A 54,216-nucleotide genomic window follows, 5' to 3' on the forward strand; every position below is an offset into this window, starting at 1 on the left:
AATTCCTACCATTCATTCTCCTTCGCGAACTATTACGATCCCCAGCACATGGGATTTAAAACTCTGCGCGTAATTAACGAAGATAGAGTGCAAGCGAACCAAGGATTCGGGACACATTCTCATCGAGATATGGAAATTATTTCCTACGTGCTAGAAGGGGCTTTGGAGCATAAGGATAGCATGGGAACCAGTTCTATCATCCTTCCGGGTGAAGTTCAAGTCATGAGCGCTGGTACAGGAGTTACTCACAGCGAATACAACCATTCTAAAACTGACTTAGTGCATTTTCTGCAAATTTGGATTACGCCAAATCAAAAAGGATTAGAACCTCGATATGAACAGAAAATGTATTCGGCTGAAGAAAAGCACGGAAATCTCCGTTTAATTGCTTCTCAAGATGGTCGAGATGGTTCTGTTACTATCCATCAAGATGCTAATCTCTATGCAAGTTTGCTTGATGCTGGACAGAAGGTTGATTATCAAATCAAACCTAACCGCCATGCTTGGCTACAAGTTATCAAAGGCAATATCAGTTTGAATGGTAAGCCAATGGCTGCTGGAGATGGCGCTGCAATCAGTAATGAAAACCAGATTGCTATAGAAGCCAAAGATAACACAGAATTCCTGTTGTTTGATTTGGCATAATAGCCGAAGGTTATATACCTTTTAGGCAAAGATGATGATTTGGTCATAGGTCTTAGCTAGGCAGTTCTTTAACTTAGAGAAATCAAGCGATCGCTTGATTTCTCTAAGTTATTCTTTCGTTCAAAAAAGTTGTTTCTTTACAAGAGAAAAATGGTATAATAACGGGCAAAAGCATAACTATCAATGCAGATTACTCAATGTCTCCATGCAGCCATTCTCGTTTCTGACTTGGAACGAGCCGAGCAATTTTACGGGAACGTGTTGGGATTATCGAAGGTGGATAGAGTGCTGAAATTTCCCGGTGCGTGGTATCAAGTCGGCGAGTTTCAAATTCATCTGATTGTTGCCGACTCTATACCATCAGATTTAGTCAATTCTGAGAAATTAGGTCGAAATCGGCATTTAGCCTTCTTGGTCTCTAACTTAGACGCTGCTAAGGAGCAGCTTGTGGCTCACAACTACCCCATACAAATGAGCGCTTCTGGTCGCGCTGCACTATTTACTCAAGATCCAGATGGCAACATCATTGAGCTAGGTGAGTGAGCTGTCAACAATGAATTCTAAAATGAATTCTAATCAGGGCACTTTGGGAGCATCCCGCGAATTGCAAATACCTGCCCGCACACTAGAAGCGTGGGGCTACAGAAACGAAGCCTGCCGACGCAAGCTAAAATTAAACTCTTCAGGCTACCTCCGGCAGCTTAGCCCATTAATTCTGCAATGAAAATCATTGCATATTCCTACACTGACCCGTTACTTGAAGTTGCGCCCGATCCCTTAATTTGGGGTTGGGAAATAGATAGTATTTATCAAGATTTGGGGGAACGTCAACAATTACGTCAGCTTTTAGAAGATTGTAAAGAAGAACCCGCTAATTATTTATTAATCCGACGACTGGCAGAACTGGGAGACTCGGTGGAAGAAGTATGCGATCGCATCCTGGATCTCGAATCCCTCGGCATTCAAATGATTACTACTGAGTCAGTCGCGTATCATCAGACACCCTTGCAACTCCTGCAAGAAATTCAGAGTCGGCAGCGCAGCGATCGCATCCGTCAAGGACACGCTCAGCGGCGGCTCAAAGCGTCACCAGCACCTGGAAAAGCCCCTTACGGCTACCGACGAGGTAAAGACCGCTATATCCTAGACCGCAGCGCCGCGCCGGTCGTCAAAGATTTTTTTGAACAATTTCTGCTGTATGGTTCTTTACGCGGTGCGGTGCGCTATTTAGAAAAAAAATATGGCAAGAAAATTTCCGCGTCTACTGGACAACGCTGGCTAACGAACCCAGTCTATCGCGGTGACACTGCATATAAAAATGGTGAGATTCTCTCTGACACTCATGCTGCCATCGTAACTAGGGAAGAAGCCGCGCAAATTGACCGCTTGCTGCGCCGTAACCGCCGTTTGCCTCCTCGCACTGCTAGTGCAAATCGTTCTCTAGCGGGATTAGTGGTTTGTGGGGAGTGCCAGTCGCCAATGACGATTACCCGCGTCACCGCTTCCCGCAAACAGGGAGAATATCTTTATCTGCGCCCAACCAAGTGCTTTAAACAGCCCAAATGTAAGGCTATTTCTTATCAGGAAGTATTAGAGCAAACGATTGAGAGAATCTGCCAAGATTTACCCCGTGCAGTAGCGGCGATGAATGCTCCTAATATGGATGGAATTAAGGGCACGATTACCCATGAAATCGCCGCTAAGCAAGATATCTTAGCTCAGTTACCGACGCTTATAGAGAATGGCATTCTAGATTCAGAAACTGCCCAGTTACGCGCCTACAAGCTACGCACAGAAATTGCTCAATTGCAATCGCGGATAGCGAGTCTGCCACCAGTAGATTTACAAGCGATCGCGCAGGCTGTATCTATCTCCCAATTTTGGTTAGATTTGTCAGAATCGGAGCGACGATTCTACTTTCGAGAATTTATTCGTCAGATCGAGATTAACCGCCAGGATTCATCTTGGGAGATCGAGCTAGTTTTTATCTTTTAGCGATTAACGATAAAGTGTTGCGATCGCAATCTTATTTGAGCTGTAAGCCAACACTTCAGATACCCGGCTTCTCCGAGAAGTCCGGTATCTCGCCTTCACGAATCCTTGAGGAGTGCGATCGCGTACAGCCCTTTGGGCATGAAAACAGCGAGGCTTTAGCCTAGCGCCGACCTGTCGGTTCGCTCTTCACAAAGCCGCAACACGTACGCTAGCAACACTTACGCGAACAGAGTCAAGTCGGCGTTAGACTTTGCATAGCGATCCTAAATATGCCGATAGATGACTCAAAAAACTTTCCGTATGTCTTTCACTACTGGTATAAATTTTATAATTCGGAACGAAACGAGCGTCTAACCGCTGTAAAACTGAGTCTAAACGCTGCGAGTGTGTCCAACTCTGAGATTGTCCTACAGAGTTAGAGCAGGCATAGCGAGAGTTTTCCTCGGTCACTTTAAGATAGAAAATCCGGCTTTATTCTATAGAGTTCTGCAAACTTTATTAAGACATGGAAACTTACTTTGTGATTTTAGTCAGATGATTGAGTTAGATAAATCGCAAGTAATGAAGTTGGATTGCCGCTAAATACCACGGGCTTTGTTAAATATGGATCGTCAAACTTTTGCGTGGGGTCGTTCAAAAAAGAAGATAGGAGGATCTGACAAATGGACGGAAAGGCTGTGGATCTTAGGGTTATTCCTAGCGGCTATCCTGCTATTTGGAATCAATCTGGGCGTACTGCCTTTACGGGATTGGGATGAAGGAACAGTTGCTCAGGTTGCTCGTGAGATTTGGCAGGCAAAGTTTGATTCTTTGAGATGGCTGTATCCGACGTTGGGAGGTACAGAGTATCTAAATAAACCGCCTTTAATGCATCTGCTGATTGCCGGTGCCTATGCAATTGGGGGTGTAAATGAGTGGACAACGCGCCTACCTGGGGCGCTGTTGAGTGCCGCTTGTGTGCCGCTTTTGTATGGCATTGGGCGGGAACTATTCCGGCGACGCCTTCCAGCTCTTTTCTCGGCTTTGATTTACTTGACGTTATTGCCCGTTGTGCGTCATGGGCGTCTGGCGATGCTGGATGGGGCAGTGTTGTGCTTTTTCCTGTTCATGATGTGGTGCGTGTTGCGATCGCGTCGAAACTTGCGCTACGCTCTCGGTGCCGGTGTGGGGTTTGGGTTGATTTGCCTGACCAAAGGCATGATGGGATTATTGCTTTTAAATATCGCTCTGGTGTTTTTAGCCTGGGATACTCCCAGACTTTTGACTTCCCTCTATTTCTGGATTGGTTTGCTCTTGGGCAGTGTGCCGGTTGCTGCTTGGTATGGTGCCCAATTTCTCCACTACGGGCAAACCTTCGTGGATACCGGCATTTTTAGTCAATCCTTGCAGCGGATTTGGGCACCTGTTGAGAATCACGCGGGTCCCCCCTGGTACTATCTGTTGGAAATTTTAAAGTACGGCTGGCCCTGGTTATTCTTGTTACCCCAAGGATTGCGCCTTGCTTGGGAAAATCGCAATATGAGCTGGGCAAAACTGGTACTGGTGTGGATGGGTGTTTATCTAGTAGCCATTTCGGTAATGGGAACCAAACTTCCCTGGTATGTGCTGCCGATTTACCCAGCAGTGGCTTTAGTAGGAGGTGCCCAGCTAGCTGAAGTTTGGAATGCTCCGACTCAGAAATCCTATCCCCGCTCTTGGGTACCGCTTTTGACAGTCATGGGTTTAGTGGCGCTAAGCGGTAGTTTTTATTTTGCTGCATTTGGTCCCCAACCGAACTGGAATTTGCAATTGGTGTTTGCATCGGCTGCTTTGACTTTATTGATAACGGCAGTTTTGATTTATCAAAAAGACCTGCAATTTATTCCACTGCTCTTTTGGGGTACGTATGTAACGCTGCTGATATTCATGACATCGCCACACTGGATTTGGGAACTCGCAGAAGCTTATCCGGTTAAACCCGTTGCCGCAATGATTAAGCGCAAAACTCCCATCAATAAGCCAATCTACACATCCTACGATCATGGTCGTCCTTCTCTGAATTTTTATAGCGATCGCCAAGTCATCCCCGCAACGGATGCCGAACTCCAGCAACGTTGGAAAGGTGATGCTCAACCTTATTTTTTACTTGACCAACCCACCTTCAAGCAGCTGAATTTAAAGCCGGTGAAATCGCTTAATCAGGCTGAGGGTTGGTTGCTAATTACTAAACCGGCAGCCGTCAAACCAGTGAAGAGTCAGAAGCCACAGATTAAGAAGTAGAAAGTAGGCATTAGCAAGTAAATTGTCAATAGCCCAACTTTTTGCAAATATGGCAATTCTCTCTGGGATGCAGTTGGGTTTAAACCCACCCCTGTTCCTCCTGTAAACCCAGAGGGGTTCCCTATTTCCTTCTCTCTGTAAAGGTCGAGGGGTTAGGGGTGAGGTTCCTGTATATACTGCACTAAGAGTGAGAACCGCTATCTCTCTAGCGATCGCTATCGATAACAATTAAGCATTCAGACATCAAAGTTGCACATTGCCCAAATCATAAAACGGGCAAAATTCCGGATGCTCTGTTTATCCCGGCTAAAAACTCAAAATTTTCCCTAATTGTTCGGCTTTTAAAGCTGCTAGCCAATCGGTCGCAGTTACAATGAAAATCATGAATAAAAATTAAGCTTTTTCTCATTTTTCCTGTTAACCCCATCAATGAGCGCCACTCCATTGTCAGATGTGCTGTTGTCGGAATCATCCGCACCAACTTCTCCTGCTTCCCGTCTTACTAAAATTCTCAATCGACTCGAACCCTCACCCGAAAGCGTCGTCCTGCTGTTGGCTGTATTAATTGGTACCGGCACTGGGATGGGCGTTGTCACGTTTCACTATTTAATCGAACTCATCCACAGCTTGATGCTGGAAGGGGTGATGGGGATAATTGGAGGCTGGGGTGCCTGGACTTTAGCTTGTATTCCCATTTTGGGAGGATTAATCGTTGGTTTAATGCGTCTTGCTTGGCCCGATTTTGGGCCGAGTATTTCTTCGCTGATTGCCGCTGCCCAAGGCGTCCGAGAATTGCTACCCCTGCGGCCCGTCACCAAGATGGTTGCGGCGGCTGTTTCCCTTGGCAGTGGAGCCTCTTTAGGGCCAGAAGGACCGAGCGTGGAAATTGGCGGCAATTTTGGAATGCTGCTCGGTCAAGTGCTGCAAGTCTCTAGAGAAAGGCAGCAGTTACTCCTGGGTGCTGGAGCAGCGGCGGGTCTGGCGGCGGGTTTTAATGCCCCGATAGCCGGTGTTTTCTTCGCTTTAGAGGTAGTCTTGGGAACCACCTTTGCGACTTCAGCCGTGAGTGTCGTGTTGCTGGCAGCAGTTGTGGCGTCTTTGATTGCTCAGATTGGTTTGGGTGCCCAACCAGCTTTTACACTGCCTGTCTATGAAGTCCGCAGTCCTCTAGAATTACCGCTTTATCTGGGATTGGGGGTATTAGCGAGTTTGGTGTCGCTGACCTATACCCAGTCGATTCAACTGGCTCGTCGTTTCTTTCGCGGACAGATTGCCGGTTTTGAGTGGCTGGGAAAGGTACCGCGATCGCTTTGCCCGGTAATTGGCGGTGCCTGTTTGGGCTTGGTTGCTTTGCAGTGGCCCCAAATTCTGGGCATCGGTTACGAAACGATTGCTGCCATGCTTCAGGATGTGGATTTTCCGTTGGGGTTACTCCTCGCCTTGCTAGCGGTCAAGCTGATCGTGACGGCGATTAGTCTGGGTAGCGGTTTGGTGGGGGGTATCTTTGCCCCTGCTATGTTCCTCGGTGCTTCCTTGGGGGCAGCATATGGAAAAATTCTGGCAGCGATGCTCCCAGCCGCACCGATTCAGATTGCCGCAGCCCCAGCTTATGCGATGGTGGGAATGGCAGCCGTTCTGGCTGGCAGCGCCAGGGCACCCCTGACGGCGATCCTGTTAATGTTTGAGCTAACGCGCGACTACCGGATTGTTTTGCCACTGATGGCAGCAGTCGGGTTGAGTATCTGGCTGGTAGAGCGCTTCAATCCAGCGCCAACGAAAGGTCAAAATCTCCAACAGCTGGAACTCAATGTGGAGAAAGACCAGCAGATAGAAATTTTGCAACAGATGTTAGTTGCAGAAGCAATGCAAGTACCAGGTTTGATGCTAAGTGGTTCTTTATCAGTATTAGAGGCAGGTTTAGCTTTAACAAATGGTCGCTGCCGCAGCGCTTTAGTTATTGATGATGCCGAGCAGTTAATTGGCATCGTCACTTTACAGGATATTAATCGAGCGATGTCTACAGCTCGGACGCCAGTTACCGCTCCTACTGAAACCGTAGAAACAAACAACGTTCTTTGCAATGTCTCGAATAATTTAACCAGTCATCTGGCTCATCAGCCAGTTGCTGACATCTGTACAACTGAAATTCTGTATGCAAACCCTGATGAATCGGTAGCGGAAGCGATAGACCGGATGGCAGCACGCGGTCTCCACCAGTTACCCGTCGTTGACCGCGATCGCCCCCAACAAGTGTTAGGTGTGCTGGAGCAAGAGGGAATCGCTTTAGCTTATAGTGTCGCTGCCACGCGCAAGACACTGCGCCGCTATCTTCCCCTCAATCCGGTGCCGAAGGAGTTAAATTTACCACCCCTCAAGCAAACAGTTTAAAAACTTAGAGCATTGGGATGAGTCATTGGTTTGTGACCAATAACTCATCCCGAATAACTGCTAACTGAAACTTTAGTTTAGGATGCTTCTTCCAGTTCTTCGTCTTCAGCGCCTTCTTCTCTATCCAGTTGTCGCAGATGAATGTGCTTCCGTCCCAGAGAGATTTCAAACTCATCCCCTGCCCTTAGACCCATTTGTTTGGTGTAGGCAGAACCAATCAATAAGTTGCCGTTCGATTGCACGCTGATTTTATAGCTGGCACTTCGACCGCCACGCCCGTTCCCATTTTGTTTGCCGTCTAACTCAATTCCTTCAGCATCAATGAGAGCATTCAGGAACTTCATCATATTCACCCGCTCTACACCGCTTTTGGTAACAGTGTAGTAACCGCAGGCTCTAGCCTTTTCTTCTTTGCTGAGGTTTTCTAGCTCTTTAACTTTCTTGACTAGCGCTTCCCCAGTTAGGGGATCGATCTTTTTCTTTTTATTCATCAACTTGGAGCGAAAAGTAAGGAATACAGAGTGTGTACAGTGTTTTGGACTGACTGTTTCTAAGCTATTTTTAGCTTAGCTTTATATCAGCTCATAAAACTATATCACACGGATTGAGGAAAGCTAGTTAAATAAGACCGTTAATTTATTAAGCAGCAACCTTTTTGATCCAAGTTCTTGCTGAAGCATAAATATTTGTACCTTGCGAATAACCGAAGCATCTTGATGATCGGAGTTCCTCACAGCATCAACCTGAGAAAAAATGAAGGGGTACGCTGTAGGGTAGTCGTTAGTCTATCATTAGCGATCGCTTCTCAGTTATTTTTTTCTTCCATTGACTATCAACCCATGACCGCTGATTAATTATCCATTACCCTAAGGAATATTTTCCAGGATGAAGCTGACAACCCGTGGACACTACAGTGTTAAAGCGCTGCTGGATTTGAGTTTACAACCTGGGTATGGACCGACTTCAGTAAAAGCGATCGCAACTCGGCAAGACTTACCTGCACCCTATCTGGAAAAATTGTTGATAGAGTTGCGTCGATCCGGGTTAGTTCAATCAGTTCGAGGTGCCCACGGGGGATATCAACTGTCCCGCGCCCCGGCACAAATTTCCCTGGGACAAATATTAGAAGCAGTCGGTGAAACGATTGAACCCCTACCTCGTCATACCCCAGACGCAGAGCTTGCTGAGGATTGGGTAACGTTTACACTTTGGCACCGATTGCATCAAAAACTTAAAGAAGCGCTGTACAGTATTACACTGGCAGACCTTTACTATGACGCTCGCAGCTGGCAAGCAGCCCAAGGCGAAGAAACCAGTTTTGTTGTATAGAAACTGTCAGCGAATCTCTAGCAGCTTTGGTGTTGTGAATTTCCAAGATTTATTTGCCGCGGTTCCGATCCCTCACCCCTCAGTCTTATCATTAGCGATCGCTTCTCTTTTGGATTACATCATCGGTGATCCGTGGGGTTGGCCTCACCCAGTCCGAGTCATGGGCGGACTAATTTCTCGCTACAGCCAGATGACTTTCGGATTATTTAGTCATCCTCTTATGCTCCGATGGGCTGGAGTATTTTTGGGAATTGGACTGATAACTGGTAGCTACTGGATGGGGTGGCTAATCGTTCAAGCAGCGAACTGGGTGCATCCTTTTTTAGGAATTGTCATAGAAAGTATTTTACTCGCCAGTTGTTTCGCCGGTCGAAGTTTAAGAGCTGCCGCTGAAGATGTCTTGCAACCCCTCAATGAGAACGATCTTGTCAGAGCGCGTTCTAAGTTAAGCCAATATGTAGGGCGTGATACTGAAAATCTTCAAAAAACAGAAATTCTTCGGGCTGTTTTGGAAACTGTCACAGAAAATGCTACCGATGGAGTGATGGCACCCCTTTTTTATGCGATTATCGGGACATTTTTACCTATACTCGGAACGGTTCCTCTCGCCCTTGCCTACAAAGCCGCCAGTACCTTAGATTCAATGGTCGGTTATCGAGAAGCACCCTACACCGATTTGGGTTGGTTTAGTGCCAAATTAGAAGATATCTTGACTTGGTTGCCCTGCCGATTCACGGTGATTACTCTGGCTTTACTATCTAGAAAACCTGGGTATGTTTGGAGGATTTGTCAACGCGATGCGACGAAAGATCCTAGTCCCAACTCTGGCTGGAGTGAGTGCGCCTATGCGGCAATTTTGGGCGTTCAGGTGGGGGGAACAAATTGGTATCGTGGCGTTGCCAAACACAAAGCCTTACTGGGAGATGACCTCCAGCCGATTAATGCAGAATGCATTCAACGAGCCTTGCAGTTAACGCGATATAATTTTTTGATTTGGTTGGGGATAGCGATCGCCATCTTGCTGTTGTTGGAGTTTAGAAGCGGGCGATCGCTCGGAATCAACTGGATGACTTTTTAATCGCCCTATCAGGTGAACTCAACAGGCGATGGCTATTGGCTAGGTGCAAGCATATCTTTGAATATAGAGCAACCAGTTGAAGGGTAATCAATCACTGATTCATCTGGGAAAGCGATCGCACTTTTGGCGCAGTGGGTCAAGTGAAATGCCAATGCGGGGATGCGACCCAAAAAACTAACCCCCGCTAAACCCCTGTAGCGATCGCCTAAGTCCGAGCTACGAAGTCATCATCTGCGACTAAAACGATGGAAACTCTTGCATATCTTCATTTATCTGCCAACTACGAAAACCCTAACTCGGAACCTCACCCATTCAAACTGTTCCCAAAAATGAATCGGAACCCGCTTCCGAGTTCAGCTTGGATTCGGTTACTATCAGTTGCCCTTGCCTTATCCGTTATCGGTACAGCCGGTCAGGCATTGGCACTCCAGAGAGGGAATAGCGGTTCTCAAGTCGCCACGCTTCAGAGAAATCTGAAAATTGCAGGCTTCTATAACGGTCCGGTTACTGGATACTACGGTCAATTGACACGGGCATCCGTCAGCAATTTTCAGCGAGCGGTTGGGCTGAACGCTGATGGTATCGCTGGCTCTAGAACTCTAGCAGCGCTAGAAAATCGGGGTGGTGGTTATGATGAACCGATTACAGGGGGTGGTTTTGGCAGCAGCACCCTGCGACGTGGCAGTAGCGGTTCCTCCGTAACCAGGCTTCAAAATACGTTGAAAGCCTTGGGCTATTACAATGGGCCAATTACTGGATACTATGGTCGCTTGACCGAGACATCTGTCAGCAGATTTCAGCAAGCTAGAGGGCTATTCGCTGACGGAATTGTTGGGCAAAGAACCAAAGCAGCGCTTGCTGCTGACTAATTGCTGCCTAATTTTATCCCTTGATGAGATTGAGCTATCTATTTAAATGAGATAACTCTCTGTTCCTGCCAGGAACAGAGAGTTATTTTTGTTGAAATGATGACGATGATGGTTAATCTGAGCTTGTACACTGAGGCTGTAATTTGCCCGCAGTTATCATCGGATTTTCCTAAACCATGTCTCCCGAAGTTGTAGAAATTCTTTCCGCAGACGAAATCCGTCGAACCCTCAATCGTATTGCTTCCCAGGTGGTAGAGAAGTCACGAGACTTGTCTGAGTTAGTGCTAGTAGGGGTTTATACCAGAGGCGCTGTATTAGCCAATCTGTTGGCTCGTCAGATAGAAGCGCTCGAACAAGTGCAAGTGCCCGTAGGGGCGCTGGATATCACCTTCTATCGGGATGATTTAGATCAAATTGGCATTCGTACACCCGCCAAAACTGACATCCCCTTCGATCTCTCTGGCAAGACGGTAGTGTTGGTGGATGATGTCATTTATCGAGGGCGTACTGCTCGTGCTGCCCTGAATGCGGTGAATGATTATGGTAGACCGGCAGCAATTTGGTTAGCGGTTCTGGTGGATAGGGGGCAGCGGGAGTTACCCATTCACCCGGATTTCACTGGCAAGAAGTTGCCAACGTCCAAAGAAGAACAGGTGAAGGTTTACGTACAAGAGATAGATGGACGAGATGCTGTGGAATTATTAAAGGTTTAAGCGATCTGTCTTCGGTTTCCTTGTTGTGTTGGTGGGAAAATCGAGATTGTTAATAAACCAGTCTAGACAGATTTGTCAGGCACTGTCTATGCAGAATGTTGGAGATAGGAGATTGATTAATAACCCGGCTCTTACCAAAGAAACCCAGTCCCGAAAGGCAGATCATCTAAAGATTTGTCTCGATGAAGATGTACAATTTCGCTCCACGACGAATGGGTTGGAAGGCTACCGCTTTACCCACTGTTGTTTGCCGGAGTTGGATCAAAGTGAAGTTGATATCTCAACAACCTTTTTAGGAAAACAGCTCGGTGCGCCTTTGCTCATTTCTTCGATGACGGGGGGAACGGAACTGGCGAGGATGATTAATTATCGTCTAGCTGCTGCGGCGCAACGCTATAAACTGGCGATGGGCGTGGGTTCGCAACGGGTGGCGGTGGAGAATCCGCAGGTTGCTTCAACTTTTGCTGTGCGATCGCTGGCTCCCGATATTCTCCTATTTGCTAACCTGGGCGCGGTGCAACTTAACTATACCTATGGCATTGATGAATGTCTGCGCTCAATTGACTTGCTAGAGGCAGATGCTTTGATTTTGCATCTCAATGCCTTGCAAGAGTGCATTCAACCCAGAGGTGACACTAACTTCCGAGGACTGCTTGACAAAATAAAAAATCTATGTAATAAGTTACCAGTACCTGTGATTGTCAAAGAGGTGGGAAATGGCATCTCAGCGGCGATCGCGCAGAAGTTGATTGATGCGGGTGTGAGCGCCATTGACGTTGCCGGTGCCGGTGGGACATCATGGGCAAAGGTGGAGAGTGAACGGGCTGAAAATGCCCAGCAGCGCCGGTTAGGACTAACATTTGCTGATTGGGGTTTGCCCACAGCAGAATGCATTACCAGTATTCGAGCCATTGCCCCAAATATTCCCTTGATTGCCTCCGGGGGATTACGCAACGGTCTGGAAGTGGCAAAAGCGATCGCGCTAGGAGCCGATCTGGCGGGTCTGGCGTGGCCTTTTCTCCAGGCAACCGTAGAATCGGAAGACGCCCTTGATGCTTTGGTTGAAGTGTTAGTCGCTGAAATCACCACTGTATTATTCTGCACCGGCAATCCCACCTTGTCTGCACTGAAACAGTCTGGCGCGTTGCAACCATTACGATAACTGTGTTGGCAATGGGAAAGCGATTAGTGAATTCAAAACTCAAAACTTTTACCCATTCCCAATTCCCCATTACCCTAACCCCAGCCTAATGCGTAGTTTCCTAAAACAAACCTTTGCTAGCTTACTTGGAAGCCTATTCGGACTCATCCTATTTTTTGGTTTGGGAACGAGCGGGCTAATCTTGTTGTTGATTGCGGTGGCATCGAAAGATACAGGACCGGAAGTTGAGGATAAATCGGTACTGGTGATCGATCAATCCTTGACGATTACGGATAGCGATCCGATATCCAGCACCAGCCAAGCAATCAGTGAAGCTTTATCGGGTGAGGAGAATAAAACCGTGCGGCTGCGAACGGTTTTAGATGCGATCGCTCAGGCAACTAAGGATAAGCGGATTGTAGGCGTATATTTAGATGGCAGTGGTTCCTCTAGTTCTAGCACCGGGTTTGCGACACTCAAAGAAGTCCGTTCGGCGCTGGAAAAATTCCGCAAGTCCGGGAAAAAGATTGTTGCCTACAACATGGATTTGGGGAAACGGGAATATTATTTAAGCTCAGTGGCAGACACCATTGTGATGAACCCGTTGGGAACAATCGAAATGAACGGTCTGCGTTCTGAGTCGATATTTCTGACAGGAGCCTTGCAAAAGTACGGAGTTGGGGTTCAGGTGATCCGGGTCGGGAAATTTAAGGCAGCGGTGGAACCCTATGTACTCACTAAACTGAGTCCGGAGAACCGACAACAAACTCAGAATTTGTTGGGTGATTTGTGGGGAGACTTTCTGACAACGGTGAGCCAGGGTCGAAAATTAAACCCAAAACAGCTACAAGCGATCGCAGACACTCAAGGAATATTAACCGCACCGGATGCGAAAAAACGTGGCTTTGTGGATCAAGTAGCGTATCTAGATCAGGTGGTGGCAGACCTGAAAAAGCTGACTGGCAGGACAGAAGAAGATAAATCATTTCGTCAAATTAACCTCGCCACTTACGCCAGAGCGACTCAAAGCGAGGGTACAAATCGCACTTCTGACAATAAAATTGCCCTACTTTACGCTGAAGGCGAAATCGTGGACGGTGAAGGCACCTCTCGGCAAGTCGGAGGCGATCGCTTTGCCAGACAGCTGCGACGGCTGCGGCTTGATAAAGATGTGAAGGCAGTCGTGCTACGGGTAAATAGTCCCGGCGGTAGCGCCTCGGCATCCGAGGTGATTCAGCGAGAGGTGCGGCTGACTCGTCAGGTGAAGCCAATCATCGTTTCTATGGGCGATGTAGCAGCATCCGGTGGCTACTGGATTTCCACCTATGCTAACCAGATTTACGCCGAACCAAATACCATCACTGGCTCGATTGGTGTCTTTGGGATGCTGCTCAATTTCCAAAAGCTGGCGAATAATAATGGCATCACCTGGGATGTCGTCAAAACTTCCAAACTTGCTGACAGCACCACGGTTTCTCGTCCCAAAACGCCTCAAGAGTTGGCGATTCATCAGCAATTTGTCAACCAGATTTACGGTCAGTTCCTCAACAAAGTAGCGGATTCTCGAAAACTCTCAAAGCAGAAAGTCGCTGAGATTGCCCAAGGGCGAGTGTGGTCGGGTCAAGATGCCAAGCAACTGGGACTGGTTGATCGGATTGGCGGCATTGATGATGCCATCCAATCTGCTGCTGTTACTGCTAAACTAGGCGAAAATTGGGAGCTGGAAGAGTATCCTAAGGTTCGCAGCCTGGAACAACGTATTTTGAAACAGTTTGCGGGTGGCGAAAATGCCCAAATCAAGGAACCATCCGACCTCCTGAGTGCAGAACTCCTCAAGTTACAAGAGGAATTGATGGCTCTCAAAATAATGAACGATCCCAGAGGTATTTACGCCCGTTTGCCCTATAATTTGCGAATTGATTAGTGCAACGTCCGGAATAGGCAGTTGAAAATGTGGAATATACGGTAACAGTCTGCCAATAGGTAGAGTAGACTGAACGGAACAGCCCACCCAATTATTAAAAGCATCTATCTATGGATAGAAAATCTAACCGCTTTGTCCTGCTGATGGTTTCTTGTAGTGCTGCTGGTATCCTTGTGGGAGGCGTCTCCAACTGGATAGATAGTAATCAGTGTCTGCAAGCAAAAGTGCCGACCAGTGAATGCTTGATGCAAGACCCCACGAGCCGAACGATTCAAGGAATGTCTATGGGTTTGATAGCTGGAGCAGGAGCAGCGCTGGGTGCTACTTTGCAGCTAAAGCGGGAAGAAGATTAAGAAGTTTGCTGTTGGTAATGAAAGTATCGCTAATTGATAAGATATCTCCAACACTTAGCCATACTTTCATTCAGATATAGAACTTACGCAGAGATCCCCCTTGCATCCCCCTTTAAAAGGGGGATTTTTCCATTTTCCGCTTCTCTCCAATTTATCTTTCAGTGCGTAAGTCTTGGCATATTAAAATCGATAATGGCGATCGCTTACCCAGAAGCTAATCGGGACTGCACGACCTTGGGCATCCACTTTCGCTTCCACGACAATCGATTGCCGTTGTCTGCCCCCTTGGGCTTGATGAATATCCTGGTTAATTTCATCCCGCCGCGCTTCTGGCATATAGTAGCTTTCTAAACCGTAGTCGATGGAGTTACCGCTAGATTTGCCCTTTAAAGCTATCTGATTGGCAGGTAAAGATTTAGGCATTTTGCTGCTTACCCGCACAGGTTTCCACGCTTGAGGAGAATTGGCTTTAGCAGCATCAGGTGCTTCTAAAATCACATAGAAGCGAATTCCTGTAGGTAAAGAATTTAATGGCGGTACAGACGAGGGCAAATCCGTTGCTTTTGCTTCGAGGTGTTGTTTCACTAACGCTTTCCACCCCGGAAGCGATCGCAAATTCTCTTGACGCGAGATGTTATAGCTTAGCGTCTGCGAATAGCCACGCAAGAAATCGTAAGGGTCTACGGGAACCGTCTTGAGGACGACCGTTTTCCCGGTGAGGGTGGTATAAAATGGCCCAGCAGGTGCGGCAAGAACAATCGCTGTTTGGAACAGAAGAGGCACCCAGAGTCTCCAAGCAGGCATTCGCTTTGGAAGTTGCTGCTCTACGAGAGTCGGAGTGATTGAAGATGATTGAGAAGTGTGGCGCATTAAAAATCCTCTCACTCAATTTTTAATTTCTAACGTACGGACATAGCGCTCGAACCAAAGCCCAATCGCGATCGCTGTGACACCGCAGAGAATAAACAGCAGGGATTTGAAGACTAATCCCGTCGCAGACAGCACAAACCAAGTCAGAATTCGCAGAATTAAGAGCATCATGCCCCCCCAGAAGGCGCTGCGTTCTGCTTGTGTTAGCCCTTGGCGCATCAATCCCGCGGCTAACAAGAACAACAGCACATTGCCAATAAAAGTGGCAAGCAAGGGAATTGGCTGGACGGTGAGATGCCAAATAGGTATCCCCGCCATAAAGCAGATAAAGACACCGATGGCAATTGTGGTCAGAATTTCCTCCCGACGAGTGCGAGGGCTTCTACTAAGCCACATCAGACGCAACCACGCAAAGATTGCCAAACCACTCAAAATCACGACATCCACCAAGGGAAACCAGGTAACTCTCGCAGATTTCTCCGCAGAAGACATTTGGGATAAAACACCCCAGAACCAAAGTGAGGATGACAGATAAAGTACGACGCTTAGGAATATCAGCGCCAAACGACGGGCGAGGGGTCTAAAGGAACCTCCCCAGCTTCCCCCTTGCCAAGAGGCGGGGAAGATTTGGTTTGGCTTAGGAACCCGGTTGAAGTCACTGTAGACCCACAGCGAGTCATCATAGGCCCACAAAAGCGCGGGGGGCAGTGCCAAGGCGATCGCTAAGACTAAACCCGTAGACTTCAGGGAAAATAGATTGAAAAGTCCTAAGCTGAGCGGTCGGAGGTTGGCTTCTAAGGAAGAAATAACTGCGATCGCTGCCAGTCCAAAAATAACGCGAGAACGACACCAGTATGCCAGCGGCACAAACATCAAGCTTGCCAACAGCGGCATATGTTGTCCCATCTGGGATGACCAGGAAAACTCTTCATAATAGTAGGAATTTGACCAGCTTGCCCCTTCCCAGTTCCACCAAAAACTCCAATAACCCAATCCGATAATGATGATTGCCAGCACGCTTAAGGAAGTCAAACGCAGGCTGTAAGCCATTGCTAGCACACCGACTCCCCACGCTAGCAATAACTCATAGACGGGACCGCTGATGTGAAACATCTGACCCATCAGCCCCATATTTGCCCCTAATATGATTGCTCCTAAGAGCAAGAATCCATGACCGAGACGTTGTTGCGCCCCATTCGGACGCCGCCACAGGTAAAAACCAGCAATATTGACGCCGATAAACAAACTCAGTAGCAGCGTCACCTTGCCATTTCGCGGCAACTCCTGCCAGTTCGCTGCCACAAAACTAATCGTCCCTAACCCGATGAGGATACTCCCCAACCCTAACAAGATCATCACAAAGCGATCGCGGGCAGCAGTCTCCAGGCTATTAAATTGATAACGCTCTGATAACTGTTCGTATAGTTGAGCATCAATCAGCCCCTCAGTTCGCCAAAGATTTGCTTCCTGACGTAACTGACGGCGAAATTTATCTGAAACCATAACCCTCAATTACAATCTGCTCTGTAATCTGACTTTCGTGACTATAAACTTAGTTTTAACGCCCTCACATCATTCAATTCAAGGGGATATGACAGTTAAATTCACTATCTACAGATGGAAAAACCTTCTACTTTACTGCTTAAACTCAGTCGGCGTCTATTCGATGACTTAGGCGAACAAGCAAAGTTTCTGGAAGCCTTAATTCATCCTTAACCTTTTCCTCCTTACCTTCTTTGATGTCAAGAAAAACCAGGGAATTTGTCCTTAACTATCCTTGCGCCGACCACTTAGCAACTTACTTTTGTAGACTGCTGACCTCTTTTACTTTAAATAATTTAAGTTTGAATAGCATTTGGTTGATAATTTGTGCTTGGAAAAATCTCCAATTCTTTACAGCCTGTTTGCTCATCCATTGTTCTTAAAAAAGTGAGTTCTTCGCTAGCTCCGATGACAATTTCAGCAGTTGTATAGATAATACAACCTTCCATTAGATGCCCGCCGATGGTTCTTCCTTCTTTATTCGCAATGGCGATATGCAGGTGAATGCCAGCCGCTTCCAAAGTGCCATTGAGAGAAAGAATTTCAAAATTGTCGTTAAAAGCTGTACTATACCTGTGATTTGCAAAGCGAAGAGTCGCTTTTTTTAAGCTACCAATTCCGGTTAAAATAAAGCCCGCTTGAATATTTTGCTTAATTGCAAAATCTTGTAAGCTTTTTTTTAAATCTTGATCTGGCTTTAGACGAATAGCAAATACTTTCATTAATTAAAAACTGGTAAATATACTGGGATTATGGGGATAATTACTAATTGTATCGGTAATTCCACCATACCCGTGATGAATTGCCATTCCTAAAATATGCGTAAAGGCTTCTACTTTATATTGATAGGATGCAAACTGTGCCTGAATTGCCGCCTCAGTGTCAAAATCTGAAAGAACAGGTCGAGACTATACTACAACTGCTGCATCAGGAGCCGTCTCTGCGATCGCAAGATGTTACACCCGTACAGACATCTCTCGGTAAAGCGATTTCCCCTAAGTTTGAGATTGTATTTGCGGGTGCTTTTAGTGCAGGGAAATCGATGCTAATTAACGCTCTGTTAGAGCGGGAATTGCTTTACAGTGCAGAGGGACACGCTACAGGTACGGAATGTAAAATTGAGTACGCCAAACCAGATAAAGAACGAGTGGTGCTGACGTTTCTGAGTGAGGTGGAAATTCGGGAACAGGCAAGTGCGGTATCTCAGATGCTGGGATTAGGGACAGCTAGCAATATTAATCAATCTGAAGTGATTCAATTGCTCAGCGATGGATGCCAAGCGATTATCGAGATTGAGGGTGGAGAAAGTAAATCAGAAAGAGCAAAACAAGCGAATGCGCTGATGCTGTTGCTGGAAGGATTTGTTGCCAATCGCGATCGCATCAATACGGTTAATAATGCTACATATTCAATGGAGCAATTTAACTTCTCCAATCTCAAGGAAGCTGCTGGTTATGCTCGCCGTGGGAGCAACAGCGCAGTTTTGAAGCGAATTGAATATTACTGTTATCATCCTCTGTTACGGGATGGTAATGTAATTATTGATACGCCGGGAATTGATGCGCCAGTGGAGAAAGACGCGCAACTTACCTACGCTAAGATTGAGCATCCGGATACTTCAGCAGTGGTGTGCGTTCTTAAACCCGCGTCTGCTGGCGACATGACGAAGGAAGAAACAGAACTGCTGGAGAAAATGCGCTCAAATCCGGGGATACGCGATCGCGTATTCTTTGCCTTCAACCGCATCGATGAAACTTGGTATAATAGCCAGTTAAGGCAACGTTTGGACAGTTTGATTAGCGCTCAGTTTCGGGATACTACTAGGGTTTATAAAACGAGCGGACTGTTAGGATTTTACGGCAGTCAGATTAAACAGACCAGTGGACGCGATCGCTTTGGCTTAGATTCTGTTTTTGCTGATAGCGTTAAAGGCTTGGATGAACGAGAAGAAACACCACAATTTGTTACAGCCTTTAATAACTACTGCGCTAATTCTGGAAAGCTACCCTCTAACAAGTTCCGAATTTCTGTTAATAGCTTTGAATCCCCAAATGAAAATTACGTGCGGATTTTAGCTGAACAAGGTACACCCATCATTCAGCAGTTAATTCAAGATAGTGGAATAGAAGAGTTTCGCGCTGCTATTACAGATTATCTAACTAAAGAAAAGCGTCCTCAACTGTTCAAAAATCTGGCTGACGATCTCGAAGATGCCTGCATTAGCCTAAAGAAATATTACCAAGCTGCGCTGCGCGATTTGGATAGCCAACCCCGCGAAATCGAGGCAATGAAGACGCAGGAATTACAACGCCTCAACCAGCAATTACAGCAAATTGGTCAAGAATTTCACCAGCATATCACAGAAGAATTAAATCAGGTTGTAACAGGTCAATCCAGTTCTTTTGAGGCAGATTTTCGCCAACTGCAATCTCGTATGGTTCGTCGTTTAGATGAGTTGCTAGATACTTTCTCGGTTGCAGATGCTTATAGTCGCGCTATCCTCAGCCATCCCCGCAATTCTACAGCACCATTGATTGCCGTTTTAGTTGAAGAGCTTTATTACTTGGCGAATCAACTAGAGGATATCTTGAAAGAGTCTTGTCAGGAAGTAGTAGCCAACCTATTCCAGCGTTTAATTGAACGAGTTCGGAAATCTGAATACTATCGCCAACTTTATCGTTTACTCGGCAATGATGGCGGGATTGAGCAAAAGTTAAAAGAGATAGAAAAACAGGTTCATGATGCTTTAAAGAATGCAGCGAGTGACGAATGCAATCGTTATGTCCGCGAAAGCCCCCGCTTTTATGATGAAGGTACGTTCTCAATCTATCAATTTCGGCAAACGTTGTTGCAGACTTCCCAAAGCTACGGTTGTGAAAGTATGGTAGCAGCCGAACCAGCAATTCGTCAGTTGTTGAAATTAGATTTTGAGCCAAAAGTGAAGGCGACAATTAGTAGCGGTTTTCCGGCAACCGTTAATCAAATTCTCACGACTAACTTATTGCCAATGGCAGCGCATCAAGCTGATGAAATATTGCAGCAGTACACTCAAGCTCGTGCTTATTTAGAGCAAACGCTAGAACAAGAAGCTGAGGAGAAAATTGCTAACAATCGTCGGTTACAAAGTACAGTTGAACAAAAAGTTGCTGCTTACAACTCGGCGGTTGAAAGTATCAACAGTTGTTTGCAGGCGATAGGATTGTACGATCGTCAACTACCTGTCATTGCTCAATCTGATGCTAGCTCAATTGACTCTAATATAGAAGCTTCCAAAGTTAGCGCAATTGGTAATGGAGTTGTTCATTCAGAAGCATAGTCCACCATAGCCTCAACGATTGGAAATCCCAGCTACACAGACGAAACCCGCCTAGGCGGGTTTCAAATCTATTCCTCCACGCAAGCGAACTTTATTTGTATAGCCGCAAATTATATTTGCCGATTGCTATGGCAATAAATAGTTAGAGATTGATATAAAAAATTGGATAGATTTAATGGATTGTAAGCGAGAATGATGTTTTGTCATTTCCTGAACTATTCAAAGTAGGTAAAGTTAGGCAAGCAGTGAATTAAGTATCCTAGTAGTGTCAGGCATCAATAGATCCACTAATTAAGCGGATAACGGCTTGCCTTTGTACGTCCACTTAAAAATTTTTGCCATCGTGTCATTGAAATAGGCAATCAAGTCCAGAATTCTGGCTTTGAAATCCGCAGTATTGCAGAAACTTGCCCGCCTGAGCAACTTATGCACCAGAATACTGAACTAGAGTTCAATCTGATTGAGTCAAGAGGAATGCTTGGGACTATATTGAAAGACAAGGCGATGGGTGAAAACCTCAAAAACAAAGCGATCGCACCTTGGGGAAAATGGATGCGATCGCGCTTTGGTGAAGATGAATGCGATCGCATTTTGGAAAATGTGGATGCGATCGGACGTATGGGCAAGATTGGCGCGATCATACTAGCTGGTGCTGATTTGGAAGGAACCGCTATCTGCTGCTTACGATTACAGAGTGTGTTATAACCTGTACTAACTTTGAAACATTAAGTATATCAGCCCCCTAAAACCAGTGAGATTAGTCATGACTCAAGAAGCTGAACAAGCAATAGCTTACTACCTAGAAAGATTGGCAGTTAGTCACCAAGCACAGAATCAACAAGAGGAGTTTCGTTGTCTCAAAGGGCTAGCAACTACCTATGAAGGATTGTTCCAATTTCCAAAAGCTATTGAGTATTGGAAGCAGGCTCTTTCCCTATCCTACCGGACAGCAGATAAGAGTGAACAAAAAGTAGCAATTTACTATTTAGGTGAATCTTACCGCCGCCTTAGTCAATTTAATGAGTCCATCGTCCAATTTGAGCAATTACTGAAACTTGCTCGTGACACGGGAGACAAGCAGACTGAAACTTCAGCACTTGCTGGACTAGGAAGTAGTTACAATTATTTGGGGCAATATCAAAAAGCAATCGAGTATCTTCATAAACTTCTCACAATAAGTTGTGAAATCAATGAACGTCATGCACAAGGAGTTGCTTTGCAGGGGTTGGGAAATGCTTGCCTATATCTTGGTCAGTATCAACAGGCACTTGACTATGCCCAACAAGCTCTAATAATTGCCCGTGAAACTAATGATATCAATTTTCAGGGAATTCAACTTTCAATCATTGGTCTTATTTATCAACAGCTACAGCAGTGGAATAAAACAATCGAGTTCTGCCAAAAATCGCTTGAGCTTTCACTTGAAGTTAAGGACAAAGATACTGAAGCCCGTAGTCTTTACCAACTAAGTGGAGCATATAATGGTCTTGGGGCATATGATAAAGCAAAGAACTTCCTTGAACAAGCCTTGACAATTGCTCGTGAGATTGGTGAAAAGAACTTATTAAGTGGTATTTTGAGCTCATTAAGTTTTGTTTACAATCGAACGAATCAGCTTGAGCAGGCGATTGAATATACTCAACAGTCTCTTAACCTCGCACGCGAAATTGGTAGTAGATTGAGTGAAGCTTTGAATCTAAATACCCTTGGAAGTGCTTATACTCAACTAGGCAGATACCAGAAAAGTTTGGAGTACAATAAGCAATCCTTGGCAATTTTCCAAGCTCTTGGTGTGAAGAAAGAAGAGCAAAGACTACTCTACACTGTGGGCAGCAATTGTAATAATTTAGGGCAATATCCTCAAGCAATGGGGTTCTTCCAGTCTGCTCTAAGCTTGGCTCAAGAACTAAAAAATTGCTCTGAAGAAGCTAATGCAAATTTTGCACTAGGTCTAGCTTTTATAAAGCTAGGGCGTAAGGTAGAAGCTATATCTCATTATCGTCAAGCATATATTCTTTACAGGGATCTTGGCGATGCAACTTGGCAACAAAATTCTTTAAAAGCTTTACAACAATTAAACGCAGAAGTTTGAAAAATAAAACAGAATTAAATTTGCTCTTCCTTGTAACTAATGAAAACTTTGATAAGGCTAATTAAGTCAATTCTTCCAATGCGGTCTTTAACTTCTTGGTAGAGTTTGCCAAACATCTATAAATGGCTTTCGCTGATTTCTCAATAATCGCGACATTGACTTCAATTAAAGTGGTAACAACTTTGAGGAATGTACTGAGCATTGAGATTTGTGAATCATTGACGTCTCTCGTCATCCTGAATAAATGTGAATTTACTATCCTTGTTATCCAGTTATCGACAGCATAAACTGTCAATTGTCGCTCATCTGTAAAATGTTACCAGATTGGTTCAAGATTGAGTACGAATCCAGGAAGAACATTTTCTCCGGATAAAGTAGTAGGAGATTGCAGCACTTCTACTTCTTGACCTTGGCGATAAATTTCTACTTGTTCGGATTTGCGGTTAATTAACAAACCCAAAACAGTGCCATTTTCTCGATATTCTTTCATTTTCTCTTGAGCGACTTTCAAACTATCACTCGGTGAAAGTAACTCAACTACAAAATCAGGACAAATGGGGGGGAATTTCTCTCTCTGCTGCTGAGTTAGCGCATCCCATCGTTCCAGTTTCACCCAAGCAGCATCAGGAGAACGATCCGCACCATTGGGGAGTTTGAAACCTGTTGAGGAATCGAAAACTTTACCCAATCTATTTTGCTCGTTCCAAATCCAAAGTTGAGCAGTTAGTCCGGCGTTGCGATTTCCTGTTTCTCCCCCGGCGGGTGACATGATGATTAATTCTCCCGTAGCAGTGCGCTCAAACCTTAGATTTTCATTTACTTGGCAAAGCTGAAAAAATTGCTCATCTGTCAGCTTAATAATGGGGTTGAAGTTGACGGTTAGGGCAGTCATAGCAACGTTGGGGTTTAGATTTTGGATTATCTAAACCATGTAGAGACGCGATTAATCGCGTCTCTACATGGGTTTCAGTTACCGACTATTCTATTCCTTCAATCCGGTCTTCGACCTCCTGATACAATTCGCGCAACATCTCTAAGTTGCTTTCGCTGGTTTCCCAGTAACCGCGACCATTTACTTCGAGTAAGGTTGCAACAACTTTGCGGAAAGAGTGAGGATTGAGGTTCATTAACCGCTTCCGCATCTCTTCATCTTGTATAAACGTGGTATTTGTATCCTCGTAAATCCAGTTATCGACTGCACCAGCAGTTGCAGACCAACCCATCGTATTTACCAGGCGCTTCGAGAGTTCGCGGACACCTTCGTAACCGTGACTTAGCATCCCTTCGTACCACTTGGGATTGAGTAGTTTGGTACGGGCATCTAAGCGGACGGTTTCTGATAGCGTGCGGACTTGGGCGTTGGCGGTTGTAGTGTCAGCAATGTAGGATGCTGGCGTTTTGCCATCACCGCGTAGAGTGGCGACAACCTTGGTGGGATCGGAGTCGAAGTAGTGAGAAACATCCGTGAGGCTAATCTCGGAAGAGTCGAGGTTTTGGAACGTCACTTCAGCGGTTTTCAGCGTTGCTTCAAAAATCTGACGCGACTGTTCCATTGTGCCTGGACTATCGGAGGTGAAGGCGAAGGATTTGCGGCTGAGATACATATCTTGTAACTCAGATTCGCTTTCCCAGGTACTATTTTCGACTGCCAGATTGATGTTGGAGGAGTAGGAACCGGAAGCGTTAGAGAAAACGCGAGTCGCTGCTTGGCGCAGGTTGATGCCCATTTCCTCCGCCTGTTGTAAGGCGTGTTTGCGGACAAAGTTCATCGATAGGGGTTCGTCGGCTTCCGCTGCCATTTTCACAGCTTGGTCGAGTAGGTTCATCTGGTTGATGAACAAGTCGCGGAAGACACCAGAACAGTTGATGACTACATCTATGCGGGGGCGTCCAAGTTCAGCAAGCGGAATCAGTTCCAGTTTATTGACTCGTCCCAAGGCATCGGGCACGGGTTTTACTCCGACCATCCACATAATTTGGGCGAGAGATTCGCCATAGGTTTTGATGTTGTCGGTTCCCCAAAGGACGCAGGCAATCGTGTCAGGATAGGCACCCGTTTCTGCCCGTTGCCGTTCTAGCAGTCGGTCTACAACGACTTTGGCGGATTTGACTGCGGCTGCGGTGGGGATAGATTGGGGGTCGAGGGCGTGGATGTTTTTGCCTGTAGGCAGGACATCCGGGTTGCGGATGGGATCGCCACCGGGGCCGGGGATGATGTATTCGCCTTCTAATCCTTTGAGTAATGCACCCAGTTCGTTATCGGCACAAACTTGCTGGAGACAGAATTCCAGATACTCAAAGAGAGGCTTAATTGCTTCTGGGTCAACTTTCGCATAGCCTGCTTGATGCAGGGCTTCGATCCAAGGTTCCTTCTTGCCCATGTTGAAGAAGTTGAGCTTGGAAACGAGGGAAACGCGACCATCAGCGTCAGTTTGCTCTTTGACGAGGGCAGAAACAGCGGCACGAGTGGCAAGGGTGATATCTTGCAAAAGCTGGACATCATCTAAGATGCCTTTGTCGTTGTTCTTGTAGATGTCGTCAATATCGCGTCCGATGCTGTTGGCGATGATCCGGGGAAGACTGAGAATTTCATCTTCGTTTCGGTCGAGACTGGCGATATTAACCAAGGTCGCGATCGCTTCTTCTGCACTTGGTGGTTTCCCAACGACGTGCAAGCCACAAGGCAATAGCCGCGACTCGATTTCCATCAGTCTCCGGTACACCAAACCAACCAGGGTGTCCCGTTCCTCAGCAGTCATCTCTTTGGCGTCTTTCTCTGGCAAAGCGATATCTTTATCCAGATTCACCATGCGAGATTTATCCACAATTGTGTTAACAATCTGGATACCGCGTCCCGTATCTTTGAGGGTTTGGTAAGAACCGATTAACTCGCTCAATTCCTGCAAACCCTTGTAGAGTCCAGCATTTTCTGCCGGGGGAGTTAAGTAGGAGATTGTTTCGGCGTAGCTGCGGCGCTTAGCAATTGTAGCTTCGCTGGGGTTATTCGCCGCATAGTAGTAAAGATTGGGAGTATTCCCAATCAAGTTATCGGGGTAACATTCGTTAGACATCCCCATCTGCTTACCAGGCATGAATTCCAGCGACCCATGCGTGCCGAAGTGCAGCACGGCGTCGGCTTTCCAAATTCGCTCTAGATAGGTGTAATAAGCGGCAAAGCCGTGATGGGGACTGGCAGAACGGGAGAATAGCAACCGCATCGGATCGCCTTCATAGCCAAAGGTTGGCTGGACGCCGATAAAGACGTTGCCGAAGTGTTTGCCGAAGATTAACAAATTCTGCCCGTCGCTGTTGAGATGTCCGGGTGGTTTGCCCCAGTTTTCTTCTAGTCGTTGAGAGTAAGGCGTTAAGTCTTCATACTCTGGGACTGACATTCGATAGGCGATATTCAGTTCCGGAGTGCTGTACTGTGCTTGAGCATCGTGGATGACTTCTTGCATCAACGCCATCGCTGACTCTGGCAGTTCTGGCAGGTCATAGCCGTTCTGCTTGAGGGCTTTCATCACCTCGTAGATGGAACCAAATACATCCAGATAAGCAGCCGTCCCGACGTTGCCTTTGTCCGGTGGGAAGCTGAAGACGGTGATGGCAACTTTCTTCTGGAGTTTTGGCTTGCGGCGCAGGTTTGCCCATTTTAAGGCGCGTTGCGCGATCGCTTCTATGCGATCTTGGAGGGCGATCGCTTTCCCAGTTGCGCCATCCCTTCCGGAAAGGATAATTGGCTCAATTGCTCCATCCAGTTCGGGAATGGCAATCTGCAACGCCACTTGAATGGGATGCAGCCCTAAATCGCTATTTTCCCACTCTTCCGTTGTTTGGAATACCAGCGGCAGCGCCACCATGTAGGGGCGATTGAGGCGTTTGAGCGTGTCAATTGCCTTAGGATGATCTTGTCTAGCGGGACCACCGACGAGGGCAAATCCGGTCAGGGATACCACCGTATCCACGATTGTCTGGTTTCCTTGGACGAAGAAAGTATCCACTGGCTTAGAGAAATCTAAACCGGAAGCAAAGACGGGAATTACTCGTGCGCCCATTGCTTCAAGTTCCTGCACCATCGCCACATAATGGGCATCATCGCCTGTGACGAGGTGCGTGCGTTGCAGCACTAAACCGACACAGGGAGCCAGGGGATCTTTGAGATCGGCAGGAATATCGTTGCGGCTGTTGTACCAGTTGAAATATTCCTTGACATCCTCAAACATCTGTGGTGCCAAGGGGTGCCAAATTCCCATATCAACATAGGTGACAGGGTCTTTGTATTGGAAAGACGAGCCACGGCGCGTCTCTACACCTTTGAGGACGTATCTATCCGCCAGCATCAACAGGAAGTTCTCCAGGTTTTCTGAGGAACCACCTAGCCAATATTGGAAGCTGAGCATGAAGTTTCGAGCATCCTGCGCTTTGTCCATTGGCAGGTATTTCAGGACTTTAGGCAGGGTTTGCAGTAGCTTCAGCATCCCGTCTTGGAAGCCGCTGCCGGATTTTTCCTTGCGCTTCCGCATAAATTGAGCGATCGCGCTCTTGGATTGCCCTAGTTGTGCCATCGAGAAGCTGCCCATTTTGTTCAGGCGCATCACTTGCGGCATCGATGGGAAGACGACCGCGACATCAAGCGCGTCGCGGTGGGGTTCTACTGCCGCAACAACTTTATCCGCTAAGTCTTCAATAAAGATTAGGGAAGCGATAAAGACATTGGCACTCGCAACTTCTCGCTTAAAACCCTCGTAGTTTTCAGGGTCGCGCAATTCTTCAAGCAGATAGCCGCTAATTTCGATGGCTAAGCCGGGATGGTTCTCGTTAATTGAGCGAACCGCTCCTGAGAGGGCACTCTGGTATTGCGGCTCTAGCACGACATAGACCACCTTGAGTAGCGATCGCCCCCGCAGGTTTTCCGGGGCAATGTGGCGAATGGTGGACTTGACGTGAGTGAACATTCGCGTAGGCTCCAAATGATAACGTGTTCTCTTATTTAGGAAGGCAGAATTAAAGATACAGAAGTCTGAGGCGATCGCTCATCTTTCTGAATTCTGGGTTCTGATGATTGATTGGCTTATGAAGTGTTTTTACCAAAAAATGCTTACCCAGTGAGGGGTTTGGGCATTATCTGACACAATTCGATAAAAACTTCTTAACAATTTTTTATTTTTATTGACAAATAAAGAAGTACTTGCTCAGTTTTTGTAAAAAATTATTAAGTCTTGGGGAAGTCCGCAATGCCAACATTCGATATCTTGATTCTTTCCAATGGCCCTGGGGAGTTAGCGACTTGGGTGCGACCTGTGGTGAAGGCTTTACGGGAACAACTTGGGAATGACCGTTCAGCAGTGAGGATCTCGGTAGTTCTTTCCCCGTGTCCCAATGCGAGTGGGAAAGAAGCAGAAATTGCCCAGTCTTACCCGCAAGTTGACCGCGTCCAGGGGGCAGCAAATTTCTGGGAGTTCTTAATGTGGGGAAAGACGGCAGAAAATTGGGATTGGCGCGATCGCGGTGTGGTTGTATTTCTGGGTGGAGATCAAATTTTTCCCGTCGTCATTGGCAGACGCTTGGGTTATCGCACGGTTGTCTATGCCGAGTGGGATGCCCGTTGGTACAGTTTGATTGACCGATTTGGGGTGATGAAACCGGAACTCGTTGCCCGCGTTCCTCAGAAATACGCCCACAAGCTCTCTGTCGTTGGGGATTTGATGGCAGAAGCGGGGGAATTAAAAATTGAAAATGAAAAATTAAAAATTCAAGAGTCAATCTATCTTGGCGAAACGATCGGGTTATTGCCTGGGTCAAAACCGGCGAAACTGGCTCAAGGGGTGCCGTTGTGCTTAGCGATCGCAGAATGCATTTATGCTAACCGTCCCCAAAGCCGCTTTGTGATTCCCGTCGCGCCGACTTTGGATCTAAAAACTTTAGCTCGATTTGCCGATCCTCAGCAAAATCCAGTGATTGAGTTAGTGAAAGGTGCCACAGCAGAACTCATAATTCCCGATCCGCCAGAACTTCCGTATTTCAAAACAGCGGCAGGATTGCGAGTGGAACTGTGGACGCGATCGCCAGCTTATGACTTACTATCCCAGTGTTCTCTGTGTTTTACGACCGTGGGAGCCAATACCGCTGAACTCGCCGCCTTAGCCATCCCGATGATTGTCTTATTACCGACTCAACAACTGGATGCGATGCGAAGCTGGGATGGATTGCCGGGATTACTGGCAAATTTGCCAGTTTTCGGTTCTAGTTTTGCCAAAGCAATCAACTGGATCATCATGCAACAAGTCCTGCGAAAAGGGCATTTATATGCCTGGCCTAATATTTGGGCAAAAAAGCAGGTAGTTCCAGAATTAGTCGGTAAGCTTCAAGCGTCAGAGGTTGCAGAGTTGGCTTTGGACTATTTAAATCATCCTGAAAAATTACAGGAAATGCGCGATCGCCTCCGCAGCATTCGAGGTGAGGCGGGTGCTGCCCAAAAACTGGCAAAGTTGGTCTGCGAGGAGTTAGAACAAAATGCTTAATTTTTAAGCGCTACGACGTCCCAGTTCGTAGATCCCGCAACCGACACAAGCAAGCATTCCCATACTGATTGCCCAGCTGCTTCCCAAGCCCAGTTCTACCCCATAATTGCAAATCGCGCCAATTAGGAAAAAAGGCACAATGCTGAAAATAGAAGCATAAAAGGCGTTTTGAGCTTCTCTACCCTTGCGGGTTCTTTCAAACTCTTCCTGGGAAGTGTAGAGCGATCGCTCAGCGAAGTTAAACCAGCGATTAATTTGCTCCATCACCCATTCGCTGACCGGAGAGCAACCGAGATATAAAGCCAGCGACCATAGACCTGCACCCGCGATCGCTGTCGCATTCAGCTCGAATCTAAACGGTAGAATTTCAATCAGCATGGGTTTTACAACACTATAGTAGTTACTCTTCAGGGATTTTAACAAAAGTCAAGAATCCGTGAATATAGGTTGTTCATCACTTCCTAGAAAACTCGTAAATTACCGATAATTTCACCCCTGAGACAGACCCCAGCTCCAGACTTGACTGCCAGACTTGACACGGCACCAATCTGAAGTATAATTTTTCGGTTAATTGGCTGCGTGGGTAATCACCCCATTTCTCAGTTATCGATCTTAAATTTGGGCAAACGAAGAGTAAAGCAATGCAGCAAGGGTCTATACCACCAAACCTTCAAAACCGCTTTCTCCATCCAAGACGATTTCTCTGTTTATTAGGGCTGACTTTAGCCGGATTGATGCCAGTAGTAGAATTTCAGCCAGAATCAGTTAAGGCATTGGAAATTAGAACAATTGCAGCATCAACTGGCAGCAGCTGGCAAGGGGCATCTTTCCCAGTCGAAAATTTTCAAGGCTATAGTTCTCCATTTGGCTACCGTCGCTCTCCCTCTGGTTCTGGCGGTTTAGAATTTCATCGGGGTTTAGATATCGCTGCACCGGACGGAAGTTACATTCGTAACTGGTGGGGGGGGAAAGTCGTGAAAGTCTCACAAGATAGACTTTGTGGCACCTCAATTACTGTCGAGTCCGGGGCATGGCGGCACGTCTACTGTCACATGAAAGGAGGCGTAGAAACCGCTAATGGCGGTCGTTATTTCATCGATCGCAGCGGCGGTATTATCGTTTGGGAAGGGCAGCAAGTGCCAGCAGGTGCCCGGATTGGTCGGGTAGGAATGACTGGGCGGACTACTGGGCCTCATCTCCATTGGGGATTAAAGTATGGCAATAACTATGTAGATCCGGCTCAGGTTCTCAAAGCGATGTATGCTCAACAACCCGGTAATGTTCGGCAAGTTGGGCAACGTTTGCTTCAACCGTCTAGAAGTCAGACATCGTGGTGGAAACGTCAGGGGCAACGAACGATCGATTATTGATTGACGTGGCAACATTTTCTTAGGTGAGAAGGATTGAGCCGAAGACTAAAGTATTTCAAGGGTTGGGTGCAACACATCAATCGCGATACATCAATAAGGACATGGCATGGTCCTTATTGAAGGTTAGAACCGCAATATGGGACATGGTAATGCCATGTCCCTACTCATTAGAACCGTAAAAAAGAACCCGTTTTCTTTAAGAAAACGGGTTCTTTTAGATAGATAAGTGTTCTGTTTAAAGAACAAGCACTCTTAATTAAGATAATTAAGGAAGTGCTACCTCTTTCTTGGGCACTGGGGTGCGTTCAGCTACAATTTGACGAAAGCGATCGCCCTCAATCGTTTCTTGGTCTAATAGAAGATCAACCAGATAGTCTACTAAGACTCGGTTTTGTAAAATCAGCCGACAAGCTTCGTTGTAGCAATGCTCAACAATTGTTCTGACTTGAGTATCAATGCGAGTCGCAATTTCCTCAGAATATTCGCTACGGCTCCCCCAATCTCGACCTAAGAATACTTCCCCATTCGGGGTTTCCAACGACAGCGGCCCCAAATCGGACATTCCAAAGCGCGTGACCATCTGCCGCGCCAGCGATGTCACTTTCTCCAAGTCATTCCAGGCACCCGTCGTTACTTCGTCGTCGCCAAAAATGACTTCTTCCGCCGCACGTCCGCCTAGGATTCCGGTAATTCGAGCCAGCAGCTGCGATCGCGAAAACAAGCCCTGCTCTTCACCCGGAGTATACCAGGTCAGCCCCCGCGCTTGACCCCGTGGCACAAGAGTGACTTTCTGCACCGCATCGTGACCGGGTAACAGAGTGCCGATCACGGCATGACCGATTTCGTGATAGGCAATTAATCGCTTGTTCTTGCTGTCCACCAGCGGCGTGCCTTCCATACCCGCTACCACCCGGTCAACGGCGTCGTTGATTTCTAGCTCTGTAACCGCGTCTTTCCGCCGTCTGGCGGTCAAGATGGCAGCTTCGTTGAGTAGGTTTGCTAAGTCAGCACCTGTAAAGCCTGGGGTGCGTCGCGCGATGTTTTCCAGCGAGACTTCGGGAGCGATTTTCTTATTCCGCGCATGAACTTCCAGGATTGCCATACGCCCTTTAAGATCCGGTGCATCCACCATCACTTGTCGGTCAAAACGTCCTGGACGCAACAGCGCTGAATCCAGAACATCGGGACGGTTGGTCGCAGCAATGATAATAATCCCGGTATTGCCTTCAAACCCGTCCATTTCTGTCAGCAGCTGGTTGAGGGTTTGTTCCCGTTCGTCGTTCCCACCGCCGATGCCTGCCCCCCGTTGCCGTCCGACGGCGTCGATTTCATCGATGAAGATTAAGCAGGGAGCGTTTTCTTTGGCTTTTTTGAATAAGTCGCGGACGCGGGATGCACCGACGCCGACGAACATTTCCACAAATTCCGAGCCGGAGATGCTGAAGAAAGGAACCCCGGCTTCCCCGGCGATCGCTTTGGCGAGTAATGTTTTCCCAGTTCCGGGAGGTCCAATTAACAGGACGCCTTTGGGGATTTTTGCACCTACGGCGGTAAATTTCTCGGGTAGTTTGAGGAAGGTGACGACTTCTTCGAGTTCTTCTTTGGCTTCTTCAATCCCGGCAACGTCGTCAAACTTGACGCCGGTTTTGGCTTCCATCTGAAATCTGGCTTTTGACTTGCCGAAGTTCATGGCTTGCCCAGAGGCATTGCTAGAACGACGGAAAATAAACATTAATACTCCCAGTAAGAAGAAGAGTAATAGTAAGTTTGCCGCTACTCCCACCGCTGCGGTGTTATCAGTCGAAGGTTGTACATCAAGTTCGACATTTTTGCTGCGAATTTGTTCGATCAATTCTGGGTTTTGCTCTAGCAGCATCACCTCTTGCGGCGGATCGGTCGGTTTTTGTCCCGTTAATCGAACCTTAGCCATCCGGGTGGCTGGGTCAATTTCCACTTTGGTGACTTGGTTCGCCTCAAGTTTTTGCAACAAATCGCCATAGGAGAGGGTATTCTGCTCTGCCTTAGCGAGGGCAGGAGGACTCAGCAGCATCCCCTGAAAAATCATCAAACTGGCGGCGACTTGCCAGAAGCGTCGTGGTGCTGGTTTAGCGGAATTTTCCTTAGACCTTTTTGTCGGTCGCTCCCCTATCCATGCTTCGATCCCAGAATTTTTGTTCATAACACTTGCCCTTTCCCTGCTGCTTGGACTCAACTCCTAGGTTGCTGGATTTCCAGAGGAATCTGCCTAAATCAGGAGTTGAGCAGACCTTCCATCCTCTAGTTTAACTGTCTCGATTCCAGCCTTGCCGAGAATCGGTTTGCTGGTTTTATCTGCTTTGTTGACGAAGTTGGGTGGAACTTGTTATCTTGTACGTATTCATAACGAGTACGCTTTAGTGTTTTAAGTAAATTTTTCCACCGAACCTATTGGTAGCAGCGAATTACTGGAGATTAACTATTTTTGCGGTTACTAAAGCTTGTTTTCATCTTCATAGAGGCTTATTTGTATGGTCAAAATTGTGGGAATTGGCGGGAGTTTACGGGCTGAATCTCAAAGTCAGCTGGCTCTAAATTTGGCAGCTTTGCGAGTGCGATCGCTTGGTGCTGAGGTAGAAGTTCTTGATTTGCGGCAAATGAATCTGCCTTTTTGTAACGGGGAAAAGGAATTTCCAGACTTTCCGGATGTTGCAAAGATGCGGAAAGCAGTCGCTGAGGCAGATGGCTTAATTTTGGCAACCCCTGAGTATCATGGTAGTGTCAGCGGTGTGCTGAAAAATGCCCTGGATTTGATGAGCTTTGACCAACTCAGTGATAAAGTTACAGGTTTAATTAGTGTCTTGGGAGGTCAGTCAAATAGTAACGCTCTCAACGATCTGCGGGTAATTATGCGTTGGGTTCATGCTTGGGTAATTCCGGAACAAATTGCCATTGGACAAGCTTGGAAAGCTTTTGATGCTAATGGGAACTTGCTAGATGATAAACTCTCTCAACGCTTTGATGAGTTTGCTAAAAGTTTAGTAGAAAGTACCCAAAAACTGAGAAAGGCTGCCTAGTTTTGGGTTTCAATCGGAGACTTTTTGACGCAAAGGTGCGCCAAGGAAATCGCAAAGGTACGCAGAGATAATTTTCTTTGCGTACCTTTGCAATTTTCTTTGTTGTTCTGGGCGTTAAAAAACACCAGATTATTTAATGGTGGTGGTGATCGTGGTCATGATGATGACCGTGGTCATGGTGATGACCATGATCGTGGTGGTCATGGGTATGAGCTTGCATCGCCGCCATCTGAGGATTAACGGAAAGAGCTTGTTCTGAAAATAAGGCTTCAATCTGAGGATGCGCCCATTCTGCCGCCATCTTTAAAAATTCTGGATGGTCGTTAACGCACGCCATTTGTACGTAAGTCACTTCAGGATGCCGACGCCGTAAGCTATGCAGGATGTGGTCTACATCTAGCAGAGTTTCGTGATTCTCGGTAGCAAAGCCAATCGGCATGAAGACGACGGAGGTAGCACCCAGCAGAATTAGATTTTCAGCAGCTTGAGTGGCATTAGGTTGAGTCCATTCAATCAGAGGCGTGTCATGGTTGAGCCAACCCACCGAAATCAGCGGATATTTATTAATCAGCTTTTCTCTAACTCGTTCGTAGAGTGCCTCACTTTCAGTAATGCCAGAGGTAAATCCTTTGGCTTTATGAGGACAACCGTGATTCATCAAGACGATGGCAGTTTGGGACGGTAGGTGCGCGACTGCTAAATCGCGGGCAATTTTCTCTTCTACTAGACGCGCTAACAACTCAATGTAGGCGGGTTCGTTGTAGAAAGAGGGAATATAGCGCTGTCCCTTAATCCAGTGTTCGCTCCCGTCAGATAGTTTGGAAAGAGCATTATTCACCTGCTCGACCGCAATCCCGCTGGTGAAGATAGAATCTACCACTAAGAGCGGGTAGATCAGCAGTTTGTCAAACCCCTGCTCTTTGATTTCAGCGAGAACTTGTTCGGGAAGGAAGGGAGCGCAAAAGTTAAAGGCTTTGAAAACTTTAACGCGATCGCCCCATTTTTCTTGTAAATTTTTTTCTATCCCCACCCGTTGCTGTTCAAAAATTGCGTTGTGAGGGGAAATAAAATGATCGTGCTGGTGGTTCCACTCGTGCAGGTCAAAGATTGCCAAAAGCTTTGCGAGTGGTGGATAAATCCAGGTGGGTACCGGCGCAAACTTAGCGGTGAGTAGATTTAACGCTTGTTCGTTGTAGTTGGCAAAGTCGTCGTAGCTTTCTACTTCGCCATAGCCCATCAGCAATACGGCTATGCGGTCGTTACCAGTTGCTGAATCGTTATTTTGTTGAAGTTTTTCTGGGGTGGCTACCAAGTCGCGTTCCTCAACTTGAATGGTGTCTACATTAGAGTGGAAACTGGGGCGATCGCGTTGTCGTACAGATTCAATCCCCGCAAAGCACCACTCTTTGTTTTAGGTTAACAGTTTTAGGTTAACATCCCCTATGGGGGGATTAGGCTAAAAAATTTAGTAGTTAAATAATATTGCAGCGAGTTTTGAGGTGCAATTCATCCACCCAATGATTGATAGAGTCAGAAGTGAGTGATGGGACGAAGAGCTGCATCTAGCCGCAGACGCTAACGCGATCGCGTCCTTGAGCCTTTGCTTCATAAAGTGCCGCATCCGCCGCATGAATGACTGCCTCTCCCGTATTGCCGTGAATCGGGAAGCAAGCAACTCCCAGGGAGATCGAGATCGCACCCAGTTGCTGACGCCGAGATTGTACCTGAAGGTGTTTGACGCCTTCTCGCAATTGTTCGGCACGAGCAATGGTATCTTCTAACGATGCCTCTGGCAGAATTAGCGTTAATTCCTCGCCGCCGTAGCGACAGGCAATATCTGATGCTCGAATCTGCTGTCTTAAGAAAAGCCCTAGTTCCCGTAACACCGTATCGCCTGCCTCGTGCCCGAAGGTGTCATTAAAACGCTTGAAGTGGTCAACATCGAGCATAATTACCCCCAAAAGTTGCTGTTTGCGCTCAGCTCGATGAATTTCCCGCACGAGGGACTCTTCCAGATAACGTCGGTTATATAAACCTGTCAGAGGGTCGCGGATACTTTGTTTTTGTAGTGTTTCGTGTAGTGATAAATTGGCTAGTGCTAGGGCAATATTTTCGGCGACTGTCACTGCTAAGCGTTGTTTAGCTTCAGTTAATTGTCCCGACGCTTGAGCGCTTACTTGAGCGCTTAAATATAAGATGCCCATTGCTTCTCCTTGCGCCATCATCGGGACGCACAGGGAATGAGCAGGCGCTGGATGCGGATGGATATGTTTGCAGAGCAAACCGGCGCGTGAGTCTTCAACCAAATGAGAGCGACCCCGGCGTAGTGCCCAGCATTCATCCGGGGCAAAGAGTTTGTGACTCGGTAGGGCACCCCAAGAGGCGACAGACTCAACCAGTTTTCTAGAGGCGCTGGTGACAAAAATCCCACCAGATACATCGGGGAAGATGGGTTGTACGAGTTGCGCGATCGCGGTGTATGCTTCTTCAACTGTCATGCAAGCTTGCAACACTTCACTCATTTCACCCAGCAGCACGATCTCGCGGTTGCGTTGTTCGAGTTCTTTTACCCAGGTGGTGAGTTTCTGGTTGGCTTGCTGTAGCGCTTCCTCAGTTTGCTGGCGTTGGGTAATGTCGCGGAAAATAGTCCGAGTGGAAACTAATTCTCCATCGATTGATTTAGCGTTGATGCTCCCGTCGAGCCAAATTGTTCTGCCATTTTTGGTAATAAATGCGGTTTGAATTCGATCGAGCTTTTCGCCGGTTTTGATTCGTTGAAAAAATTCCTGAGAGCGTGCCTGATATTCTGGATGAATCACATCAAACACTGACATTCGCGCAATTTCTGCCTCACTGTATCCCAAAGTTTCTTGCCAGGTACGGTTAACGTAAATCAGACGCCCATCCGGCGCAACACTCTGAATCAGGTCGTTGGCATTTTCAAACAAGTCCCGATATCGCTCTTCGCTTTCCCGCAATGCTTCCTCTGCCGCTTTGCGGTTAGTAATATCACTGCCAATTCCTACAAAACCCGTGATATTGCCTTCAATATCCCGCAAAGCGGTTACTGACAGCAGCACCGAGAAGCGACTGCCATCCTTGCGGATGTAAGTCCATTCATTCTCATCTACGTTACCGCGACGCGCTTGGGCAATAAATACTTCAAATCCAGGTTTTATCCTAACGCCAAGTTGCTTGGAAAGCTCTTGGGCACGTTGCACCACTTCGTTTTGATCGTGGAATATTGCCGGTGTTTTTTTTCCAACCACCTCAGAAGCAGCATATCCCAAGCATTTCTCAGCGGCGGCATTAAAGCTGCGAATAGTGCCGTCTAGGGCAGTAGAAATAATCGTGTAGTTAGCGCTATCAAAAATTGCTCGTTGCAAGCTAGTTGAGGCTTGTAGTGCTTCCTCCGCTTGCTTGCGCTCGGTGATATCTTCAACAATGTAGGAATATTGCGCCTGTCTCCCTTGTGTTTTGGGAATGGCAGAGACAGTGGCAGACATCCACTTTTGAGCGGTGGCAGTTTTGTGAAGATACTCGAAGCGGATCGGAGTGCCGGTGCGATCGCTTTGACGATAGTGGCGAATCCACTCGCATCGGTATTCTAGGGGAATCCCCATGTCGCTCGCAAACTGATACTGCATTGCTTCCGGCTTCAGCCCAAAAAACTGAGCGGAAGCTGCATTATCTGAAAGATGCATGATGTCATCATCCAGAACCTCGACAATGCCCATCATCATTAGCGCACTGTCATAGAAGCTACGGAGGATCGATTCGCGTTCCCGTAGCGCTTCTTCCGCTGCTTGGCGATCGCTAATTTCCTTTGCCAAACCTTGGTTAATCGTCTCAACTTGCTTGGCACGGCGCTGCGCTGCTTGAGCAAGACGCACTGCCAATGCCAGCAAGAAAGCCATCAGTAATCCCGCGACTAATACAACTTCTGAGAGACGAGAATTCTCTTGGTCAAGTAAACTCTCCTCAGGCCATATCTGTAAGCGCCAATTCACGCCATTTAAGTCTAAGGAAACATCTTGTCTCCATTCCTTTGGGTACTGACTACTCGGATCGTGGCGATGGTAGATTTCTGTATCGTCCTGGTAAATTGCGATCGCGTATCCTGGGGAAATTTTTGGGTGCAGGATACTGTTAAACAATTCCTGATTTTGAAAAATACCGAGAATGAAGCCGTCGAACTGCTTTCTCGCAAACAAGGGCACGTAAACCAGAAAACCCTGGTCTCCTTCTACTAAATTGATAGAATGCCTAAGCGTATACGGAGTATCGATCACGTTTCGCTTCATTTGGTTTTTGGCGGCTTCTACGACTAACTGTCGCTGCTCTTGTATCGGAATATTTGACTGAAGAGCCGCCCCATTTTCCTTTGAGGTTATACCCCAGCGCACATTAAATTCCGGATCTACCCATTCAATCGCTTGATAGCCGCTGAAGTGCTGAATATTAAGCGTTGCATCTGCTTCCCAATTTTGCTGAGATGGTTTCCCCGCATTTTCCCAACGCTTTGCCATGCGAACCAGTGCTAAAAATCGCTCCTCCATTTCCCCGGTGAGTTCGATTTTTATACTCTCGGCTTCTAAGTCAATTTTCTGTTGAATGCGATCGCGTTCTAGTGCTTCTAGTCCTTGCCAGAGACACAGCGCCGCAATCGAAACCCCGATGCCAACCAGGAAGGGTAGCCGTCGCGACGCCACCGCATATCCTTTGTAAGCAAGCAGCCATAGGGGCATACACTTAGCGATCGCTAGATTTCGCTGAAGCGCTGTTATCTTCTTCTGTCTCATTTGCTAAGTGTTTCCTGAATCCAACTGAACGGTGTTGGGCTTGTTTTCAGGAATTCCGCCACTGCCACGTACAGCCACCATCTTTTTTCATTTTTTGTTACATATAAGTGCAACATAATAGGGACAGACAGTTTATGTCTTCAGCTAAAGCGCGTAAGTCCTGACTTGCTAATTCTTGAAATCTATAGATTCTGCTTGCACCCTCGTCAAAGCTTTTTATAAAATTTTTTATATCCAATGACTGATGTTTTATCGGTAAGGTATTCTAACGATCCAACTGATGCTCATCATCATTTGCCCCCAACCCTTAGAAATGATGAGCGTCATTATTTGCCCAGGTATCCACGATCCAGCGCTAACACAGAGTTTTCTGGAAGAATTACAGCCGAAAAAGAGAGAGAACCTGTTGATTTTTCCGGTTCAAGAATTCCCCGCTTACTCAGCGGCTGATATTTACAATTATTTGTGCGTAAATCTTGGTTCGCCCAATCCACAAGCATCGCCACTAATCTTTATTAGCTTCAGTGCCGGTGTTGTCGGTGCAATTGGAGCGGCCTGGCTGTGGCAGCTATCGGGAGGAACAGTTAAAGCTTTGATTGCGCTAGATGGCTGGGGTATGCCTTTGTCTGGTAACTTTCCCATCCACCGGCTCAGCCACGATTACTTTACACACTGGAGTTCGGCGGTACTAGGAAGTGGCGAAGAGAGTTTCTATGCCGATCCACCAGTGGAGCATTTAGAATTATGGCGATCGCCTCAAACTGCCAAAGGTTGGTGGGTACTTTCAGTAAAGGGAAAAGCGGAAACGCGAACCTACACCACAGCTGCTGAGTTTTTAACTAGCCTGTTGCAGCGTTACGGCAATGGATAAGAGCAAATCTGGCAACTTCTGCTTAAAGTGGCTTTTGAGCAGGTAAGCCGACAGTGCGCGGAAATTCCTTCGGTGTGGGTGCCACTTTGCGGAGATAAAGACAGTGGCGATCGCTATGACTACAAGGAGTCGCAAACCCTTCTATCGACTCAATGACACCACCCAATTGCACAAGCGCTGGTTTCAGAGTATTGGTTTCTTTTTCTGTCCACTGTCCTCGATAGAGGATGGCTAAGCCACCGAGTTTTAGTAACGGGAGGGCATATTCTGCACAGACAGATGCCGTCGCTACGGCTCTCACCAATGCCAAGTCGTAAGAAGCTCGATGGTGGGGATGTTGACCAATTTCTTCCGCTCTACCAGTCAGAGTAGCAGCATTTTGAATCCCCATCTGGTCGATTAGAGTTTCTAAAAACGCGATTTTTTTGCGCGTGGCATCGAGTAAAGTGACGGTGCAATCGCTGAGGGCGATCGCAAGGGGAATCCCCGGAAAGCCTCCCCCAGTGCCAATATCGATGGCGCGTTCGACGGAGGGAAGGGACAAGCGATCGCTTGTCCCTTCCGAGTTGGAGGATAACAGGGGTGCAATTCCCCGCAGAGAATCCCACAGATGTTTTTCCCAAAACTCTGTCGGTTCGGTGATGCGAGTTAAATTTAGCTGGCGGTTTCCTGCCAAAATTAGCTCGTAAAGGCGCTGAAATTGTTGCCTATGTTCGGCTTCCGGCTGCCAACCTAATGTTTGCTGCCAGATATCTGCCATTTCCGGCAATATTAGCGTCTCAATCTCACCCATGACCGCCAACCTTCAACTTTTTAAATTTTTAACCTACCCTTCAGGAAGGGTTTCGCCCTACAACCATCCAAACCCATTTAAGCTGCGGGTTGCGGCTCAATTACTTTGGCTGCTAACGACGCTGGTTCCACCGAGTGCAACTCTCCGTGGTTAATTGTCCAGCATTGATCGGCGATCGCTAACAAATCACCCGCATCGTGAGTGACAACCAACAGCGTCCAATGGGTTTTGAGTTTTGCTAATAAACTCACTAGCTGACGCCGCATTGACCAATCTAGCCCAGCGGTAGGTTCATCCAACAACAGCAAATGAGGTTGGCGAATTAACTGCACTGCTAAAGCAAGGCGTCGCTGTTGACCTCCACTCAAGGAATGCGGTGAGGTATGTAATGGTAGATGTGCCAGATTTACTTCTTGCAGAGCTTCCGTGACTTTCTCCGATCCCAGCTCTGGATGCCCCATCCGCAGTTCTTCTAAAATTGTCCCGCCACAAAAATGCCGCTCTGGAAATTGAAACACTAATCCTCCCAACTGTTGCAGATGTTCGGGGGTTAGTTCTTGGTCTCGCCAGTAGAGATCGCCATCCGTTTTTTCCGCCAGACCTGCGAGAATTTCTAAAAATGTGCTTTTACCAGAGCCACTAGGGCCAATCACAAGACCCAGATTGTTCGGTGCCAGTTCTAAATTAAGGGCTTTTAGAATCGCTGTGGGGGCAGCCGGCGGGTGATAAGTCAGGTTTTTGAGATAGAGCATTAATTACCCGAATAGAAAATAGAAAGCGAACTCGTCAAGGCATCCAGTTGGGAACACAAAAGCCTTCTTTAATTTTGACTTAAATTATTCGGCACAAGAAAAACTGACCGAAACCTGTTTTTTATCAAAACAAGTTTTATCCGCGATTCCGGAGTTCTTTATTTCTACTTTTATGCTTGGCATTTAAAAAAAATTAACTAAATTTTTCCGGAACCTGGAATTTAGTAACGGCGTCAAACGCATTTAACTCTCTTTTATCCAGAAGTGACTAATTATACACTTGTTGTTTCTAAATGTTGAGCCGAAGGGCGATGGTAACAGAATATTTTCTGGCATTACTAGATAGCATTTAACATTGGAGACAGCATTCACTCAAGCGTAAGGTTTTGTGAGGATGACGATAATGGATCGATTTTCGGTTCCGAAGCAGATTGTTTCTGCGATCGCAAATGCACCCGCGATTTGCTCTAAGCCTTTGATCGCGCCAGCGTCTGCACGTTTTGCTCTGCTCGCATCGCTGATGGCAGTCAGCGTTTGCTCTAGCCCTAGTCTAGCGGATGACCCTTTTCGCTCTAGCAACCCTCGTAATATTGGAGACAGTACAGAAGCGGCTTTCAAGGCAATCTTTGAAAAGGGAAACTATCTAGAAGCAAAGCGTTACCTACAGCAAGCGGAAACGCAGGAACCCAACGAACCGCTAGCATACGCAATGAAGGCGTCTCTCACCTACTCCTCTATTGACTGGAAAGGAGAAAGTGCAGAGAGCAAGCAACAAAAACAAGCCTTATTGGATGAGTTTAAATTATACGCGGACAAGACGCTGCAAACGGCTGAGCAGCTTACAACGAGCGATCCTTTGCGGGGAAATCTTTATACCGCAGTAGGTCATTTTTTACAAGGCGCTCATACGATTGCGATCGCGAATCGAGATGCAATCAAAAGTGGCCCGCAAGCTTTGAGTAAATTGCAGCAGGTATTTGAATACCTCGATAAAGCTGAAAAAGTCGCACCTGATGACGCAGAACTCAACTTGCTCAAGGGGTATATGGATTTGATGATTGCGGTGAATTTGCCATTTTCTAACCCCAATCAAGCGATTGAACGCTTAGAAAAAGCGAGTCCATCTTATTTGGCTTATCGGGGAATTGCCGTCGGCTATCGGGACTTGAAGAAGTACGATAAGGCATGGGAATTTGTTGAGAAGGCAAGTCAAATCACGCCAAATAACCCAGAATTGTTCTATCTCAAGGGGCAGATCCTGGTTGAGCAAGGGAAGAAGAAAAACAATAACCAAGATTTGTTCAAGCGGGCGGTGGAGAATTTTGACAAAGCGATCGCAAAAGAAGCTCAACTCCCGGCGAACGTTGTCAAACAGCTGAAGCGAGAACGCGATAAAGCACAACGCCGGATTACGGGAGGATAAAGCCTAAAAGGATGAAGTATAAACGATAGGATGAAAGAAAGGATGAAATGAGTTTGCGGTTCCAAAACAATGGATTGAAGCCGATTTCTCAAATTTCATCCTTTACACTTTATACTTCACAGTTGATATGCAGGTAGTGTTCCGCGAGTTTAACCCTTTCGATCTGTGGATCTGGCTGGAGTTCAGCATGGTTCCCTCGGAGATGGAAAAGCAGTATGTCGAGGAGGTGTTTAACTCCTGGTTCTTCTTGGGGAAATTGGGAGGATTTAATGCAGAAAATCTCCAAGTCCAGGATACGGGTTTAGATATCAGCTACATGGATTACGATTCTGAGGCAGCGGATAACACGATGGTCTCGCTCATGCATAATATGGGCGAGTTTGAGTATGAAGGGGGATGGGCAAGATGCTGGCTCGATCTGGGAACCAGTGATGCGATCGCGCTTGATGTCCTGATCAACTCCCTCAACCAGCTGAACAAGGAATACGTGACGATTGAACGCTTGTACATTGGCGGCGAAAATGAAGACTGGCCTGTTGCAGGTAGCGAAAGTCGGGCTGCCTTTAGTTACAACGAAAATTAACAAACACGATGCACAAATCAGGTGAAATTCGGGTGCTTGCCTTAGGGCTGATTCGAGATAGCGATCGCATTTTCATGTCCGAAGGCTATGACCCCGTTAAGCAAAATACATTTTATCGCGCCTTAGGGGGGGGCGTTGACTTTGGAGAAACTAGCCTTGATGCACTACAACGAGAATTTCAAGAAGAAATCCAGGCTGAATTAACGAATATTCGATATCTTGGCTGTATCGAAAATTTGTTTACTTTTAACGGTAAGCCTGGTCACGAAATCATTCAACTGTATCAATGTGATTTTGTCGATTCCAAGCTTTATCAGATTGAGCGAACGATTTTTGCTGAAGGCGATCGCCAAAAAGCGGCACTTTGGTTAGAAATTAATCGGTTTAAATCTGGCGAGTTGCGATTAGTCCCAGAAGTATTTTTGGATTATTTGTAATCCTGTCGGGACATGGCATTGCCATGTCCCTGCACCTAAAAAAATTACATCCCTAGAGGGTTAAGATTTATCGGAACATACTGCTGACAGAGCTATCTTCGTGAACCCGCCAAATCGTTTCGCCCAGCACATTGGCGACCGAAAGTACCGTCAGTTGCTTAAATCTATCTGCTTCGGGAACTGGAATTGTGTTGGTGACAATCACTTCTTCAAATATCCCACTTGAGAGCCGCTCAATGGCGGGTGGAGAGAAAACTGCATGGGTAGCACAGGCATATACCTGCCTAGCGCCTTCTTTACGTAACAACCGAGCGCCCTCTGAAATGGTGCCGCCAGTGTCGATCATGTCGTCTACTAAGACGGCTGTTTTGCCTTCAACATCGCCAATCAGATTCATTACTTCCGCCACGTTGTGCGCTTGCCGACGCTTATCAATAATCGCCAACGGGGCATCGTTTAGCTTTTTTGCAAATGCTCTGGCTCTAGCTACACCACCGACATCTGGTGAAACAACAACCAAGTCAGATAGTTGCTTATTTGCCAGATAGTTAATTAGAGCAGGTGAGCCGTAGACATGATCGAAGGGAATATCAAAATATCCCTGAATCTGAGCTGAGTGCAAATCCATCGCCAAAATTCGGCTGGCTCCAGCCTCTGTGATCAGATTCGCAACCAGCTTGGCGGTAATGGATTCGCGTCCCGCTGTTTTGCGGTCAGCTCTCGCATAGCCATAATAGGGAATGACTGCGGTAATTTGTCGAGCCGAGGCGCGGCGACAGGCATCAACCATGATCAGCAACTCCATCAAGTGATCGTTCACCGGATGGCAAGTCGGTTGAATTAGGTAAACATCACACCCTCGAATCGATTCCTGGATTTGAATATAAAGCTCTCCATCAGCAAACCGCTTGCGAACCATTGGTCCCAAGTCCATGCCTAGATAGCGAGCAACTTCCTGAGACAGGGGTATATTGGCAGATCCAGAAAACAGTCGCAGACGATTGTTGTCTGAGATTTGTGGCAGCGTAGGCTGAAGCGATATAGTTGGAGAACGGAGCACAGCAGACCCTCAAGAGCTACTTCGATCGCAATCTTATCATTGTCGCCGAATCGGCTTATAAAATTTATTTTTGAAGAAAGGATGAATATCTGAATCACTTGTTACAGAATATCGAAAAAATTGCTCTATAGACAAGAATTTAGAAAGTTTTAGTCTTCAGTTTGAGAACGTAAGTCCTCAATACAGGTTTCTTAAGTATGGGTATCTACGTAAAATGACTTACGTTTTTGCAATCTTTAGTAAATTGCATCGATAATGTCTCCGTAGTTCTCCTGATAAAAACTAAAATTGACTCACATAGGCAAGCCAAAAGGACATATTTTCAGAAAAATGCTTTGATAATTCATATTTTTTTAATAAGGACAAAGCAAAGTAAAAATACACCAACGGAACGCGATCGCCATTAGTTGCATTGGAAAGTAGGGCTGATGGCTGCGGCGATCGCCCCATCGTCTAATTCAGACAAGATTGGCGTCTCGGGGAACGGTGAGCGATCGCTTTTGCCAAAATAGATCCAAACAGGTAAGGTAGCAAGCATAGCTTTGTCATCATTGCACCTTGCTTGACCTTCTTCCCTAGCCGTTAGTCCTTGATTTATGCAACCCCCTATTGTCATTGGAACGATTCTACAAAACCGCTACCGCTTGATCGGTATTCTCGGTCAGGGAGGGTTCGGACGAACGTATCTAGCAGAAGATCAGGGGCGCTTTAACGAACGGTGCGCCTTGAAAGAATTGATTCCTGCTCAAGAATCGGGTTATGCCCTGGAGAAAGCAAGGGAACTCTTTCAACGAGAGGCGACAACTCTTTACCAAATCCAGCACCCGCAGATTCCCCAGTTCCAGGCTACTTTTGAGCAAGATCAGCGGTTGTTCCTGGTGCAGGACTATGTAGAGGGGAAGACTTATCGGATGCTGCTGGATGAGCGTCGGAGTCAGGGCAACACTTTCTCGGAAGCAGAAGTGATGCAATTTATGCGGCAGTTGTTGCCCGTCTTGGCGCACATCCACGTTAAAGGGATTATTCATCGGGATATTGCGCCAGACAATATTATTTTACGAGAGAGCGATCGCTTGCCTGTGCTGATCGATTTCGGCGTGGTTAAGGAGCTGGCAACTCGGTTTCAGCTACTAGATGTTACCAGACCAGTGGCGACAACGGTGGGGAAACCCGGTTATGCCCCCAGCGAGCAAATGCAGGCAGGGCAAGCTTACCCTAGCAGCGACCTCTACGCTTTAGCGGCGACGGCTGCGGTAATGCTCACAGGCAAAGAGCCAGCAGAATTGCTAGATGCTACTCAGCTAACCTGGCAATGGCGCAGGTGGGCGAATGTCAGCGATGGGTTTGCCCAAGTATTAAATCGGATGTTGAATTATCGACCAGGCGATCGCTACCAATCGGCTGGAGAAGTTGTACAAGCACTCCAATCCCTGACGAATACAGCCCCCACCTTTCAACCTCCACCACCGATCCAACCTCCACCACCGACTTTTCAACCTCCACCACCGACTTTTCAACCTCCACCTGTTAACCCGCAACCGCCAGTTTCCAGCCCCCAACCGCCCCGTCCGTCCACTTCCGAGGTACAAACGGTGGCGGTAGGACGCCGACCCGATCCGGTGACGCCTAACCAAAACTCTCCTAGAAACCCGGTCAATCCGAATTCTAACCGTCCAACTCGCCCCGATCCAGTGATTCCCGAACCACGCGAGCGCTCGACTTGGGAAGACCCTTGGGCTGTCTTTGCAGTTGTAATCAGTCTTGCTTTATTAGCCGGACTGGGTTCTTGGGCGTTGGTCAGCTTTGTGATTAATCGGCAGCCTCAACCCGCTCCAACGCCGATAGTTTCTGACACACCAACACCAACGCCGACACCAACGCTGACACCAACGCTGACACCAACGCCAACACCCAGCTTAGAACCAGTGGCGTATAGTCAGCGACTCAACTTAGTACCCGGTGAAACGGTGACTAAACAAGGAAATCTGAAAGGAAACGAAACTCTTAACTACATCATTCGTGGAGAACAAGATCAACAATTAAATTCCCTGCTGAATGACGAAGGTGTTTTAATGACGGTGTTGGGACCCGATCAAAACCCAATTGCTAACAATGCTAGGCGAGTCCGAAGTTGGACAGGAACGCTTCCCTTTACCGGCAATTACACCATTCAGCTAGCTCCGATCAAGGGGTTGCCTCAGAGCGACTATAACTTACAGATTAGCCTTGCTAACCCAGTCCCAACGCCAACGGCTACACCCACTCCAACGCCGACACCGACACCCACTCCTACTCCTCCCGCGGGTCAATTTGATACTCAACCAATTACCTTCCCACCCGGTGAACAGGGAGTGCAAGTTTCGGCTCAAACCAGTCCGCAGCGGATTAAGCGTTACCTGGTAAATGTGCAACAAGGACAGGTACTGAAGGCAGACATTCAACCGGGTGGGGCAACTTTAGATATTCGGTATCCCGATGGCACGCTGGTGGAAGATGCCTCTGGCGTTTTGTCGTGGCAAGCTCAGGTGCCTCGCGCTGGAGAGTATCAAATTGATGTAATTGCCCCGGAAGATACATCCTTTACGCTAGATATTAGTGTTCGGTAATGGGTAATCGGTCATGGGTAAACGTTGGAAGATGGATTTCCAACCTTGCAACCTTCCAACTTCTACTGACAACTGACGAGTGACAACTACTTTGAACACGCTACTAATTACTGGAACCGATACGGACGCTGGGAAAACAGTTTTGACTGCGGCTTTAGCCGCTTATTGGCAGATGTACTGTCCTGCCAAAAGCTTGGGGATGATGAAGCCAATTCAGTCGGGAACTGGGGATAGAGAACTTTACAATCGATTATTTTCTCTGAATCAATCTTTAGAGGAAATTAATCCGTTGTACTTCCAGGCACCCTTAGCACCTCCTATCGCTGCTGAACGGGAAGGAAGGAGTGTTGACTTAGGAAAAGCTTGGCAAGCGTTGGAAAATCTGCGGCGTCAGCGAGATTTTGTGCTGATAGAAGCACTGGGAGGATTGGGTTCGCCGGTTACGCATGAACTCACGGTGGCGGATTTAGCTAGGGACTGGGGGTTGCCAACAGTATTAGTGGTGCCGGTAAGATTGGGAGCGATCGCCCAAGCGGTTGCGAATGTTGCCCTCTCTCGTCAGTCGGGTGTACACCTCAAAGGCATCGTCCTGAATTGCGTTCAACCTCGTACCGAACAAGAAATCGCCGATTGGTGTCCAATCGATTTGATTGAGTCTTTAACCAATACCCCGGTTTTTGGGATTCTGCCAAATCTGAGCGACCTCAGTGATCTCGGTAAACTCGCTCAAGTTGCGTCAGATTTAGATATCGAGCGATTGATGCCACTTTAACCAAAATTCAAAGATAACCAAGGGTAGGTAATCAAGTCTTGGTGATACGCCGCCCTACCCGATTAATTCCTTTACGTCATCATAAATTTTTGGAGTCTGAATAAAATGTTTGCCACTTCTTTAAGCCCTCTTTCTGTTGATTCATCTCGGATTCGACCGGAAATTCAAGCATTGCAGCCGATGCTGGTGGAGTTGCGGCGGCGGCTGCATCAGCGCCCTGAATTAGGCTTTCGAGAGCATTTAACTGCCGAGTTAGTTTCCCAAAAATTGCAAGAATGGGGAATTAAACATGAGACTGGCATTGCAAACACTGGAATTGTTGCCACAATTACTGGTAATAAACCCGGTAAAGTGTTGGCAATTCGGGCAGATATGGATGCCCTGCCGATTCAAGAAGAGAATGATGTGCCTTATCGGTCGCAGCATGATGGAGTGATGCACGCTTGCGGTCATGATGGACATACAGCGATCGCGCTTTCCACGGCTTACTATCTTTCTGAGCATCGCGATGACTTTGCTGGCACTGTAAAAATTATCTTCCAACCCGCTGAGGAAGGGCCAGGAGGTGCCAAGCCGATGATTGAAGCAGGCGTGTTACAAAATCCCCAGGTAGATGGCATTATCGGGTTGCATTTATGGAACAATTTGCCTCTTGGCACTGTGGGAGTCCGTACAGGTGCTTTGATGGCAGCAACAGAGGGTTTTCGCTGCACGATTCAAGGCAAAGGCGGGCATGGTGCGATTCCTCATCAAACAGTTGATTCAATTTTAGTCAGCGCTCATATTGTTACTGCTTTGCAAACAATTGTGGCTCGAAATGTCTCGCCGCTGGAATCCGCCGTTGTTACCGTTGGGGAACTTCATGCAGGCAAGGCGCTTAACGTAATTGCCGATACGGCTTTCTTAACAGGTACGGTGAGATATTTTAATCCGGTACTGGGAGAACTCATTCCGCAACGGATTGAACAGATTATTGCCGGTGTTTGTCAAAGCCACGGTGCCACTTATCAATTGGACTACAAGCGGCTTTATCCTCCGGTAATTAATGATGCCAAAATGGCGGAACTCGTGCGTTCTGTCGCAGAAGGTGTGGTAGAAACTCCGATTGGAATTGTGCCAGAATGCCAAACAATGGGCGGCGAAGATATGTCTTTCTTTTTGCAAGCTGTACCCGGTTGCTATTTCTTTTTAGGTTCGGCAAATGTAGAAAAAAATTTAGCGTATCCGCACCATCATCCGCGATTTAATTTTGATGAGACAGCATTAGGGATGGGTGTTGAGATATTCGTCCGGTGTGTTGAGAAATTTTGCGGATTGAAGGATTGAAGGAATATCAGTTTGAAGGTTTAAAGAGTGATAATCTGCAACCTGAAACTTACTTGCAATCTTTCTTCTATCCCATAAGGTACTGATGACTTCTCAACTGCCAAATTTAACTGATTTGCAACAAGCACAGCAAGCGATCGCAGACTTCGAGCAATCCAGCGCCCCCAGTGTTTGGCTCAGTTTGGATAAACAGCAAGTCATTGCAGATATGCGATCGCGTCTAATCGATCCTTTTCAAGTAAATCAAGGAGGACAACCCTTTTGTGGCCCAGCATCGATTGTATTTGAGCTGGTTCGCAAACAGCCACTCCGATACGTACAAATTTGCCGCAGTTTATTTGAAACCGGCGGTTTTCAAGCGAGAACTCGATTTATCCAAGCATCACCTAGACTACGCCAAAGTCAAGGTAGATTCCGGATGGGGATGGCAGATTGGATGCTGCTGGCAACTTTGCGAGAATCCGAAAACCTAATTTTTCCAGTCGAACCCAACGCCCCCAATATCATTCGGAATTTGGGTGGAATGACGAAATCCTGGGAGATGAAAGGGTGGGTGAAAGAAGTGCTGGGCTATCGCCAATTTAAATACGCCCATACCTATATTTATGGCGAATTTGATGCGATGCGCGAAGCCGCAGAAGTCATCGCCAGCGGTGGCGTAGCATTTGCCTTGGTTACGGCTGAAGGGTTACTCAGCAACAAACCACCTCTGCTGCCTTACCCGACTCACTGGATTTCTCTATTAGGCAATATTGTGATTCAACCCGGTAAACCTTGGTACCACGATAGCGGACATATCAGCTTCGACATCTACACTTGGGCGAGAAAGATGCACGTAGACGCCGCTGAGGGTCCCTTCGAGGATTATTTTTGGGGAATTGTCATGGGGAGAATGTAAGCGATCGCTCCGCAACCGCAACCTATAAAAATACTTTACGCAGGTACTTGAAGTGTCATCTATCAATGAGATGATTTTTCATGTACTTGGGGAGGATGACGCATTGCAGCAACTGCTACGCATATCCAGAATTATCGATGCAATCAATGAACGCATCGGGCGTCTCACTTCTTGGCTGGTGCTGCTGATGGTACTGGTCGGGGTATGGAACGTCGCTGGTCGCTACATCGGGCGTTTAATTGGACAAAACCTGACTTCTAACGCCTTTATTGAAACTCAGTGGTATATCTTCGACGTGGTTTTCTTGTTGGGAGCCGCTTACGCCCTAAAACACAACGAACACGTGCGTGTCGATATTTTCTACAGTCGCTGGAACCGGAAGTGGAAAGCGTTAGCTGACCTATTTGGAACGTTATTCTTCCTCATTCCGTTCTGTCTAATGGTGATTTACTTCTCCTGGGACACAATTCTAAGTTCCTGGGCAATTCGAGAAATTTCCCCCGATCCCGGTGGTTTGGCTCGTTACCCGATTAAATCGATGATTATTGTCAGCTTCGTATTGCTGATTCTTCAGGGCATTTCCGAAGCGATTAAAAATTTTGCAATTTTCACAGGCAAGCTAGCACCCCAGGAGGAACAGCATGACCCTGGACTATGAATGGTTAGGCCCGATGATGTTTGGCGGTGCCTTAGTCCTGCTGTCGCTGGGCTACCCCGTGGCGTTTTCTCTGGGGGGTGTGGCGATTCTATTTACCGTCTTGGGCGTGGGACTAGGCGTATTTGACCCAGTTTTCTTGACGGCGATGCCCCAGCGGATTTTCGGCATTATGGCGAATTACACGCTACTCGCGATCCCTTATTTCATTTTTATGGGGTCAATGCTGGAAAAATCAGGGGTGGCTGAGCAGTTGCTAGAAACAATGGGGATCTTGTTCGGGCGATTGCGGGGCGGGATTGCTTTAGCGGTCGTTTTGGTGGGGGCGTTATTAGCAGCGACCACCGGCGTCGTGGCAGCAACGGTGGTCGCAATGGGACTAATTTCCCTGCCGATCATGCTGCGCTACGGCTACAACAAAGAACTGGCTACGGGCGTGATTGTCGCTTCTGGTACCTTAGGGCAAATTATTCCCCCCAGCGTGGTGCTGGTGGTGCTGGGAGATCAGCTAGGTGTTTCAGTAGGGGACTTGTTTATCGGTTCGGTGATTCCGGGTTTGATGATGGCGGGTGCCTTCGCCCTACACGTGGTGATAGTAGCATTTCTTAAGCCTGAGGTAGCGCCAGCATTACCGCTTTCAGTGCGGGATATCGGTGGTAAAGCGCTGGGGTTGCGCGTGCTGAAGGTGATGATGCCACCGTTGGTGTTGATTTTGTTGGTATTGGGCAGCATCTTTTTTGGCATTGCCACGCCGACGGAAGCGGGTGCTGTTGGATGTGTGGGAGCGATCGCGTTAGCTGCTGCAAATCGTCAGTTGAGCTGGGACGCATTACGACGGGTTTGCGATGCCACGATGCGGATCACCAGCATGGTGATTTTTATTTTGTTTGGCTCAACAGCATTTAGTTTGGTATTCCGGGGACTCAATGGCGATCGCTTTATGTTCGATGTCCTCTCCAATCTCCCTGGCGGCAGAACCGGCTTCTTAGTCGTCAGTATGCTGGTCGTATTTTTACTGGGCTTCTTTATCGATTTTTTTGAAATCGCTTTTATCATCGTTCCCTTATTTGTGCCCGTTGCTCAACAATTGGGAATCGACCTCGTCTGGTACGGTGTCGTTTTAGGGGCGAACTTACAGACTTCTTTCCTTACGCCGCCTTTCGGTTTTGCCCTCTTTTATCTCCGTGGCGTTGCACCTCCGGAAGTGACCACGACCGATATCTACCGGGGTGCTATACCTTTTATCCTGCTCCAACTGTTGGTTCTAGTGTTGATTATTGCTTTTCCAGGTATTGTTACCTTCTTACCGTCGCTCAGTCTTTAGAAGAGTTGAAGAAGAGTTGAAAAAGCCTTGAAAGTTGAAAGGTTGAACCAGGGTTGAAAGTTAAACAATTGAAGGTTTTTGCCTGTAACCTGCCAACGTGCAACTTGATTCTATCGTCAAGATAGCTCGGTCGAGCGGAGTTTCTAACCTGTACTTATCAGCCTGAAATGCCACCCCAACTTTCTAACTTTTTTCTTGAGGATAGGTAAAATTTGCAAAACTTAGTTCATTGACTTGATTCCACTTGTAAACCTGCTCTCTAAATTTCTGCCACTGTTGGTAAACTTGCTTGAAAGTAGCATCTTTAGCAGCATTTGCCTCATACAAATCGAAGGATGCTTTCTCCGCTGCTTGCATAATCTCCTTAGAGTAAGGCGTTAGCTTTGTCCCTCCAGCAACTAGTGCTGTGAGAGCTTGTGCATTCAAGGTATCATACTGAGCCAGCATATTTAGATTGGCTTCCATCGTGGCAGTTTTCAAGACTTGTTGATAGTCCTTTGGTAATTGCTGCCACTTTAACTGATTAACCTGCATTTCTAATGTTGCCCCAGGTTCCCACCAGCCTGGGTAATAGTAGAACTGCGCTGCCTTATTCAAGCCTAGCTTCACATCATCATGTGGGCCAACCCACTCAGCCGCATCAATCGCTCCTCGGTCAAGTGCGAGATATATCTCGCCTCCTGGCAGTACCTGAACATTGACGCCTAAGCGGCTCATCACCTCACCGCCTAATCCAGGGATACGCATCTTCAAGCCGTTCAAATCAGTCACGGACTTGATTTCTCGCTTGAACCAGCCTCCCATTTGAGTACCAGTGTTGCCAGCCGGAAAGTTGATAACGCCGAAGTCTGAGTAGAGCTTGTGCATCGCTTCCAGTCCGCCGCCGTGGTAAAGCCATGCGTTCTGCTGTTGGGCATTTAGACCAAAAGGCACGGCTGTACCAAAACCAAGTGCAGGATTTTTCCCTACATAGTAATAACTAGCAGTGTGACCGCACTCCACAGTGCCAGATTGTACGGCGTCTAGAACTTGTAGACCGGGCACGATTTCACCCGCCGCAAAGGGAGTAATCGTGAAGCGTCCGTCGGTCATTTCGCTGACGCGCTTGCAAACCGTATCAGCTCCCCCAAAGATGGTTTCGAGGGATTTAGGCCAGCTGGTTGCCATCCTCCACCGAATTCTTGGCTGGGCATTGGTTTGAACCCCTGAGCGTGTGGCTGTTCGGCTACAGGCACCCAGCGCCGTCGCACTAACGGCTCCAATTGCAGTGCTGCTGACAAAGTGTCTTCGTTTCATAAGTTTTGCTTAAATACCTAGAAAACCTAATCTGAGAGAAATTTAGTATTTTAGAACACATAAGAGTTTCTTGGCCGTAAATATTTTTACACTGGCACTATTGTGATTAAAATCTTCACTTTAAAAACAATTTTTATATGACTACACTATGAGCCTGTTCTTCATCCACTAATACTGGACAATCAAACCTCAGAGTTTGTTTGAAAATCTCTAAAGCGATTTCCATGCTACTCAATTAGTAAAAAACAGTTGATGAAACTACTTATGGTCTGATTTAGAAAATAACCATGAGTATGAACCGTAACCTTTACCCTTACCTATCATTTGCTTTCCGTCTAAGGATAAAATTCCTTCATTATTTTCTACTAACTCCCAACCTCGTATTAAATTGGAAACAACTTCTCTCTCACGTATAATTATCTTATGGGTTAGCGAATTAAAATAAACTTCAACATCAGTTTTATTTTTACCAATCCACTCTTGGACAGTCAAAGTTCCATGAAATGCGTTATTTGACTGATGGGTAACAATAAGACTGGCAGGCTTGTTACTAAATTTACCATGCCAAGTTCCAATTATTGAAGGATTTAAGTTGGTCTGGCTATTTGTTCCTACCTCTAACTTTAGAACTTCTAGCACCTCATCCACTGATTGATACCGTTCCCATACATCAACCTTAAGCATTTTGTCCAGAATTTGCCTTAACTGTTCGCTGACAGAAGTACCGCGTGATGCAAGCACATCTTGCCATAGCCAGCGTTTTTCCTGGGGGTTAAACAATTCATTTGGAACAACGTCCGATAGCAGATGAATGCAAGTTGCACTCAAAGCATAAAGGTCACTCGCTGGATACGCTTCGCCATAGGTCATTTGTTCTGGCGGCGCATATCCCAAGGTTCCTACAGTTGTCCCCATGGACATCACTGTACTACTCAGTTCTTTAGAAATGCCGAAGTCTATCAGCACTAGCTGGTTATTCCTGCTGCGCATGATATTTTCTGGCTTGATATCCCGGTGAACGGCTCCCTGCTGATGGATGAATTTCAGCACAGGTATAGCGTTACGCAAATACGTTAGGACATTGTTTGAAAGCAGCGTCAACACAATCGCGAAAGCTATCAAACTCATCCCAGCGTTGCCGCATCCAATTCTTCAGCGCA

Annotated in this window: 47 protein-coding genes and 2 pseudogenes (1 of these 49 cut by a window edge); 32 read left to right on the plus strand and 17 right to left on the minus strand. The window is 46.9% G+C overall.

Going from position 1 to position 54,216, the window contains the following annotated elements; all coding sequences use genetic code 11:
• The 7 genes from H6H02_RS16670 to H6H02_RS16700 all read left to right on the plus strand — a co-directional run.
• Window positions 1-645, plus strand: the 3' portion of a protein-coding gene (locus H6H02_RS16670) for a pirin family protein (RefSeq protein WP_190819731.1). It extends 54 nt beyond the left edge of the window; 645 of the gene's 699 nt are visible here — the last part of the coding sequence; its start codon lies beyond the left edge, outside the window; its stop codon occupies window positions 643-645.
• A 183-nt stretch (window positions 646-828) separates the two neighbouring features.
• Window positions 829-1,188 carry a VOC family protein gene (locus H6H02_RS16675; protein WP_190819733.1) on the plus strand — a complete coding sequence of 120 codons (360 nt, stop codon included), beginning with the start codon at window positions 829-831 and terminating at the stop codon, window positions 1,186-1,188.
• A 22-nt stretch (window positions 1,189-1,210) separates the two neighbouring features.
• Entirely contained in the window at window positions 1,211-1,369 is a 159-nt protein-coding gene (locus H6H02_RS16680; protein WP_190819735.1) for a hypothetical protein, read from the plus strand.
• Window positions 1,366-2,640 carry a recombinase family protein gene (locus H6H02_RS16685; RefSeq protein ID WP_190819737.1) on the plus strand — a complete coding sequence of 425 codons (1,275 nt, stop codon included), beginning with the start codon at window positions 1,366-1,368 and terminating at the stop codon, window positions 2,638-2,640. The genes H6H02_RS16680 and H6H02_RS16685 overlap by 4 nt, the downstream gene beginning before the upstream one ends.
• Window positions 2,610-2,804, plus strand: a complete 195-nt coding sequence (locus H6H02_RS16690) for a hypothetical protein (RefSeq protein WP_190819739.1) — start codon at window positions 2,610-2,612, stop codon at window positions 2,802-2,804. Before H6H02_RS16685 ends, H6H02_RS16690 begins: the two co-directional genes overlap by 31 nt.
• Window positions 2,805-3,243: 439 nt before the next feature.
• Window positions 3,244-4,899 carry a glycosyltransferase family 39 protein gene (locus H6H02_RS16695; RefSeq protein WP_190819741.1) on the plus strand — a complete coding sequence of 552 codons (1,656 nt, stop codon included), beginning with the start codon at window positions 3,244-3,246 and terminating at the stop codon, window positions 4,897-4,899.
• Window positions 4,900-5,328: 429 nt separating this feature from the next.
• Window positions 5,329-7,287 (plus strand): chloride channel protein, encoded by a 1,959-nt coding sequence (locus H6H02_RS16700; protein WP_190819744.1) that lies wholly within the window; start codon window positions 5,329-5,331, stop codon window positions 7,285-7,287.
• 77 nt (window positions 7,288-7,364) lie between these two features.
• Here H6H02_RS16700 and H6H02_RS16705 read toward each other — a convergent pair whose 3' ends face one another.
• Entirely contained in the window at window positions 7,365-7,778 is a 414-nt protein-coding gene (locus H6H02_RS16705) for an AbrB family transcriptional regulator (RefSeq protein WP_190410793.1), read from the minus strand.
• Between the two features lie 225 nt (window positions 7,779-8,003).
• Between H6H02_RS16705 and H6H02_RS16710 the strand changes: the two genes are divergently transcribed.
• The 8 genes from H6H02_RS16710 to H6H02_RS16745 all read left to right on the plus strand — a co-directional run bounded on the left by H6H02_RS16710 (window position 8,004) and on the right by H6H02_RS16745 (window position 14,694).
• Complete coding sequence (locus H6H02_RS16710) at window positions 8,004-8,141, plus strand: hypothetical protein (RefSeq protein WP_190819746.1); 138 nt, start codon at window positions 8,004-8,006, stop codon at window positions 8,139-8,141.
• A 31-nt stretch (window positions 8,142-8,172) separates the two neighbouring features.
• Entirely contained in the window at window positions 8,173-8,616 is a 444-nt protein-coding gene (locus H6H02_RS16715) for an Rrf2 family transcriptional regulator (RefSeq protein ID WP_190819748.1), read from the plus strand.
• The gene (cbiB, locus tag H6H02_RS16720; RefSeq protein ID WP_190819750.1) at window positions 8,561-9,694 is read left to right on the plus strand and encodes an adenosylcobinamide-phosphate synthase CbiB; all 1,134 of its coding nucleotides are present in this window, start codon (window positions 8,561-8,563) and stop codon (window positions 9,692-9,694) included. Before H6H02_RS16715 ends, cbiB begins: the two co-directional genes overlap by 56 nt.
• 245 nt (window positions 9,695-9,939) lie before the next feature.
• Window positions 9,940-10,563: a peptidoglycan-binding protein gene (locus tag H6H02_RS16725; RefSeq protein ID WP_206757292.1), complete on the plus strand. Its 624-nt coding sequence runs from the start codon at window positions 9,940-9,942 to the stop codon at window positions 10,561-10,563.
• 176 nt (window positions 10,564-10,739) lie between these two features.
• Complete coding sequence (gene pyrR, locus H6H02_RS16730) at window positions 10,740-11,276, plus strand: bifunctional pyr operon transcriptional regulator/uracil phosphoribosyltransferase PyrR (RefSeq protein ID WP_190819754.1); 537 nt, start codon at window positions 10,740-10,742, stop codon at window positions 11,274-11,276.
• 88 nt (window positions 11,277-11,364) lie between these two features.
• Window positions 11,365-12,438 carry a type 2 isopentenyl-diphosphate Delta-isomerase gene (fni, locus tag H6H02_RS16735; RefSeq protein ID WP_190819756.1) on the plus strand — a complete coding sequence of 358 codons (1,074 nt, stop codon included), beginning with the start codon at window positions 11,365-11,367 and terminating at the stop codon, window positions 12,436-12,438.
• Window positions 12,439-12,526: 88 nt separating this feature from the next.
• Window positions 12,527-14,341 (plus strand): signal peptide peptidase SppA, encoded by a 1,815-nt coding sequence (gene sppA / locus H6H02_RS16740; protein ID WP_190819759.1) that lies wholly within the window; start codon window positions 12,527-12,529, stop codon window positions 14,339-14,341.
• A 110-nt stretch (window positions 14,342-14,451) separates the two neighbouring features.
• On the plus strand, window positions 14,452-14,694 hold the full coding sequence (locus H6H02_RS16745) for a hypothetical protein (RefSeq protein ID WP_190819761.1): 243 nt from the start codon (window positions 14,452-14,454) through the stop codon (window positions 14,692-14,694).
• A 180-nt stretch (window positions 14,695-14,874) separates the two neighbouring features.
• Here H6H02_RS16745 and H6H02_RS16750 read toward each other — a convergent pair whose 3' ends face one another.
• A complete protein-coding gene (locus H6H02_RS16750; RefSeq protein WP_199329271.1) occupies window positions 14,875-15,564 on the minus strand; it encodes a GDYXXLXY domain-containing protein in 690 nt (229 codons plus the stop codon).
• A gap of 15 nt (window positions 15,565-15,579) precedes the next feature.
• A complete protein-coding gene (locus H6H02_RS16755) occupies window positions 15,580-17,067 on the minus strand; it encodes a DUF2157 domain-containing protein (RefSeq protein ID WP_190819763.1) in 1,488 nt (495 codons plus the stop codon).
• A gap of 114 nt (window positions 17,068-17,181) precedes the next feature.
• Here H6H02_RS16755 and H6H02_RS27920 point away from each other — a divergent pair.
• Window positions 17,182-17,277: pseudogene (locus H6H02_RS27920) on the plus strand (RsmB/NOP family class I SAM-dependent RNA methyltransferase); the annotation flags it as partial.
• 125 nt (window positions 17,278-17,402) lie between these two features.
• On the opposite strand, the gene H6H02_RS16765 reads toward H6H02_RS27920, so the two are convergent.
• The gene (locus H6H02_RS16765) at window positions 17,403-17,828 is read right to left on the minus strand and encodes a PPC domain-containing DNA-binding protein (RefSeq protein WP_190819765.1); all 426 of its coding nucleotides are present in this window, start codon (window positions 17,826-17,828) and stop codon (window positions 17,403-17,405) included.
• Window positions 17,829-17,965: 137 nt separating this feature from the next.
• Between H6H02_RS16765 and H6H02_RS16770 the strand changes: the two genes are divergently transcribed.
• The 3 genes from H6H02_RS16770 to H6H02_RS16780 all read left to right on the plus strand — a co-directional run bounded on the left by H6H02_RS16770 (window position 17,966) and on the right by H6H02_RS16780 (window position 22,514).
• Window positions 17,966-20,422 carry a dynamin family protein gene (locus H6H02_RS16770; protein WP_190819822.1) on the plus strand — a complete coding sequence of 819 codons (2,457 nt, stop codon included), beginning with the start codon at window positions 17,966-17,968 and terminating at the stop codon, window positions 20,420-20,422.
• 426 nt (window positions 20,423-20,848) lie between these two features.
• Window positions 20,849-21,127 (plus strand): hypothetical protein, encoded by a 279-nt coding sequence (locus H6H02_RS16775; RefSeq protein WP_190819767.1) that lies wholly within the window; start codon window positions 20,849-20,851, stop codon window positions 21,125-21,127.
• A 58-nt stretch (window positions 21,128-21,185) separates the two neighbouring features.
• Entirely contained in the window at window positions 21,186-22,514 is a 1,329-nt protein-coding gene (locus H6H02_RS16780; RefSeq protein ID WP_190819769.1) for a tetratricopeptide repeat protein, read from the plus strand.
• Between the two features lie 316 nt (window positions 22,515-22,830).
• Here the strand turns inward: H6H02_RS16780 and H6H02_RS16785 are convergent, their stop codons facing one another.
• Together H6H02_RS16785 and H6H02_RS16790 are read right to left on the minus strand one after the other, a co-directional pair.
• Entirely contained in the window at window positions 22,831-23,406 is a 576-nt protein-coding gene (locus H6H02_RS16785; protein WP_190819771.1) for a Uma2 family endonuclease, read from the minus strand.
• Between the two features lie 85 nt (window positions 23,407-23,491).
• Window positions 23,492-27,469, minus strand: coding sequence for a magnesium chelatase subunit H (locus tag H6H02_RS16790; RefSeq protein WP_190819773.1), 3,978 nt, complete (start codon window positions 27,467-27,469; stop codon window positions 23,492-23,494).
• Between the two features lie 279 nt (window positions 27,470-27,748).
• Here H6H02_RS16790 and H6H02_RS16795 point away from each other — a divergent pair, with 279 nt between their 5' ends.
• Window positions 27,749-29,035: a lipid-A-disaccharide synthase gene (locus H6H02_RS16795; protein WP_190819775.1), complete on the plus strand. Its 1,287-nt coding sequence runs from the start codon at window positions 27,749-27,751 to the stop codon at window positions 29,033-29,035.
• 3 nt (window positions 29,036-29,038) lie between these two features.
• Here H6H02_RS16795 and H6H02_RS16800 read toward each other — a convergent pair whose 3' ends face one another.
• Window positions 29,039-29,413, minus strand: a complete 375-nt coding sequence (locus H6H02_RS16800) for a hypothetical protein (protein WP_190819777.1) — start codon at window positions 29,411-29,413, stop codon at window positions 29,039-29,041.
• Window positions 29,414-29,676: 263 nt separating this feature from the next.
• Between H6H02_RS16800 and H6H02_RS16805 the strand changes: the two genes are divergently transcribed.
• Entirely contained in the window at window positions 29,677-30,405 is a 729-nt protein-coding gene (locus H6H02_RS16805; protein WP_190819779.1) for a M23 family metallopeptidase, read from the plus strand.
• 265 nt (window positions 30,406-30,670) lie between these two features.
• On the opposite strand, the gene ftsH is transcribed toward H6H02_RS16805, so the two are convergent.
• Window positions 30,671-32,584 (minus strand): ATP-dependent zinc metalloprotease FtsH, encoded by a 1,914-nt coding sequence (ftsH, locus tag H6H02_RS16810; protein ID WP_190819781.1) that lies wholly within the window; start codon window positions 32,582-32,584, stop codon window positions 30,671-30,673.
• 328 nt (window positions 32,585-32,912) lie between these two features.
• Between ftsH and H6H02_RS16815 the strand changes: the two genes are divergently transcribed.
• On the plus strand, window positions 32,913-33,458 hold the full coding sequence (locus tag H6H02_RS16815) for an NADPH-dependent FMN reductase (protein WP_190819783.1): 546 nt from the start codon (window positions 32,913-32,915) through the stop codon (window positions 33,456-33,458).
• 133 nt (window positions 33,459-33,591) lie between these two features.
• Here H6H02_RS16815 and H6H02_RS16820 read toward each other — a convergent pair whose 3' ends face one another.
• Together H6H02_RS16820 and H6H02_RS16825 are read right to left on the minus strand one after the other, a co-directional pair.
• Window positions 33,592-34,770, minus strand: a complete 1,179-nt coding sequence (locus H6H02_RS16820; protein ID WP_190819785.1) for a ferrochelatase — start codon at window positions 34,768-34,770, stop codon at window positions 33,592-33,594.
• A 250-nt stretch (window positions 34,771-35,020) separates the two neighbouring features.
• Window positions 35,021-38,260: a PAS domain S-box protein gene (locus H6H02_RS16825; protein WP_190819787.1), complete on the minus strand. Its 3,240-nt coding sequence runs from the start codon at window positions 38,258-38,260 to the stop codon at window positions 35,021-35,023.
• Between the two features lie 316 nt (window positions 38,261-38,576).
• Here H6H02_RS16825 and H6H02_RS16830 point away from each other — a divergent pair, with 316 nt between their 5' ends.
• On the plus strand, window positions 38,577-39,131 hold the full coding sequence (locus tag H6H02_RS16830) for a hypothetical protein (protein WP_190819824.1): 555 nt from the start codon (window positions 38,577-38,579) through the stop codon (window positions 39,129-39,131).
• A 22-nt stretch (window positions 39,132-39,153) separates the two neighbouring features.
• Here the strand turns inward: H6H02_RS16830 and rsmG are convergent, their stop codons facing one another.
• Together rsmG and H6H02_RS16840 are read right to left on the minus strand one after the other, a co-directional pair.
• On the minus strand, window positions 39,154-39,924 hold the full coding sequence (gene rsmG / locus H6H02_RS16835; protein WP_199329275.1) for a 16S rRNA (guanine(527)-N(7))-methyltransferase RsmG: 771 nt from the start codon (window positions 39,922-39,924) through the stop codon (window positions 39,154-39,156).
• Window positions 39,925-40,001: 77 nt separating this feature from the next.
• Window positions 40,002-40,676 (minus strand): ABC transporter ATP-binding protein, encoded by a 675-nt coding sequence (locus tag H6H02_RS16840; protein WP_190819789.1) that lies wholly within the window; start codon window positions 40,674-40,676, stop codon window positions 40,002-40,004.
• 403 nt (window positions 40,677-41,079) lie between these two features.
• Between H6H02_RS16840 and H6H02_RS16845 the strand changes: the two genes are divergently transcribed.
• The 3 genes from H6H02_RS16845 to H6H02_RS16855 all read left to right on the plus strand — a co-directional run bounded on the left by H6H02_RS16845 (window position 41,080) and on the right by H6H02_RS16855 (window position 43,119).
• The gene (locus H6H02_RS16845) at window positions 41,080-42,099 is read left to right on the plus strand and encodes a Sll0314/Alr1548 family TPR repeat-containing protein (protein WP_242040750.1); all 1,020 of its coding nucleotides are present in this window, start codon (window positions 41,080-41,082) and stop codon (window positions 42,097-42,099) included.
• A 127-nt stretch (window positions 42,100-42,226) separates the two neighbouring features.
• Window positions 42,227-42,682 carry a DUF3531 family protein gene (locus tag H6H02_RS16850; protein ID WP_190819791.1) on the plus strand — a complete coding sequence of 152 codons (456 nt, stop codon included), beginning with the start codon at window positions 42,227-42,229 and terminating at the stop codon, window positions 42,680-42,682.
• Window positions 42,683-42,690: 8 nt separating this feature from the next.
• Window positions 42,691-43,119: an NUDIX hydrolase gene (locus H6H02_RS16855; RefSeq protein WP_190819793.1), complete on the plus strand. Its 429-nt coding sequence runs from the start codon at window positions 42,691-42,693 to the stop codon at window positions 43,117-43,119.
• 67 nt (window positions 43,120-43,186) lie between these two features.
• On the opposite strand, the gene H6H02_RS16860 is transcribed toward H6H02_RS16855, so the two are convergent.
• Window positions 43,187-44,179, minus strand: coding sequence for a ribose-phosphate pyrophosphokinase (locus H6H02_RS16860; RefSeq protein ID WP_190819795.1), 993 nt, complete (start codon window positions 44,177-44,179; stop codon window positions 43,187-43,189).
• Between the two features lie 403 nt (window positions 44,180-44,582).
• Complete coding sequence (locus H6H02_RS27675) at window positions 44,583-44,717, minus strand: hypothetical protein (RefSeq protein ID WP_277922562.1); 135 nt, start codon at window positions 44,715-44,717, stop codon at window positions 44,583-44,585.
• A gap of 58 nt (window positions 44,718-44,775) precedes the next feature.
• Between H6H02_RS27675 and H6H02_RS16865 the strand changes: the two genes are divergently transcribed.
• From H6H02_RS16865 to H6H02_RS16890, 6 genes are all read left to right on the plus strand, one after another.
• Entirely contained in the window at window positions 44,776-46,785 is a 2,010-nt protein-coding gene (locus tag H6H02_RS16865) for a serine/threonine-protein kinase (RefSeq protein ID WP_190819797.1), read from the plus strand.
• 91 nt (window positions 46,786-46,876) lie between these two features.
• Entirely contained in the window at window positions 46,877-47,557 is a 681-nt protein-coding gene (bioD, locus tag H6H02_RS16870; protein WP_190819829.1) for a dethiobiotin synthase, read from the plus strand.
• A gap of 105 nt (window positions 47,558-47,662) precedes the next feature.
• Window positions 47,663-48,883 carry a M20 family metallopeptidase gene (locus H6H02_RS16875; RefSeq protein ID WP_190819799.1) on the plus strand — a complete coding sequence of 407 codons (1,221 nt, stop codon included), beginning with the start codon at window positions 47,663-47,665 and terminating at the stop codon, window positions 48,881-48,883.
• A gap of 85 nt (window positions 48,884-48,968) precedes the next feature.
• The gene (locus H6H02_RS16880; RefSeq protein ID WP_190819801.1) at window positions 48,969-49,781 is read left to right on the plus strand and encodes a hypothetical protein; all 813 of its coding nucleotides are present in this window, start codon (window positions 48,969-48,971) and stop codon (window positions 49,779-49,781) included.
• A 103-nt stretch (window positions 49,782-49,884) separates the two neighbouring features.
• Window positions 49,885-50,439 (plus strand): TRAP transporter small permease subunit, encoded by a 555-nt coding sequence (locus tag H6H02_RS16885; RefSeq protein WP_190819831.1) that lies wholly within the window; start codon window positions 49,885-49,887, stop codon window positions 50,437-50,439.
• A complete protein-coding gene (locus tag H6H02_RS16890) occupies window positions 50,423-51,760 on the plus strand; it encodes a TRAP transporter large permease subunit (RefSeq protein ID WP_190819803.1) in 1,338 nt (445 codons plus the stop codon). The genes H6H02_RS16885 and H6H02_RS16890 overlap by 17 nt, the downstream gene beginning before the upstream one ends.
• Window positions 51,761-51,943: 183 nt before the next feature.
• Here the strand turns inward: H6H02_RS16890 and H6H02_RS16895 are convergent, their stop codons facing one another.
• The 3 genes and pseudogenes from H6H02_RS16895 to H6H02_RS27205 all read right to left on the minus strand — a co-directional run.
• Window positions 51,944-53,056, minus strand: coding sequence for a TRAP transporter substrate-binding protein (locus tag H6H02_RS16895; RefSeq protein ID WP_190819806.1), 1,113 nt, complete (start codon window positions 53,054-53,056; stop codon window positions 51,944-51,946).
• A 258-nt stretch (window positions 53,057-53,314) separates the two neighbouring features.
• Complete coding sequence (locus tag H6H02_RS16900; protein ID WP_206757293.1) at window positions 53,315-54,106, minus strand: protein kinase; 792 nt, start codon at window positions 54,104-54,106, stop codon at window positions 53,315-53,317.
• A 10-nt stretch (window positions 54,107-54,116) separates the two neighbouring features.
• Window positions 54,117-54,216, minus strand: a pseudogene (locus H6H02_RS27205) (IS630 family transposase); the annotation flags it as partial.

The organism is Coleofasciculus sp. FACHB-1120 (genome assembly GCF_014698845.1).
In the GTDB taxonomy this organism is placed as follows: Bacteria; Cyanobacteriota; Cyanobacteriia; order Cyanobacteriales; family FACHB-T130; genus FACHB-T130.

Coding starts and splice junctions, on each gene's coding strand:
- H6H02_RS16895 (WP_190819806.1), bottom strand. CDS start 53,056: ATGAAACGAAGACACTTTGTCAGCAGCACTGCAATTGGAGCCGTTAGT.
- H6H02_RS16800 (WP_190819777.1), bottom strand. CDS start 29,413: ATGCTGATTGAAATTCTACCGTTTAGATTCGAGCTGAATGCGACAGCG.
- sppA (WP_190819759.1), top strand. CDS start 12,527: ATGCGTAGTTTCCTAAAACAAACCTTTGCTAGCTTACTTGGAAGCCTA.
- H6H02_RS16685 (WP_190819737.1), top strand. CDS start 1,366: ATGAAAATCATTGCATATTCCTACACTGACCCGTTACTTGAAGTTGCG.
- H6H02_RS16795 (WP_190819775.1), top strand. CDS start 27,749: ATGCCAACATTCGATATCTTGATTCTTTCCAATGGCCCTGGGGAGTTA.
- fni (WP_190819756.1), top strand. CDS start 11,365: ATGCAGAATGTTGGAGATAGGAGATTGATTAATAACCCGGCTCTTACC.
- H6H02_RS27675 (WP_277922562.1), bottom strand. CDS start 44,717: ATGCTTGCTACCTTACCTGTTTGGATCTATTTTGGCAAAAGCGATCGC.
- H6H02_RS16775 (WP_190819767.1), top strand. CDS start 20,849: ATGCACCAGAATACTGAACTAGAGTTCAATCTGATTGAGTCAAGAGGA.
- H6H02_RS16710 (WP_190819746.1), top strand. CDS start 8,004: ATGATCGGAGTTCCTCACAGCATCAACCTGAGAAAAAATGAAGGGGTA.
- H6H02_RS16850 (WP_190819791.1), top strand. CDS start 42,227: ATGCAGGTAGTGTTCCGCGAGTTTAACCCTTTCGATCTGTGGATCTGG.
- cbiB (WP_190819750.1), top strand. CDS start 8,561: ATGACGCTCGCAGCTGGCAAGCAGCCCAAGGCGAAGAAACCAGTTTTG.
- H6H02_RS16680 (WP_190819735.1), top strand. CDS start 1,211: ATGAATTCTAATCAGGGCACTTTGGGAGCATCCCGCGAATTGCAAATA.
- H6H02_RS16845 (WP_242040750.1), top strand. CDS start 41,080: ATGGATCGATTTTCGGTTCCGAAGCAGATTGTTTCTGCGATCGCAAAT.
- H6H02_RS16855 (WP_190819793.1), top strand. CDS start 42,691: ATGCACAAATCAGGTGAAATTCGGGTGCTTGCCTTAGGGCTGATTCGA.
- H6H02_RS16790 (WP_190819773.1), bottom strand. CDS start 27,469: ATGTTCACTCACGTCAAGTCCACCATTCGCCACATTGCCCCGGAAAAC.
- H6H02_RS16880 (WP_190819801.1), top strand. CDS start 48,969: ATGACTTCTCAACTGCCAAATTTAACTGATTTGCAACAAGCACAGCAA.
- ftsH (WP_190819781.1), bottom strand. CDS start 32,584: ATGAACAAAAATTCTGGGATCGAAGCATGGATAGGGGAGCGACCGACA.
- H6H02_RS16755 (WP_190819763.1), bottom strand. CDS start 17,067: ATGGTTTCAGATAAATTTCGCCGTCAGTTACGTCAGGAAGCAAATCTT.
- H6H02_RS16815 (WP_190819783.1), top strand. CDS start 32,913: ATGGTCAAAATTGTGGGAATTGGCGGGAGTTTACGGGCTGAATCTCAA.
- rsmG (WP_199329275.1), bottom strand. CDS start 39,924: ATGGGTGAGATTGAGACGCTAATATTGCCGGAAATGGCAGATATCTGG.
- H6H02_RS16705 (WP_190410793.1), bottom strand. CDS start 7,778: ATGAATAAAAAGAAAAAGATCGATCCCCTAACTGGGGAAGCGCTAGTC.
- H6H02_RS16875 (WP_190819799.1), top strand. CDS start 47,663: ATGTTTGCCACTTCTTTAAGCCCTCTTTCTGTTGATTCATCTCGGATT.
- H6H02_RS16725 (WP_206757292.1), top strand. CDS start 9,940: ATGGAAACTCTTGCATATCTTCATTTATCTGCCAACTACGAAAACCCT.
- H6H02_RS16890 (WP_190819803.1), top strand. CDS start 50,423: ATGACCCTGGACTATGAATGGTTAGGCCCGATGATGTTTGGCGGTGCC.
- H6H02_RS16830 (WP_190819824.1), top strand. CDS start 38,577: ATGAGCGTCATTATTTGCCCAGGTATCCACGATCCAGCGCTAACACAG.
- H6H02_RS16695 (WP_190819741.1), top strand. CDS start 3,244: ATGGATCGTCAAACTTTTGCGTGGGGTCGTTCAAAAAAGAAGATAGGA.
- H6H02_RS16785 (WP_190819771.1), bottom strand. CDS start 23,406: ATGACTGCCCTAACCGTCAACTTCAACCCCATTATTAAGCTGACAGAT.
- H6H02_RS16715 (WP_190819748.1), top strand. CDS start 8,173: ATGAAGCTGACAACCCGTGGACACTACAGTGTTAAAGCGCTGCTGGAT.
- H6H02_RS16675 (WP_190819733.1), top strand. CDS start 829: ATGCAGATTACTCAATGTCTCCATGCAGCCATTCTCGTTTCTGACTTG.
- H6H02_RS16765 (WP_190819765.1), bottom strand. CDS start 17,828: ATGAAAGTATTTGCTATTCGTCTAAAGCCAGATCAAGATTTAAAAAAA.
- H6H02_RS16780 (WP_190819769.1), top strand. CDS start 21,186: ATGACTCAAGAAGCTGAACAAGCAATAGCTTACTACCTAGAAAGATTG.
- H6H02_RS16745 (WP_190819761.1), top strand. CDS start 14,452: ATGGATAGAAAATCTAACCGCTTTGTCCTGCTGATGGTTTCTTGTAGT.
- H6H02_RS16700 (WP_190819744.1), top strand. CDS start 5,329: ATGAGCGCCACTCCATTGTCAGATGTGCTGTTGTCGGAATCATCCGCA.
- H6H02_RS16750 (WP_199329271.1), bottom strand. CDS start 15,564: ATGCGCCACACTTCTCAATCATCTTCAATCACTCCGACTCTCGTAGAG.
- pyrR (WP_190819754.1), top strand. CDS start 10,740: ATGTCTCCCGAAGTTGTAGAAATTCTTTCCGCAGACGAAATCCGTCGA.
- H6H02_RS16865 (WP_190819797.1), top strand. CDS start 44,776: ATGCAACCCCCTATTGTCATTGGAACGATTCTACAAAACCGCTACCGC.
- H6H02_RS16840 (WP_190819789.1), bottom strand. CDS start 40,676: ATGCTCTATCTCAAAAACCTGACTTATCACCCGCCGGCTGCCCCCACA.
- H6H02_RS16805 (WP_190819779.1), top strand. CDS start 29,677: ATGCAGCAAGGGTCTATACCACCAAACCTTCAAAACCGCTTTCTCCAT.
- H6H02_RS16825 (WP_190819787.1), bottom strand. CDS start 38,260: ATGAGACAGAAGAAGATAACAGCGCTTCAGCGAAATCTAGCGATCGCT.